This window comes from Bradyrhizobium sp. A11 (assembly GCF_042077125.1).
Taxonomy (GTDB): domain Bacteria; phylum Pseudomonadota; class Alphaproteobacteria; order Rhizobiales; family Xanthobacteraceae; genus Bradyrhizobium; species Bradyrhizobium japonicum_B.
The window spans coordinates 2,166,132-2,223,802 of record NZ_CP149509.1 but is presented as its reverse complement, the minus strand read 5'-3'; the positions used below and the strand labels follow the sequence as shown (position 1 = coordinate 2,223,802).

46 protein-coding genes (2 of these 46 cut by a window edge) are annotated in these 57,671 nt (G+C 66.0%); 20 read left to right on the top strand and 26 right to left on the bottom strand.

What is annotated here, in order from left to right; genetic code table 11:
* The 5 genes in view from WI560_RS10210 to WI560_RS10190 are tightly spaced (at most 10 nt apart) and all read left to right on the top strand, a layout consistent with a single transcriptional unit that may run on beyond the window.
* On the top strand, positions 1-384 hold the 3' portion of the coding sequence (locus WI560_RS10210) for a formate dehydrogenase subunit gamma (RefSeq protein ID WP_375307893.1). The gene continues 93 nt to the left of window position 1, outside the view; only the last 384 of its 477 coding nucleotides appear in the window; the start codon falls outside the window, past its left edge; it ends in the stop codon at positions 382-384.
* Positions 381-1,937 carry a formate dehydrogenase beta subunit gene (locus WI560_RS10205; protein ID WP_375307892.1) on the top strand — a complete coding sequence of 519 codons (1,557 nt, stop codon included), beginning with the start codon at positions 381-383 and terminating at the stop codon, positions 1,935-1,937. The genes WI560_RS10210 and WI560_RS10205 overlap by 4 nt, the downstream gene beginning before the upstream one ends.
* 10 nt (positions 1,938-1,947) lie before the next feature.
* Entirely contained in the window at positions 1,948-4,821 is a 2,874-nt protein-coding gene (gene fdhF, locus WI560_RS10200; RefSeq protein ID WP_375307891.1) for a formate dehydrogenase subunit alpha, read from the top strand.
* 5 nt (positions 4,822-4,826) lie between these two features.
* On the top strand, positions 4,827-5,654 hold the full coding sequence (gene fdhD, locus WI560_RS10195; RefSeq protein ID WP_375307890.1) for a formate dehydrogenase accessory sulfurtransferase FdhD: 828 nt from the start codon (positions 4,827-4,829) through the stop codon (positions 5,652-5,654).
* Entirely contained in the window at positions 5,644-5,874 is a 231-nt protein-coding gene (locus tag WI560_RS10190; protein WP_375307889.1) for a formate dehydrogenase subunit delta, read from the top strand. The genes fdhD and WI560_RS10190 overlap by 11 nt, the downstream gene beginning before the upstream one ends.
* On the opposite strand, the gene WI560_RS10185 is transcribed toward WI560_RS10190, so the two are convergent.
* The 20 genes from WI560_RS10185 to WI560_RS10090 form a co-directional block, all read right to left on the bottom strand.
* Positions 5,834-8,818: a bifunctional [glutamine synthetase] adenylyltransferase/[glutamine synthetase]-adenylyl-L-tyrosine phosphorylase gene (locus tag WI560_RS10185; RefSeq protein WP_375307888.1), complete on the bottom strand. Its 2,985-nt coding sequence runs from the start codon at positions 8,816-8,818 to the stop codon at positions 5,834-5,836. The genes WI560_RS10190 and WI560_RS10185 overlap by 41 nt on opposite strands.
* Positions 8,815-10,275, bottom strand: a complete 1,461-nt coding sequence (locus WI560_RS10180) for a sensor histidine kinase (protein WP_375307887.1) — start codon at positions 10,273-10,275, stop codon at positions 8,815-8,817. The genes WI560_RS10185 and WI560_RS10180 overlap by 4 nt, the downstream gene beginning before the upstream one ends.
* A 406-nt stretch (positions 10,276-10,681) precedes the next feature.
* Positions 10,682-11,377, bottom strand: a complete 696-nt coding sequence (locus WI560_RS10175) for an ABC transporter ATP-binding protein (protein WP_028135443.1) — start codon at positions 11,375-11,377, stop codon at positions 10,682-10,684.
* Positions 11,377-12,126, bottom strand: a complete 750-nt coding sequence (locus WI560_RS10170) for an ABC transporter ATP-binding protein (RefSeq protein ID WP_375307886.1) — start codon at positions 12,124-12,126, stop codon at positions 11,377-11,379. Before WI560_RS10170 ends, WI560_RS10175 begins: the two co-directional genes overlap by 1 nt.
* Positions 12,123-13,421: a branched-chain amino acid ABC transporter permease gene (locus tag WI560_RS10165; protein WP_375307885.1), complete on the bottom strand. Its 1,299-nt coding sequence runs from the start codon at positions 13,419-13,421 to the stop codon at positions 12,123-12,125. Before WI560_RS10165 ends, WI560_RS10170 begins: the two co-directional genes overlap by 4 nt.
* Positions 13,418-14,365 (bottom strand): branched-chain amino acid ABC transporter permease, encoded by a 948-nt coding sequence (locus tag WI560_RS10160; RefSeq protein WP_257193798.1) that lies wholly within the window; start codon positions 14,363-14,365, stop codon positions 13,418-13,420. Before WI560_RS10160 ends, WI560_RS10165 begins: the two co-directional genes overlap by 4 nt.
* 115 nt (positions 14,366-14,480) lie before the next feature.
* Positions 14,481-15,713, bottom strand: coding sequence for a branched-chain amino acid ABC transporter substrate-binding protein (locus WI560_RS10155; protein ID WP_375307884.1), 1,233 nt, complete (start codon positions 15,711-15,713; stop codon positions 14,481-14,483).
* Between the two features lie 227 nt (positions 15,714-15,940).
* Positions 15,941-17,167 (bottom strand): TetR family transcriptional regulator, encoded by a 1,227-nt coding sequence (locus tag WI560_RS10150; protein ID WP_375307883.1) that lies wholly within the window; start codon positions 17,165-17,167, stop codon positions 15,941-15,943.
* A gap of 202 nt (positions 17,168-17,369) precedes the next feature.
* Positions 17,370-18,050, bottom strand: coding sequence for a response regulator transcription factor (locus tag WI560_RS10145; protein ID WP_049820256.1), 681 nt, complete (start codon positions 18,048-18,050; stop codon positions 17,370-17,372).
* Positions 18,051-18,324: 274 nt separating this feature from the next.
* A complete protein-coding gene (locus WI560_RS10140) occupies positions 18,325-19,905 on the bottom strand; it encodes a Do family serine endopeptidase (RefSeq protein ID WP_375307882.1) in 1,581 nt (526 codons plus the stop codon).
* Positions 19,906-20,127: 222 nt separating this feature from the next.
* Positions 20,128-21,471 (bottom strand): methyl-accepting chemotaxis protein, encoded by a 1,344-nt coding sequence (locus WI560_RS10135; RefSeq protein WP_375307881.1) that lies wholly within the window; start codon positions 21,469-21,471, stop codon positions 20,128-20,130.
* Positions 21,472-21,598: 127 nt separating this feature from the next.
* Positions 21,599-22,081, bottom strand: a complete 483-nt coding sequence (locus WI560_RS10130) for a cytochrome c-type biogenesis protein (protein ID WP_375307880.1) — start codon at positions 22,079-22,081, stop codon at positions 21,599-21,601.
* Positions 22,082-22,085: 4 nt separating this feature from the next.
* Complete coding sequence (locus tag WI560_RS10125; protein ID WP_375307879.1) at positions 22,086-24,068, bottom strand: heme lyase CcmF/NrfE family subunit; 1,983 nt, start codon at positions 24,066-24,068, stop codon at positions 22,086-22,088.
* Positions 24,065-24,589 carry a cytochrome c maturation protein CcmE gene (gene ccmE / locus WI560_RS10120; protein ID WP_375307878.1) on the bottom strand — a complete coding sequence of 175 codons (525 nt, stop codon included), beginning with the start codon at positions 24,587-24,589 and terminating at the stop codon, positions 24,065-24,067. Before ccmE ends, WI560_RS10125 begins: the two co-directional genes overlap by 4 nt.
* A 37-nt stretch (positions 24,590-24,626) precedes the next feature.
* Positions 24,627-25,730 (bottom strand): c-type cytochrome biogenesis protein CcmI, encoded by a 1,104-nt coding sequence (gene ccmI / locus WI560_RS10115; RefSeq protein ID WP_375307877.1) that lies wholly within the window; start codon positions 25,728-25,730, stop codon positions 24,627-24,629.
* A 131-nt stretch (positions 25,731-25,861) separates the two neighbouring features.
* Positions 25,862-26,131 carry a hypothetical protein gene (locus WI560_RS10110; RefSeq protein ID WP_375307876.1) on the bottom strand — a complete coding sequence of 90 codons (270 nt, stop codon included), beginning with the start codon at positions 26,129-26,131 and terminating at the stop codon, positions 25,862-25,864.
* A gap of 97 nt (positions 26,132-26,228) precedes the next feature.
* Positions 26,229-27,629, bottom strand: a complete 1,401-nt coding sequence (locus WI560_RS10105; RefSeq protein WP_028135429.1) for a hypothetical protein — start codon at positions 27,627-27,629, stop codon at positions 26,229-26,231.
* A gap of 159 nt (positions 27,630-27,788) precedes the next feature.
* Positions 27,789-29,165 carry an ATP-binding protein gene (locus WI560_RS10100; RefSeq protein ID WP_375307875.1) on the bottom strand — a complete coding sequence of 459 codons (1,377 nt, stop codon included), beginning with the start codon at positions 29,163-29,165 and terminating at the stop codon, positions 27,789-27,791.
* Positions 29,166-29,259: 94 nt separating this feature from the next.
* Positions 29,260-29,925 carry a response regulator transcription factor gene (locus WI560_RS10095; RefSeq protein ID WP_018315821.1) on the bottom strand — a complete coding sequence of 222 codons (666 nt, stop codon included), beginning with the start codon at positions 29,923-29,925 and terminating at the stop codon, positions 29,260-29,262.
* 225 nt (positions 29,926-30,150) lie between these two features.
* Positions 30,151-30,306 carry a hypothetical protein gene (locus WI560_RS10090; RefSeq protein WP_187435894.1) on the bottom strand — a complete coding sequence of 52 codons (156 nt, stop codon included), beginning with the start codon at positions 30,304-30,306 and terminating at the stop codon, positions 30,151-30,153.
* Between the two features lie 232 nt (positions 30,307-30,538).
* On the opposite strand from WI560_RS10090, the gene WI560_RS10085 reads away from it, so the two are divergent.
* The 9 genes from WI560_RS10085 (at position 30,539) to WI560_RS10045 (ending at position 44,402) form a co-directional block, all read left to right on the top strand.
* On the top strand, positions 30,539-31,516 hold the full coding sequence (locus tag WI560_RS10085; RefSeq protein ID WP_375307874.1) for a Ku protein: 978 nt from the start codon (positions 30,539-30,541) through the stop codon (positions 31,514-31,516).
* Between the two features lie 59 nt (positions 31,517-31,575).
* On the top strand, positions 31,576-31,812 hold the full coding sequence (locus WI560_RS10080) for a hypothetical protein (protein ID WP_257193787.1): 237 nt from the start codon (positions 31,576-31,578) through the stop codon (positions 31,810-31,812).
* A gap of 249 nt (positions 31,813-32,061) precedes the next feature.
* The gene (locus tag WI560_RS10075; RefSeq protein ID WP_126256157.1) at positions 32,062-32,226 is read left to right on the top strand and encodes a Flp family type IVb pilin; all 165 of its coding nucleotides are present in this window, start codon (positions 32,062-32,064) and stop codon (positions 32,224-32,226) included.
* Positions 32,227-32,317: 91 nt separating this feature from the next.
* Positions 32,318-33,859, top strand: coding sequence for a thymidine phosphorylase family protein (locus WI560_RS10070; protein ID WP_375307873.1), 1,542 nt, complete (start codon positions 32,318-32,320; stop codon positions 33,857-33,859).
* Positions 33,856-34,776 carry a ribose-phosphate diphosphokinase gene (locus WI560_RS10065; protein WP_375307872.1) on the top strand — a complete coding sequence of 307 codons (921 nt, stop codon included), beginning with the start codon at positions 33,856-33,858 and terminating at the stop codon, positions 34,774-34,776. The genes WI560_RS10070 and WI560_RS10065 overlap by 4 nt, the downstream gene beginning before the upstream one ends.
* Positions 34,773-36,368 (top strand): MBL fold metallo-hydrolase, encoded by a 1,596-nt coding sequence (locus WI560_RS10060; RefSeq protein ID WP_375307871.1) that lies wholly within the window; start codon positions 34,773-34,775, stop codon positions 36,366-36,368. Before WI560_RS10065 ends, WI560_RS10060 begins: the two co-directional genes overlap by 4 nt.
* A gap of 1,219 nt (positions 36,369-37,587) precedes the next feature.
* Entirely contained in the window at positions 37,588-40,338 is a 2,751-nt protein-coding gene (locus WI560_RS10055) for a beta strand repeat-containing protein (RefSeq protein WP_375307870.1), read from the top strand.
* Between the two features lie 189 nt (positions 40,339-40,527).
* Complete coding sequence (locus tag WI560_RS10050; RefSeq protein ID WP_375307869.1) at positions 40,528-42,162, top strand: thiamine pyrophosphate-requiring protein; 1,635 nt, start codon at positions 40,528-40,530, stop codon at positions 42,160-42,162.
* A gap of 281 nt (positions 42,163-42,443) precedes the next feature.
* Entirely contained in the window at positions 42,444-44,402 is a 1,959-nt protein-coding gene (locus tag WI560_RS10045; RefSeq protein ID WP_375307868.1) for a GAF domain-containing protein, read from the top strand.
* 3 nt (positions 44,403-44,405) lie between these two features.
* Here WI560_RS10045 and WI560_RS10040 read toward each other — a convergent pair whose 3' ends face one another.
* Positions 44,406-45,989: an MDR family MFS transporter gene (locus WI560_RS10040; protein WP_375307867.1), complete on the bottom strand. Its 1,584-nt coding sequence runs from the start codon at positions 45,987-45,989 to the stop codon at positions 44,406-44,408.
* Positions 45,990-46,145: 156 nt separating this feature from the next.
* Positions 46,146-46,661, bottom strand: a complete 516-nt coding sequence (locus WI560_RS10035; RefSeq protein ID WP_375307866.1) for a YcgN family cysteine cluster protein — start codon at positions 46,659-46,661, stop codon at positions 46,146-46,148.
* A gap of 292 nt (positions 46,662-46,953) precedes the next feature.
* On the opposite strand from WI560_RS10035, the gene WI560_RS10030 reads away from it, so the two are divergent.
* The 3 genes from WI560_RS10030 to WI560_RS10020 are packed head-to-tail and all read left to right on the top strand — an operon-like array spanning position 46,954 to position 50,402.
* Positions 46,954-49,233 (top strand): transglycosylase domain-containing protein, encoded by a 2,280-nt coding sequence (locus tag WI560_RS10030; RefSeq protein WP_028135417.1) that lies wholly within the window; start codon positions 46,954-46,956, stop codon positions 49,231-49,233.
* Between the two features lie 9 nt (positions 49,234-49,242).
* Entirely contained in the window at positions 49,243-49,821 is a 579-nt protein-coding gene (locus WI560_RS10025; protein WP_375161139.1) for a DUF1214 domain-containing protein, read from the top strand.
* Entirely contained in the window at positions 49,818-50,402 is a 585-nt protein-coding gene (locus WI560_RS10020; protein WP_375307865.1) for a DUF1254 domain-containing protein, read from the top strand. Before WI560_RS10025 ends, WI560_RS10020 begins: the two co-directional genes overlap by 4 nt.
* A 165-nt stretch (positions 50,403-50,567) precedes the next feature.
* Here WI560_RS10020 and WI560_RS10015 read toward each other — a convergent pair whose 3' ends face one another.
* From WI560_RS10015 to WI560_RS10000, 4 genes are all read right to left on the bottom strand, one after another.
* Complete coding sequence (locus WI560_RS10015; protein WP_375307864.1) at positions 50,568-52,502, bottom strand: AI-2E family transporter; 1,935 nt, start codon at positions 52,500-52,502, stop codon at positions 50,568-50,570.
* Positions 52,503-52,800: 298 nt separating this feature from the next.
* Positions 52,801-53,979: an MFS transporter gene (locus WI560_RS10010; RefSeq protein ID WP_375307863.1), complete on the bottom strand. Its 1,179-nt coding sequence runs from the start codon at positions 53,977-53,979 to the stop codon at positions 52,801-52,803.
* 64 nt (positions 53,980-54,043) lie between these two features.
* Positions 54,044-55,405 carry an NAD(P)-binding domain-containing protein gene (locus WI560_RS10005; RefSeq protein ID WP_375308808.1) on the bottom strand — a complete coding sequence of 454 codons (1,362 nt, stop codon included), beginning with the start codon at positions 55,403-55,405 and terminating at the stop codon, positions 54,044-54,046.
* Positions 55,406-55,466: 61 nt separating this feature from the next.
* The gene (locus tag WI560_RS10000) at positions 55,467-55,784 is read right to left on the bottom strand and encodes an ArsR/SmtB family transcription factor (RefSeq protein ID WP_375308807.1); all 318 of its coding nucleotides are present in this window, start codon (positions 55,782-55,784) and stop codon (positions 55,467-55,469) included.
* Positions 55,785-55,908: 124 nt separating this feature from the next.
* Between WI560_RS10000 and WI560_RS09995 the strand changes: the two genes are divergently transcribed.
* The 3 genes in view from WI560_RS09995 to arsB are tightly spaced (at most 2 nt apart) and all read left to right on the top strand, a layout consistent with a single transcriptional unit that may run on beyond the window.
* Positions 55,909-56,271: a helix-turn-helix transcriptional regulator gene (locus WI560_RS09995; RefSeq protein WP_257177532.1), complete on the top strand. Its 363-nt coding sequence runs from the start codon at positions 55,909-55,911 to the stop codon at positions 56,269-56,271.
* Positions 56,264-56,791: an arsenate reductase ArsC gene (locus tag WI560_RS09990; RefSeq protein ID WP_375307862.1), complete on the top strand. Its 528-nt coding sequence runs from the start codon at positions 56,264-56,266 to the stop codon at positions 56,789-56,791. The genes WI560_RS09995 and WI560_RS09990 overlap by 8 nt, the downstream gene beginning before the upstream one ends.
* Before the next feature lie 2 nt (positions 56,792-56,793).
* Positions 56,794-57,671, top strand: partial view of an ACR3 family arsenite efflux transporter gene (arsB, locus tag WI560_RS09985; protein WP_375308806.1) — the 5' portion only. The gene runs 178 nt beyond the window's last position; the window shows 878 of its 1,056 coding nt (coding positions 1-878); the start codon lies at positions 56,794-56,796; its stop codon lies off the right edge, out of view.

Genomic DNA, 57,671 nt, shown 5'->3' with positions numbered 1-57,671 from the left:
CATGCGCTGCAGGAGGCGTTCGGCTATGTGCCGCAGGCCGCCATCCCCATGGTGGCGCAGGCGCTCAACCTGTCGCGTGCCGAGGTGCATGGTGTTTTCACGTTCTATCATGATTTCCGCCACAAGCCGGCCGGCCGCCATGTGCTGAAACTGTGCCGCGCGGAGGCCTGCCAGGCCGCCGGCGGCGATGCGCTGGCGGCGCGCGCCGAGGCGAAGCTCGGCGTATCGCTCGGCGGCACCACGCCCGACGATCGCGTCACGCTGGAGCCGATCTACTGCCTTGGCCTGTGCGCGACCGCACCGTCCGCGATGCTCGACGGCCGCCTGATCGGCCGGCTCGATCAGAAGCGGCTCGATGCGCTGGTTGCGGAGGCGCAGCGATGAGCGTGCGTTTGTTCGTCTCACGCGACGCCGGCGCGATCGCCGTCGGCGCCGACGAGGTTGCCCTGGCGCTGGAGCAGGCGGCAGCCGAGCGCGGCGTGGCGATCGAGATCGTCAGGACCGGCTCGCGCGGGATGTACTGGCTGGAGCCGCTGGTCGAGGTGGCGACGCCGCAGGGCCGGATCGCCTTCGGTCCCGTGACGGAAGCCGATGTGCCCTCCCTGCTCGATGCGCTCGCGAGCAACACGCCGCATCTGTTGCGGCTGGGGGCAACCGACGAGATTCCCTGGCTGAAGCGCCAGACCCGCCTCACCTTCGCCCGCTGCGGCGTGATCGATCCGCGCTCGCTCGACGACTACCGCGCTCATGGCGGCTACAGGGGGTTTGAGCGCGCGCTCTCGCTCGGACCCGATGCCATCCTCAACGAAGTCACGGCGTCGGGCCTGCGCGGCCGCGGCGGCGCGGGCTTCCCGACCGGCATCAAGTGGAAGACCGTCGCGCAGGCCAAGGCCGACCGCAAGTTCATCGTCTGCAACGCCGACGAGGGCGATAGCGGCACCTTCGCCGACCGCATGATCATGGAGGGCGATCCGTTCCTGGTGATCGAGGGCATGACCATCGCCGGCATTACCGTCGGCGCGACCAAGGGCTACATCTATATTCGCAGCGAATATCCGCACGCGGTCGAGGCGATGAATGCTGCCATCGTCGCCGCCAGGCGCGGCGGTTATCTCGGCACGAATATCGGCGGCTCGAAGCAAGCCTTCGATCTCGAAGTGCGCGTCGGTGCCGGCGCTTACGTCTGCGGCGAGGAGACCTCGCTGCTGGAGAGCCTCGAAGGCCGCCGCGGTATCGTGCGTGCCAAGCCGCCGCTGCCCGCGCATCACGGCCTGTTCGGCAAGCCGACCGTCATCAACAACGTGCTGTCGTTCGCGGCTATCCCCTTCGTGCTCGCCGAAGGCGCCAAAGCCTATGCGGATTTCGGCATGGGCCGTTCGCGTGGCACGATGCCGATCCAGCTCGCCGGCAACATCCGCCACGGCGGCTTGTTCGAGACCGCGTTCGGCGTGACGCTGGGCGATCTCGTCGACGACATCGGCGGCGGCACCCTCACCGGCCGCCCGGTCCGTGCCGTTCAGGTCGGCGGTCCGCTCGGCGCTTATTTCCCCCGTGCGCTGTTCGACACGCCGTTCGACTACGAGGCCTTTGCCGCGCGCGACGGCCTGATCGGCCATGGCGGCATCGTCGTGTTCGACGACAGCGTCGACATGCGCCGGCAGGCGCGCTTCGCCATGGAATTCTGCGCCATCGAATCCTGCGGCAAGTGCACGCCGTGCCGGATCGGCTCAACCCGCGGTGTCGAGACCATCGAGAAGATCATCAACGGCGAGCGCGTCAGCGAAAACCTCGCGCTCGTGGAAGACCTCTGCAACACCATGAAATTCGGCTCGCTCTGCGCACTCGGCGGCTTCACGCCCTACCCCGTGCTCAGTGCCTTGAAGCATTTCCGGGAGGATTTCGTCCCCTCCCCGGCCACGCTTCAGGCGGCGGAATAGGAGAACGACGATGTCTTTGATCGAAGAAATCGACTACGGCACGCCGGCTTCCAAATCGGAAACGATGGTGACGCTGACCATCGACGGCAACGAGGTCACCGTGCCCGAGGGCACATCGATCATGCGCGCCGCGATGGATGCCGGCCACCAGATCCCGAAGCTCTGCGCGACCGACATGGTCGACGCCTACGGCTCCTGCCGGCTCTGCCTGGTCGAGATCGAAGGCCGCGCCGGTACGCCGGCCTCCTGCACCACGCCTGTCATGAACGGCCTCGTCGTGCACACCCAGACCGAGCGGCTGAAGCAGCTGCGCAAGGGCGTGATGGAGCTCTACATCTCCGACCATCCGCTCGACTGCCTGACCTGCGGCGCCAACGGCGATTGCGAATTGCAGGACATGGCCGGCGCCGTGGGACTGCGCGACGTGCGCTACGGCTATGAGGGTGAGAACCACGTTTTCGCCAGATCCCACGGCTGCGACAACGACCATTGGATGCCAAAGGACGAGTCCAACCCGTACTTCACCTACGATCCCTCCAAGTGCATCGTCTGCTCGCGCTGCGTCCGCGCCTGCGAGGAGGTGCAAGGCACCTTCGCGCTGACCATCTCCGGCCGCGGCTTCGACAGCCGCGTCTCCCCCGGCATGAGCGAAAGCTTCCTCGGCTCGGAATGCGTCTCCTGCGGCGCCTGTGTGCAGGCCTGCCCGACCGCGACGCTGACCGAGAAGTCCGTGATCGAGATCGGCCAGCCCGAGCACTCGGTCGTCACCACCTGCGCCTATTGCGGCGTCGGCTGCGCCTTCAAGGCGGAGATGCGCGGCGAGGAAGTCGTGCGCATGGTGCCGTACAAGGACGGCAAGGCCAATCGCGGCCATTCCTGCGTCAAGGGCCGCTTCGCCTGGGGCTACACCAACCATAGGGAACGCATCCTGAAACCGATGATCCGCGAGCGGATCGAGGATCCCTGGCGCGAAGTCTCCTGGGACGAGGCATTCTCGTTCGCCGCCGCCAGGATGCGCGGCATCCAGAAGAAATACGGCCGCGACGCCATCGGCGGCATCACCTCGTCCCGCTGCACCAACGAAGAGACCTATCTGGTGCAGAAGCTGATCCGTGCCGGCTTCGGCAACAACAATGTCGACACCTGCGCCCGCGTCTGCCACTCCCCGACCGGCTACGGCCTTGCCACCACCTTCGGTACTTCCGCAGGCACGCAGGACTTCGACTCCGTCGAGCACACCGACGTCGTCGTCGTCATCGGCGCCAACCCCGCTTCCGCCCATCCCGTGTTCGCCTCGCGGCTGAAGAAACGGCTGCGCCAGGGCGCCAAGCTGATCGTGATCGATCCGCGCCGCACCGAGATGGTGGAATCACCGCACGTGAAGGCGCTGCATTTGCCCCTGATGCCCGGCACCAACGTCGCGGTCATGACCGCGCTAGCGCATGTCATCGTCACCGAAGGCCTCGTCAACGAAGCCTTCGTGCGCGAACGTTGCGACTGGAGCGAGTTCGAGGAATGGGCGGCCTTCGTCGCCCAGCCCAAGAACAGCCCGGAAGCCACCGCCATCCTCACCGGCGTCGATCCGAAGGACCTGCGCGAGGCCGCCCGCACCTACGCCACCGGCGGCAACGGCGCGATCTATTACGGGCTCGGCGTCACCGAGCACAGCCAGGGCTCGACCACCGTGATCGCGATCGCCAACCTCGCGATGGCGACCGGCAATATCGGCCGTCCCGGTGTCGGCGTGAATCCGTTGCGCGGCCAGAACAACGTGCAGGGCTCCTGCGACATGGGCTCGTTCCCGCACGAGTTGCCCGGCTACCGCCACATCTCCGGCGATGCCGTGCGCGACCAGTTCGAGGCGCTGTGGAACGTCAAGCTCAATCCCGAGCCGGGCCTGCGCATTCCCAACATGTTCGACGCCGCGGTCGAGGGCACCTTCATGGGGATCTACGTGCAGGGCGAGGACATCCTGCAGTCCGATCCCAACACCAGCCACGTGGTGGCGGCGCTGTCGGCGATGGAATGCGTCATCGTTCACGACCTCTTCCTCAACGAGACTGCGAACTACGCCCACGTCTTCCTGCCCGGCTCGAGCTTCCTTGAGAAAGACGGCACCTTCACCAACGCCGAGCGCCGCATCCAGCGCGTGCGCAAGGTGATGACGCCGAAGAACGGCATGGCCGACTGGGAGGTCACGATCGGCCTCGCCAAGGCGATGGGCTTCGAGATGAAGTACAGCCACCCGTCCGAGATCATGGACGAGATCGCGGCGCTGACGCCGACCTTCGCCGGCGTCTCCTACGCCAAGCTGGACAAGCTCGGCTCGGTGCAGTGGCCCTGCAACGAGAAGGCCCCCGAAGGCACGCCGGTGATGCATATCGACGGCTTCGTCCGCGGCAAGGGCAAGTTCGTCGTGACCGAATATGTCGCGACCGACGAGCGCACCGGCCCGCGCTATCCCCTGCTGCTCACCACGGGCCGCATCCTCAGCCAGTACAATGTCGGCGCGCAGACGCGGCGCACCGACAACGTGGTCTGGCATGCCGAGGATCGCCTCGAGATCCACCCGCACGATGCCGAGCAGCGCGGCGTGCGTGACGGCGACTGGGTGCGGCTGAAGAGCCGCGCCGGCGAGACCACGTTGCGCGCGGAGATCACCGATCGCGTGGCGCCCGGCGTCGTCTACACCACCTTCCACCATCCGGACACGCAGGCCAACGTCATCACGACGGATTATTCGGACTGGGCGACCAATTGTCCCGAATACAAGGTCACGGCGGTGCAGGTGTCGCCCTCGAACGGCCCGTCCGACTGGCAGAAGGCCTATGACGCGCAGGCGCGGCAATCCCGCCGCATCGTGCCGGCCGAAGCGGCGGAGTGATTCTCATGCACGTCGCGGTTCAGGCGATCGATCGCGGAATCTGGCGCAACGGCGTGGCGTCCGAAGGAACGCGTTTCATTCCGGAGGAGACGCCGTTGGCGCTGACCTATAATGGCGGCACCTACGCCGTCATGATGGGGACGCCGCAGAACCTGGAAGATTTTGCGGTCGGCTTCAGTGTGAGCGAGGGCATCATCAAGTCGGTCGACGACATCAAGTCGCTCGACATCGTTCGCCTTGACGACGGCATCGAGCTCAGGATGTGGCTAGCACCGGATGAGGCCGCACGCATCAGCGAGCGCCGTCGCCATGTCGCCGGGCCCACCGGCTGCGGCATCTGCGGCATCGAGTCCATCGCCGAAGCCGTGCGGCCCGCGGCGGTGGTGCCGCAAGGGCAGAGCTTCACGCCGGAACAGATCATGGCGGCGATGCAGGCCATCGCGCCCTTGCAATCGATCAACCTGCAGACCCGCGCCGTTCACGCCGCCGCGTTCTGGTCCCCTGCCGGCAGCATCGTCGCGCTGCGCGAGGACGTCGGCCGCCACAACGCGCTGGACAAGCTCGCCGGCGCACTGGCGCGCAGCCGCGCCGATCCTCGCGGCGGCCTGGTGCTGCTGACGAGCCGGGTCTCGGTCGAGATGGTGCAGAAGGCCGCCGCGATCGGCGCGCCGGTGATGGTCGCGGTCTCGGCACCGACTGCGCTCGCGGTGCGCTCGGCGGAAGCCGCCGGCGTCACGCTGGTCGCGATCGCCCGGCAGGACGGGTTCGAGATATTCACGCACGGCAGCCGGATCGCCGCGCGCCATGCCAGGGAGGTTGCCGATGTCGCCTGACCGCCTGATCTACATGGCCAACCAGATCGGCACGTTCTTCCGCAGCCAGGGCCACGGCAAGGCCGTGCCGGGGATTGCCGAGCACATCAACAAGTTCTGGGACCCCAGGATGAAGCGCGCGATCTTCGCCCATCTCGACGCCGGCGGCGCGGGCCTGGAGCCCGATGTCCGCGAGGCGCTCATCTCGTTGCAGGCTGCGTCCCTTCCAGCAGCGCCCTGAACACGCGCCGCACCTCGCCCTGAGTCTCCTTCACGCGCGCCTCCAGCGACGAGAAATCCGGCGCATCGCCGGCGCGCGCCATCACGCGCTGCAGATCGTTGCCGGCGGTTTCGGGCTTGAAGCGGTCGCTGACGCACAGCCGCAGGATCTGAGTCAGGTCGTGGTAGAGCCGCGCGGCTGCACGCAGGATCTCGGTCTCCGATTGCGGAAGGACGCCGAGCCGGCATGCGTTCTCCAGCACCTGCAGGGTGCTGACGTCCAGGATCTCCGGCTTGTCGTGCGCATGCACGAGCTGGAGATATTGCGCGATGAAGTCGATGTCGACCATGCCGCCGGCGGCATGCTTGAGATCCCAGCAATCGGCCTCGCCCTTCTCCTGGGCGATGGCGCGCCGCATGTCGGCGACGTCGTTGGTGGTGATGGCGGGATCGCGATGACGGGTCAGGACGTCGCGGATGACGCGCTCGATGCGTTGGCGGAATTCGGGCGAAGCCGACACGACGCGGGCGCGCGTCAGGGCCATGTGCTCCCAGGTCCAGGCCTCGTTGGCCTGGTAATCCGCGAACGAGACGAGGCTCGAGGCCACAGGGCCGGCGCGCCCCGAGGGACGCAGCCGCATGTCGATCTCGTACAGCACGCCGTAATTGGTGCGCGTCGTGAACGCGCTGATCAGGCGCTGGGTCAGCCGCGCAAAATAATGCGCACCCTGAAGCGATTTCGGCCCATCGGAGTCGGGATGCTCGCTGTCGAAATCGTAGAGCAGGATCAGGTCGAGATCGGACGAGGCCGTCATCTCGCGGCTGCCGAGCCGTCCCATCGCGATGATCGCGGTCTCCTGCCCCTTGATCCGGCCGTGCTGGGCGGCGAAGCGGTCGGCGACGAGGCCGTGCACGGTGTGGACGATGCCTTCGGCGACGTCGGCAAAGGCCGTGCTGGCCTGCTGCGCCGAGACGGTGCCGGAAAGAATTCGCGTGCCGATCAGGAACAGGCTCTCCTGCCCGAACAGGCGCAGGCGATCGAGAAACTCCTCGTAGGAGCCGGCGTCCTGCACGGTCGCGGCCAACCGTCCCGACAATTCCTGCCGGTCCGGCATGGCGCCGAAAAAGCGCGGATCGATCAGGCCGTCCATCAGTTGCGGCTGCCGTGCCAGCATCTCCCCTAACCGGGGCGCCGCGCCCAGCACCAGCGCCACCAGCGCGACGAGGTCGCGATTCTGGCCGAGCAGCGTGAACAGCCGGCCACCGCGCTGCAAGGCCCCCAGGAATTGATCGAAGGCGACGACGGCGCGATCCGGCTCCTCGGCATGGGCAAGTCCGTCGATCAGGGCCGGCACGAATTCGACGAAGGCATTCCGCGTCGCCTCGTTGCGGAACACGCGATAGTCGCCGGTGACCCAGTCGCGCACGGTCTGCGCCAATGCGGCAGGCTTCTTGAAGCCGAGCGTCGCCAAGTGCTGGAGCAGGCGCGGATCGTCGGGACCGGCGCTGTAGTCGAGCGCCGGCAGCCTGGCCGTGCCGGTCGGATCGTCGCCCTCGAACAGCTTCTCGTAGTGCCCCTGCACGATCTTGAGCTGTCGCAGCAGGTCACCCGCGAAGGCCTCGCGATCCGGATAGCCGAAGAAGCGCGCAAAGCGCTCGACCGCCTCCTTGTCTTCGGGCAGCGCATGGGTCTGCTCGTCGGCGATCATCTGGAGGCGATGCTCGACCCGGCGCAGGAATTCGTAGGCAATGGTCAGCTCGTCGCGCGCGGCCGGGGTGATCCAGTTGCTGGAGGCGAGAATGTCGAGCGCCCTCAGCGTCGGCCGCACCCGCAATTCCGGATGGCGGCCGCCGGCGATCAATTGCTGGGTCTGGGCAAAAAACTCGATCTCGCGGATGCCGCCGCGGCCGACCTTGACGTTGTGTCCCTCCACCGCGACCTCGCTCTGGCCGCGATAGGTCTGCATCTGCCGCTTCATGTCGTGGACGTCGGCGAGCGCGGCGAAGTCGAGATGCTTGCGCCAGACGAACGGCGCGATCTCGGCCAATAGCGCCTCGCCCGCCCGGGCATCGCCGGCGCATGCACGCGCCTTGATCATGGCGGCGCGCTCCCAGGTGCGCCCTTCGCGCTCGTAGTAGTTCAGCGCGGCGTCGCGCGAGATCGCCACCTGTGTCGAGGACGGATCAGGTCGCAGACGCAGGTCGACGCGAAACACATAGCCGTCATAGGTGCGCTGCTGCAGGATGCGCGCCATGCCCTGCGTCACCCGGACGAAGAACGGCTGCGGCTCGATGTCGGGTGCGATCGTGGTCGCATCGGGATCGAAGAACACGATGAGATCGATGTCGCTGGAATAGTTCAGCTCGCCCGCGCCCATCTTGCCCATGGCGAGCACGATCAGCCCGCAGCCCTCTTCGGGCGCCTCGGGATTGGGCGGCGAGAGCTTGCCGCGTGCGGCTTCCTGCCGCAGCAGGTATTGCAGCGCCGCCTGCACCGAGGACACCGCGACATCGGTCAGCGCCGCCGTCACCCGCATCACCGGCCACACCCCGCCGATATCGCACAAGGCGGTCAGCAGCGCGGTCTCCGCTTTCATGCGGCGAAGCAGCCGCATCACCTCGGCCTCGTCCGCCGCCGCGAGCACCGCGGCCCTGGCGTCCGCGATGAGTTCCGCCAGATGCGCATCCGGATCGCATTCGAGCAGCCGGATCAGGCGGACCGCGTCGGCGCGCACCAGATCGAACAGATAGGGCGAGAATTCCGCAATCCCGGCCAGGATGTCCTTCGCGAAGGGATGCGCCAGCAGCGCTTCGAGACGAGCCGATTGGGCCGGCTCGAGCTCGCCCAGCCAGCTTTCAAGACGTCGTTCGTCGGTTGTGGAAGCGGCAATATGGGGAGCTTCCGCGAAGCGCGCGGCCAGCCTCTCGCCATGCTTGTCCGCGTTTCCCGGCGCGGAGTGGTTCATGCCACCTTCTGTGGCACATCCGGCATTGGCGGAGCAACCCTGTCGCCGGCATCAGCCCGCGCGGGCAGCACCAGCGTGGCGACGAGGCCCGGCTGGGCGTCGCCCAGCCTCAACTCACCACCATGCAATGTCGCCACCGCGGAAGCGAGGCTGAGGCCGAGCCCCGAGCCCGGCAGCGTGCGGCTCGCTTCCAGCCGCACGAATCGCTCGACGGCATGCTTGCGGTCGGCCTCGGGAATGCCGGGACCGCGATCGGTGACGCTGAGCAGCACCTGATCGCCCTCTCGCCTCGCCTCGATCAGGATCGGCCGGGCTTCCATGCTGACCACGGTTCCGCCCGTCTGCGCGACCGGCTTGCCGTATTTGATCGCGTTCTCGACCAGATTGGCCAGCGCCTGGCTGACCAATTCGCGGTTGGCGTGAATTGGCGTCGGCTCGGCCTTGACCTTCAAGGTCATGCCGTCGTCCTCGGCGAGCGGCTCGTAGAGCTCGTGGATGCCATTGGCAACGTCGGCCGCGTCGAAATCATCCATGTTGCCGCGCGCCTGCCCGGACTCGGCGCGCGCGATCATCAGCAGCGCGTTGAAGGTGCGGATCAGGCCGTCGGATTCCTCGATGGTGCGCTCCAGCGCCGCCCGGTAGTCGGCCTCGCCCTCCGAACGCGCCAGCGCTTCCTCGGCGCGGTTGCGCAGGCGCGTCAGCGGCGTCTTGAGATCATGGGCGATGTTGTCGGAGACCTCCTTCAGCCCCGCCATCAGCGCCTCGATCCGTTCCAGCATGGCGTTGAGGTTCTCGGCGAGGCGATCGAGCTCGTCGCCGCTGCGCCCGACCGGCAGGCGCTCGCTGAGATCGCCGGACATGATGCGCTGCGCGGTCCCGGTCATGGCGTCGATGCGCCGGAGCACCCGGCGCGCGACGAAGACGCCGCCGCCGAGGCCGAGCACGACGACGATCAGGATCGACCATTGCGCGGCCTTGGCGACGATACCGAACAGCCGCCGCCGCTCGGCGAGGTCGCGGCCGATCAGGAGGCGAAAGCCGTTCTCGAGTTCGGTGACGCGCACCAGCGCGCGATGGTCGCGGTCGTCGGCGTCCTCGAGGCGCCGGTAGCCGGTCTCCGACCAGCCGCGCGTCGCCATCACGCCGGGCGCCAGCGAGCCGACATTGCCGGCGATCGCCTGCCCGGTCGGCGTGGTCACGAGATAGAGGTTGGCGCCCGGCCGCAGCGCCCGGTACTCGATCGCGAGCACGAGGCCGCGCAGGCCGCGGCGGCCATAGATCTCGCTGATCTCCGACGTCTCGGCATTGACGGTCTGCGTGATCTCCTCGGTGATCAGCCGCCGCGTATTCCAGGCGAAATAGGCCAGCAGCGAGGCCGCGAACATCGCGAACAGCAGCAGATAGACCAGCGTAAGCCGGAACGCCGTGGTGCGGACGAGTTTACCAAATGCCGTCACGGATCATGTGTCCAGTTTCAAGACCGCGCCTGCCATCACGAGCATCGCCATTCCTCGTATTTCCGCTTTGTTTGCAGTAACATAGCTTCATACATTGTGGTCCCTGCCCACAGGTCCCTTGGGGCGACTGATGCGCAAAGCCATCCGTGACGGCAGGTGATAAGCGGACGGGGAACGTTAAAGGGGCACTAGATCGGAACCAAGTTAATTCCCGGCAAGCTCGCGTCCATGGGATACTGGGGTAAGCCTGGCTGGCCGGACGCCGGGGCAGTGATCGGCTGTGGGCCTTCCCTCCCGACCACGCTGAGGAACATCAGTCGTTCCGGGCCAACGCCCCTGTTGGCGCCATAAGCGCACTGCCGTCAAATCCGCCAACAAAGGGACGCGCGCTACCGGGGACGCCCCCTCACACTTCCAGCCATTGCGCGCGAACGTCGCTGTTTGATCTCAGTTGCTCGGGCGTACCTTCGAAGACCACACGACCGTGCCCCATGACGTAGACGCGGTTGGAAATCTTCATCGCAATCGACAGCTTCTGCTCGACGAGCAGAATCGCAACGCCGGCCTGCGCAATGCGGGCGATGAGGTCGCCGACCTGCTGTACGATCAACGGGGCGAGACCTTCGGTAGGCTCGTCGATCATGATGAGATCCGGGTCGCCCATCAGGGTCCGGCAAGTCGTGAGCATCTGCTTCTCGCCGCCTGACAGCACCCCTGCGGGCGTATCCGCACGCGCGGCAAGATTCGGAAACATGTCGAGCATGTCCTGAAGCTGCCATTTGCCGGGACGTCGCGTATCCTTGATGCCGAGGAGCAGATTCTGGCGGACCGTCAGACCCGGAAAGATGTCCCGATGCTCCGGCACATAGCCGAGACCGAGGCGCGCGATCCTGTAACTCGGCAGCCCGGCGATGTCCTTGCCTTTGAAGCGGATCGTGCCTTGCGGAGCAACCTCGCCCATGATCGCCTTGACCGTGGTCGAACGTCCAACACCGTTGCGGCCGAGCAGGCTAACGACCTCGCCCGCGGCAACGTCGAGATCGACGCCCTGGAGAATGTGGCTCTTGCCGTAATAGGCGTGCAGGTCCCTGACCTCGAGCATCAGTGCGCCTCCTCGCCGAGATAGGCTTCCTTGACTTTCGGGTCGCGCCGGATCTCCTCTGGCGTGCCGGAAGCGATGATGTGGCCGTAGACCAGCACGGAAATGCGGTCGGCCAAGCCGAACACAACGCTCATGTCGTGCTCGACGATGACGAGGGTCTTGCCCTCGGTCAGGCGCCGGATCAACGCCACCGCGCGCTCGGTCTCGGCGTGGCTCATGCCCGCCGTCGGTTCGTCCAGCATCACGACCGTTGCGCCGCCGGCGATGGTGATTCCGATCTCCAGCTCGCGCTGCTCGGCGTAGGTCAACAAGCCGGCCGGAACATCGCGCCGATGCGTCAGATGGATGTCGTCGAGGATCTGCGCCGTGCGCTCGCGCACCTCCGGCAGGCTGTCGACGTTCTTCCAGAAGGCGTAACGGTGCCCCATCGCCCACAGCACGGCACAGCGGACGTTCTCCCACACCGACATGCGCGCGAATACGTTGGTGACCTGGAACGAGCGCGACAGGCCGCGCCGGTTGATTTCGAACGGCCTGAGGCCGGAGATCACATCGCCGTTCAGCCTCACCTCGCCCGAGGTCGGCTTGATATGGCCGCTGATGAGATTGAACGTCGTCGACTTGCCAGCACCATTCGGACCGATGATGGCGTGACGCTCACCTTGCGCGACGCTGAGATTGAGATCGCGGATGATGCCGACATTGCCAAAGCGCTTTTCGACAGCGCGGACTTCGATCGCTGCCGTCATGCCAAATACCCCCGGTCGCGCGCGACCGTCGTCGCGCGGTCCCATGCCTCGCCAACCCGCCGCCAGCTCAGGCGCGCGACGAAGAAGCCGCCGGCGACGAGGACCGCCGCACTCGCCCACGTCACCGGCGACGCCGGGCTGAAGGCCACGCCGAGCAGGTTGATCGGACTGCCCTGACCGCTATGCGTGCGTGCAATCGATTCGATCGTCAGGATCACGCCGCAAGCCAGTGCCAAGGTCGGCACCGCCGCGAGCAGATAGGAAGGAATCACCGTCGGCAGAGTTCCGGCGCGAACCAGCGGCCGGTGCATCATGATGAGCCCGGCGATGCCGCCGGGGGACAGCATCACGATGCCGATGAAGATGATGCCGAAATAGAGCTGCCAGACGCCAGTGACACTGGTCAGCCCAAGCTGAAGATAGGTCACGAGGATTGCACCCAGGATGGGCCCGAAGAAGAAGGCGACGCCCCCAATGAAGGTCGAGAACAGCACGAGGCCGGATTGGATCGCGCCGAGATAGGCGGCGTTGGCGATCTCGAAGTTGATCGCGGCCAGTCCCCCCGCCACGCCGGCGAAGAAGCCGGCAAAACAGAAGGCGATGTAGCGGACCACGTGCGGATCATAGCCGATGAACTGGACGCGTTCGGGGTTGTCCCGCACCGCATTGCTGATCCGCCCCAGCGGGGTCCGCGTCAGCGCATACATCGCGATGGCCGCGATGACCAGCCAGAACGCGATCAGATAATAGACCTGAAGCTGCGGGCCGAAACTCAAGCCGAGGATCTTCGGCAAAGCGGTTCGGTCGGTCGATATCCCGGACTCGCCGCCGAATACCGAACGCAGGATCAGCGAGGAGGACGCCACCAGTTCGGCAATGCCGAGCGAGATCATCGAGAACACGGTGCCGGCCCGCTTGGTCATCAGCCAGCCGATGACGATCGCGAAAGCGAGGCCGCCGAGCCCACCGAACAGCGGAATGAACGGCAGCGGGATGGGCCAGCCGTGCGAGACCACCGCATTCATCATATGGCACGCAGCGAAGCCGCCGAGGCCGTAATGCACCGCATGGCCGAACGACAAGAGGCCAGTCTGGCCGAGCAGGATGTTGTAGGACAGCGCGAACACGATCGCGATGCCGATCAGGCTGAAGGACGTCAGCGAGCCGCCAGAGGAGAAGATCAGCGGCAGCACGATCAGCGCGGCGATGCCGGCAAGCCATATGCCGTAGAAGCGCAGGCCGTCGCCGGCTGTCTTGTCTGCGATCTTCGATGTCGATGTCATATTGGCGTTCATGTCTCGCGCGTCCCCATCAGGCCCATGGGGCGTACGATCAGAATGATCACCAGCAGCAGGTAGGGCACGATCGGCGCCACCTGGGCGATGGTGACGTTCCAAATGTCGGTGAGCACGGACGGCCCCGCCGACGGATCGAGCGGACCGAAGGCGCTCGCCAGCGAACCGTTCAGCGCCACCGCAAAGGTCTGGATCAGGCCGATCACCAGCGAGGCGATGAAGGCGCCCGGCAAGGAGCCGAGGCCGCCGAACACAATGACCACGAACAGGATCGGTCCCAGAGCCGCGGCCATGTCGGACTGCGTCACCAGCGCGGGACCTGCGATCACGCCGGCAATTCCCGCCAGCGCGCTGCCGACGCCGAACACCAGCATGAATATGCGTCCGACATTGTGACCGAGATGCCCCACCATGTGGGGATGCGTCAGCGCGGCCTGAACGATCAGGCCGACCCGTGTACGCTTGAGCACCATCAGCAGCACGATGAAGATCAGGACCGACACCGCCAGCATGAAAATCTTGTAGGCGGGATAATTCGTCGAGAAGATCGTGAAGGCCGGAAAGTCGAGCAGCGCCGGCACGCGGTAGTCGACGGGGCTTCTGCCCCACATCATCGCCACGATTTCTTCGATCGCGAACGCAAGACCGAAGGTCAGGAGCAACTCCGCCACATGGCCGTGCTTGTGCGTATTGCGCAGGCCGTAGCGCTCGACCGCCATGCCGATCGCGCCGACCAGCAGCGGTGCCAGCAACAGCGCCGGCCAGAAGCCGATCCATTTGGTGAGCTGGAAGCCGAAGAAGGCGCCGAGCATGTAGAAGCTGGCATGGGCGAAGTTGAGCACCCCCATCATGCTGAAGATGACGGTCAAGCCGCTCGACAGCAGGAACAGCAGCATGCCGAACAGAAGACCGTTCAGCGTCGATATAACGATCAGTTCAAGCACAGTATTCACACCTCTGGCCGGGACAGAACAGCCTCGGCAAACTCGTCGGCAGGCATGCGAACAGCGACCTTCCCGCGAGCCGCTGCCGGCTGCGGGAAGGCGAAGCCGGTCCAGCTTACGGCCGGGTCATCTTGCAGGTCGTGGGAACCATCGTCTTGGAGGTGTCGATCTTGGAAACCAGGTGCCATCCCCAGCCGGTGCCTTCCTCGTCGAACGGCTCGTTTGCGGCGAGCTTGCCGAAGGAGGAGATGTAGATCGGCTGGAAGAACTGGTGATCGTCCTTACGCATGACGCCCTCTCCACCATCCAGCACCTCAAACTTGAGGTCCTCGAGGGCTGCTGCGACCTTCACGGGGTCGAGCGAGTTGGCCTTCTCGGCCGCGGCCTTGAACATGCGCATCTCGTTGACCGCACGCGGATACCACAGCGACATATTGACCTTGGCGCGGAAAGCCTTTTCGAAATCCATCGCCGGCTGATGGCCGGAATTGGCAAAGCCCTCGGTGATCTGGAACACCTGATGGTCGAGACCGGTCTGCTTGATCGCGGTCGGACCGCCAGCGCCGCCAGCATAGTAGGTGTACCAATTGACCTTCAAGCCGGCGTCGGCAGCGGCTTTGAGCAGCAGAGCGATGTCTTGGCCCCAATTGCCGGTAACGACGCTATCGGCGCCCGAAGCCTTGATCTTGGCGATATAAGGCGAGAAGTCGGTGATCTTCAGCAGCGGATGCAATTCGTCACCGACGATTTGGATGTCGGGCCGCTTGGCGCCCAACATCTTGCGCGCGTCAGCGCGCACCGACTGGCCGAAGGAGTAGTCCTGGTTGATCAGGTACACCTTCTTGATCGCGGGGATATCCTTCATATAGCTGGTGAGCGCTTCCATCTTGATGTCGGAGCTGGCATCCCAGCGAAAATGCCAGTAGCTGCATTTTTCGTTGGTCAGGCTCGGATCGACGGCGGCATAGTTGAAGTAGAGCACTTCCTTGCCGGGATTGCGCGTGTTGTTCTTGGTAACGAAGTCGGACAGCGCTGCGGCGACCGACGAGCCATTGCCTTGAGTGATGAAGCGGGCGCCGGCGTCGATGGCCTTCTGCGCCTGCACCAGGCTTTCCTGCGGGTTGGTCTTGTTGTCGAGGGGCAGAATCTCGATCTTGCGGCCCAATATGCCGCCCTTCGCGTTGATCTCATCGGCCAGATACTGGAACGTCTTCAAGCCGCCTTCACCGATGCTGGCGCCGCCGCCGGACAGCGGATCGATGTAGCCGAGCTTGATGGTTTCCTGCGCGTATGCTGCTCCTCCCAGCATCGTCAGCGCTGCCGCCGCAGCAATTACGAGCTTGTGCATCCTGGCCTTCTCCCTTTTGCGTGTTCTTGTTCCTTGGCGATCGATGCTGATTCACAACGTCGGTCGCGCCGGCTTTGCTACCCGAACATTGAATACTGTGTAAAGTTTTGGCGCAAGAAATAATTGTGGCTTAAACTTGTGAGGACGCCGCGCGCTTCCGGAACATTGAATTCACAGGCAAGTTTTTGACCTCAATGCTGCGCTCAATCTGCGGCTGATTGGTTGCCTTATACCACCCCGCGACGCGGCTTGAGTCCCGCGAGGAACAGCCGCGAAAAATGATCGGCAATTTGCATCGGAGACCAGCTCCGCTCGCCCCTGAACCAGATCGGGTACCAGTGGCCCATTCCAGTCAGAACGCGTTCGGCGAAGTGAGTGTCGACACTGCGGAAATACCCTTCCTCGATCCAACGCTGATGATTTCTCTGGTCCTGCCCGATCGTCGCGAGCACCTGCCCGACATAGTGCTTCCGGTCAACGTCGTTGAGATAGTTGATGTTGTGGTAGGTCGCCTTGGGCCCGCAAGGAGTGTCGTGCAGCATCAACAACAGACGCACTCTCTGAACGACATAATCGAACGGCCCGAGCCCGAGGTCCTGCAAATGCTCTCGAATGCCGATCTCGCCGGCCAGGCCTCTTCGCAAGCAAGCGAGCAAGAGGCGCTCTTTTTCGCTGAAATGATAGTAGATGCCGGCACGGGTCATGCCGGCTTCCGCCGCGATACTCTCGAGTGATGTGCCGGACGCTCCCCTTCGGTTGAAACTGTCAGAGGCAATCGAGAGCATCCTGTCCAGCTTCGCGGCGCGCTTGTTCAATTTGGAGCGGGACTGGAGAAACGGTGCCAGGCTCGGCGCTTCAGGCATGTCCGGCAAGGCAATCTCACGCCGATAAACTCCATGCGTGATGATGTCATCAATCGCATCAATCGCCTGCTGGCGCGAATAGTAGTCGCGCTCGGAGAACCAGAACGGCACCCAATCCAGGATGGAGATGAGGGCGACGGCCGTAAGGAGCGGCTCCTCGCAGGCTATCGAGCCGTCGGCAACGCCACGCTTCAGAATACCGGCCAGCAGCGCGGCATTCTGCCAACGCCTGGCGTGCACATCGTTGCTGTAGGACGCGGCCAGTGCATCGATGTCGGTGAACAGGATCATGCGCTGGCCTTCAGGCCGCAGCCGGGCACGTATAAATCGCCTGACGACCTCGAGCGCGTCGATACCGGGCTCGGCCGCGGTCTCGATTTCGTGCCTGTAGAGCGCAAGGCCGCGCAGGTAGCAGTGAAAGATCAGGTCCTCCTTGTCGCGGAAATAGTGGTAGAGCGCCCCCGGCACCGATCGCACCGAGGCTGCGACCTGCTCCATCGTCACGTTCGCATAGCTATGGCGGGCAAAGAGCCTGGAAGCCGACACGAGGATCTCTTCAGCTCGGTCGGACGGGAAGGCGGCGACTTGCAAGCTTGAATATCCTTCCTGATCGGGGACGGATTCATCCAGGTGAGATGTCCCCTACCACACGTCGGGTATTCTTGCCATCCGATGAGGGGGTCGGCCAATATCGTCCGACAACGTCCGGGCAGGAGCAGCAGGCCGGTGATGCAGCCGACGATTGCGGGCGCTAGCTCGCCGCAAGTCGATCGGCGCAACGGGCGAGTTCGCCTTATCGCATCCCGTCGCGGATCATGTACCCGGCGCCGCGGATCGTGTGCAGCAGCGGCCGCTCGAATCCCTTGTCGATCTTGGAGCGCAGCCGCGAGATGTGCACGTCGATCACGTTGGTCTGCGGATCGAAATGATAGTCCCAGACATTTTCGAGCAGCATGGTGCGCGTCACCACCTGGCCGGCATGCTTCATCAGATATTCGAGCAGCCGGAATTCGCGTGGCTGCAGCGTCAGCTCGTCCTTGCCGCGGGCGACGCGGTGCGAGAGCCGGTCGAGCTCGAGGTCGCCGACGCGGTAGAGCGTGTCCTCGGCGGGCCCGCCGCGGCGGCGCGACAACACTTCGACGCGGGCCAGCAGCTCGGCGAACGAATAGGGCTTTGGCAGATAATCGTCGCCGCCGGCGCGCAGGCCCTTGATGCGGTCGTCGACCTGTCCGAGCGCGGAGAGAATCAGCACCGGCGTCGTGTTGCCCTTGTCGCGCAGCGCGCCGATCAGCGACAGGCCGTCGCGCTTGGGCAGCATGCGGTCGACCACCAGCACATCGTAATCGCCGCTCTCGGCCATGGCGAGGCCCTCCTCGCCGTCGGCGGCGTGGTCGGCAATGTGTCCGACCTCGCGAAACGCCTTCACGAGGTAGTCGGCGGATTCGCGGTCGTCTTCGATGATGAGGAGGCGCATCGTGCGTTCGGCGGCGGTCAAGGAGGTCAACCTTCTCTAAACATGGCGCGAGCGGCGATCCCATGCAAGCCGAGGGGGAGACGCTGGCATGGAGAAAAAGGCGGGCGGTGAAGCTGGGGGGACTTCACCGCCCTAGGCCTTCCGACGGAGGGGGGCGTTTTTCCACCGGAAGGTAGCAGGGGGAAGCTGACGTTACGCTGCTTCCCCGAAGGGCGCCGGCGGCGGGGGCGACTGATGCCGGCGACACCCTTCATCTCGTGAGCCTCCTGAAGGCTTACCCTTTGGCGAGAGGCACTGCGACGAAGCGCGACTGGCCGCCGCTCTTCACGCGCATCAGGACGCTGTTCTTGTTGTCGGTCCGCGCCGTGTTGATGGCATCGCGGACTTCGCCGGCGGTGGCGACGCTCTTGCCGCCGACTTCGAGAATCACGTCGCCTTCCTTGAAGCCGCGTTCGGCCGCGGCGCTCTTCGGATCGACCTGGGTGACGACGACGCCTTCCTTGCCGGCGCCGGCCACCGAATTGGCGGGGGCAACGGTCATGCCGAGCTTGGGGACATCGGTGCCCTTGCTCGCACCCTTGCCGCTGTCATTATCGTTGTCGGCCTTGGCCTCGACCGTGTTCGGCAGCTGGCCGAGGGTGAGGTTGACGACCTTGTCCTGGCCCTTGTGCAGCACGTTGAGCTTCACGGTCGCGCCGGGCGCCATGCCGCCGATGGTGCGGGCCAGCTCGCGCGCGTCCTTGACGGATTCGCCGTTGACCGCCGTGATCACGTCGCCGGATTCGATGCCGGCCTTGGCGGCCGGACCGTTGGCCTGCGGCTCCGCCACCAGCGCGCCTTCGGCCTTCTTCATGCCGAGGCTGTCGGCAATGTCGGACGTGACGGGCTGAATCTGCACGCCGATCCATCCGCGGCTGACCGAGCCCTTGTCCTTGAGCTGGGCGACCACGCTCTTCACCGTGCTCGCCGGGATCGAGAACGCGATGCCGACGCTGCCGCCGGAGGGCGAGTAGATCGCGGTGTTGACGCCCATCACCTCGCCGTTGGTGTCGAAGGCCGGGCCGCCGGAATTGCCCTTGTTCACGGGCGCGTCGATTTGGATGAAATCGTCATAGGGACCGTTGCCGATGTCGCGGCCGCTCGCCGAGACGATGCCCGCGGTCACGGTGCCGCCGAGACCGAACGGATTGCCGACGGCGAGCACCCAGTCGCCGATTCGCGGCTTGCTGTCGGCGAGCTTGGCGAACGGAAAGCTCGAGCTGCCCTCGACCTTGATCAAGGCGAGGTCGGTGCGCTGGTCGGTGCCGATCACCTTGGCGGTGTAGGTCTTGCCCTCGTCGGTGGTGACCTCGACCTTGTCGGCGCCGTCGACCACGTGATTGTTGGTCACGGCAAAGCCGTCAGCCGAGATGAAGAAACCGGAACCCTGGCCCTGCACGACGCGGCCGCGGCCGCCCTTCATGCCCGGGGGGAAACCCTCCGGACCACCGAAGCGGCGGAAGAAACGCTCCATCGGCGAGCCCGGCTGGAACGGCGAGGAGGAATCGTCGCCGTCATCGTTGCTCGCGGTCTTTTCCTTCATGTTGACCTTCACCGAGATCACCGACGGCTTCACGCGCTCGACAACGTCGGCGAAGCCGATGGGTCGCTCGACCTTGCGGACCTCGTTGTTGACCTGCGCATGCGCCGGGCTCGAGAACAGGTCGGCCGGCGAGGTCGACGTGCCAAAGCCATAGACGGCGGCGCCAAGGCCGGCGACGACCGAGGCCATCAGCGCGAGCCTGCGCGCGGAGAACACCGACCGGCGCGGCTGCCGGTAGGGCGGAAGGTTCGAGAGGTCGATACGGTCGGACATGCAGAGATCTCCAGGGCCTTGAAATCCATGTGATGCCTGAGGGCGGCACCTTACGGACCTGAAGATGGGGACTCCCGCCTTACCGTGCGCTGGCGGCGGGGTTAAACTTTCGTAATGAAGCCGCAAGGCGGATGCGGCAGTTCATCGCAGTCCGAAAATTGTGATTCCACAGGAACTTAACGCGAGTTCCCGAGACGCTGCGGAACGGGCTTTTTGTGAGCTTTAGCTCGCTCTGACGCTGACGATGAACTCGTCGACTTCACGCTTCAAGGTTTCCGCCTGCTGCGACAGATCGACAGCGGAATCGCGCGCCTCGGCGGCCATGCGGCCGGTCTCGGCGGAGGTCGAAGTGATCTGCACGATATGGTTGGAGACGTCGAGCGTGCCGCGCGCGGCGTCCTGGGCGCTGCGCGTGATCTCCTGCGTCGCGTTGCGCTGCTGGGAGGTGTCGACCTCGATACCGGACATGATGGACGAGATCTCCGACAGCGTCTTGGAGATGCCGTCGATCGCGTCGCGCGTCTGTGCGGTGATGCCCTGAATGCTGGCGACGTGAGAGGTGATCTCCTCCGTCGCCTTGCTGGTCTGATGCGCCAGATTCTTCACCTCGGAGGCGACCACCGCAAACCCCTTGCCGGCCTCCCCTGCCCGTGCCGCCTCGATGGTGGCGTTCAGCGCCAAGAGATTGGTCTGCGATGCGATCGCCTGCACCAGCTGGACGACCTCGCCGATCTTGTCGGCAGCATCCGACAGCGTGTGGATGGTGTCGCGGCTCCTCTCCGCCTCGGACGCCGCGCCTTCGGCGCGCTGGGTCGCGTCGGTGACGCGGCGGCTGATCATGCCGATCGAATTCGTCATCTCTCCGGCAGAACCTGCCACCGTCTGCACGCTGGCGCTGGCGAGGCTTGCCGCGCTCGCCACCGCATTGGCCTTGGTGCTGGTGTCATTGGCCGTCCGCGACAGCGTCTCGGCGTTGCTCTTCAGATGCACCGCCGATGACGCCACGCTGTCGACGACGCTGGCGACGAGATCGTTGAAGCGCTTGATCCGGTCGTCCAGGAATTTCGATCGCTCGGCCTGGTGCTGCGCTTCGTGCAGCTGCCGTTCGGAGAGGTGGCGCCGCTCGATGCCGTTGGTCTTGAACACCTCCAGCGCACCGGCGAGCAGGCCGATCTCGTTGGTGCGGCCGAGCCCCGGAACCGGCGTCTCGAACTTCTGGTCGGCGACCTCGCGCATTGCATGGACGATCGCCGCCAACGGATTGAGGATGCCGTTGCGAACGGCAAACCAGGTCGTGAGGCAGATCGCGAAGGCGACGACGGCGATCACACCGCAGGCGACCAGGAAGTAGGAGAACGCGGCCTGCGCCTGCTGATAGATCTGCATGGCATGGTCGCGCGCGGGGCCGCTCAGCGCGGCGAAATTCGAGGACAGGCTGGTGATCTCGTTGTTGAGATAGAGCACCGCAATGAAGCCGGTGCCGCCGCCGATGCCCAGCAAGAACAACAGTGCAGCGACGACGGCGCCAACCAGGAAGCGGATCGTCAGATTGCTGTTCGCGAACATCGGGGACTCAGGGTCTGGAATAGAAGCTCGCGACAAGCTTCCAGACAAAGGTCAAAATACCATGAACCGCGCGGCGGTGAGCCAGCGATCTACGTAGGACTACATGGCCACAACGATGATCGCGTGGCTACGGAGATTTGGTCTCGTCGGACATCAAGGCCGCGAGCTTCGCTTTTTCGTCGGCCGTCAGCGGCGGCGCAGGTACGTCTGCACCGCCATGGGCGCGACGCCGGATTTGCAGCCACAACGCCACGCCGCCACCGATGAGCAGCAGCGGTCCGAGCAGCCACAGCAGCGCGTTTTGACGCTCGAAGCGCGGCTTCAGCAGCACGAACTCGCCGTAGCGCGCGACCAGGAAATCGAGCACTTGCGAATTGCTGTCCCCGGCGCCGATGCGCTCGCGCACCAGGAGCCGCAGGTCGCGCGCCAGGGGCGCATCGGAATCGTCGATCGACTGGTTCTGGCAGACCATGCAGCGCAGCTCGCGCGACAGCTCGCGCGCACGGGCTTCCTTGGCGGGATCCGACATGATCTCGTCGGGCTGCACCGCGTGGGCCGCAGGCAAAGCCAGCAGCATCAGCAGGACGAACGCGGCCATGATCCGGCGCATCGGATCACTCCGCCGGCTGAAGGCGCTGCTTGGCCCGCGCCGGCTTCGGCGCGCCGACCCGCAGCCGCCGGTCGGACAGCGACAGCACGCCGCCGAACGCCATCAGCACCGGCCCCCACCAGATCATGAGCACCATCGGCTTGTAATAGATGCGCACGGCGATGGCGCCCTCGGCGTTGGCGTCGCCGAGCGAGATATAAAGCTGGCTCGCGCCGCGGGTCAGCAATGCGGCCTCGGTGGTCGAGGAGCCGCGGGTGGTGAAGCTGCGCTTGGACGGCGTCATGACGCTGAGCGGGGCGCCGTCGCGGCTGACGTTGAACTCGGCGATCATCTCGCGGTAGTTCGGGCCCTGACGCTGCAGCACACCGTCGAGCTTCACGTCGAAGCCGGCGATGTGGGCGACCTCGTTCTGCTTCATCGTCGCGATATATTCGCTGTTCCAGGTGGTCTCGCAGACGATCCCGATCAGCGCCACGCCGAGGCCGGCATGCGCAAACGCGGTGCCCCAGGCCGAGCGCGGCAGGCCGCGCGCCCGGTGCAGCACGGTTGCGAACGGCAGCCGCACGAGGCCGGTCCGCTCGACGATGTCGGTGACCGCGCCGGCGATGACGAAGACCCCAAGCCCGATCGCGAGCGGCGCCAGCGTGCTGCCGCCGGTCGCCCAGCCCCAGGCGATGGCGACGGCGGCAAGGCCGGCAACGCCCGCAGCGAGCAGGCGCTGCGTCACGCCGAGCAGGTCGCCGCGCTTCCACGCCATCATCGGCCCGAACGGCACGGCCAGCAGCAACAGGGCAAACAGCGGCGCGAAGGTGAGGTTGTAGAACGGTGCACCGACCGACATCTTGAAGTCGGCGAGCATCTCCATCGCCAGCGGATAGAGCGTGCCGAACAGCACGACGGCGCAGGCGACCGTGAGCAGCAGATTGTTCAGGACCAGCGCGCCCTCGCGCGAGATCGGCGCGAACAGGCCGCCCTGCTTCAACGAAGTGGCGCGGCCCGCGAACAGCGACAGGCTGCCGCCGATGAACAGGCAAAGGATCAGCAGAATGAACACGCCGCGGGTGGGATCGGTGGCGAAGGCGTGCACCGAGGTGATGACGCCCGAGCGCACCAGGAAGGTGCCGAGCAGCGACAGCGAGAAGGTCAGGATCGAGAGCAGGATGGTCCAGACCTTCAGCGCGTTGCGCTTCTCCATCACCAGCGCCGAATGGAGCAGCGCGGTGCCGGAGAGCCACGGCATCAGCGAGGCGTTCTCGACCGGATCCCAGAACCACCAGCCGCCCCAGCCGAGCTCGTAATAGGCCCAGTACGAGCCCATGGCGATGCCGAGCGTCAGGAAGATCCAGGCGACCAGCGTCCACGGCCGCACCCAGCGCGCCCAGGCCGCGTCGATCCGTCCCTCCATCAACGCCGCGATGGCGAAGGAGAACGAGATCGAGAAACCGACATAGCCGAGATAGAGCATCGGCGGATGCACGGCGAGCCCGATGTCCTGGAGCACCGGATTGAGATCGCGTCCCTCGATCGGCGGGTTCGAAATGCGCAGGAACGGGTTCGACGTCACGAGGATGAAGAGATAGAAGGCGCCGGCGACCCAGGCCTGGACTGCGAGCACGTGCGCGCGCAGCGACAGCGGCAAATTGTTGCCGAAGGCGGCGACCAGCCCGCCGAACAGCGCGAGGATCGACACCCACAACAGCATCGAGCCTTCATGGTTTCCCCACACGCCGGTGATCTTGTAGAGCAGCGGCTTCATCGAGTGGGAATTCTCGTAGACGTTGGCGACCGAGAAATCCGAGTTCACGTGCAGCATCACGAGAGCCGTGAACGAAGCGCCGACGAAAAGAAGCTGCGCCAGCGCCGCGGAGCGCGCCACGTTCATGAGCGCCGCGTCGCGCAGGCGCGCGCCGATCAGGGGCACGACCGACTGGATCAGTGCGAGCGCAAGCGCCAGCACCAGGGCGTAATGTCCGGTTTCTGCGATCACCGCACCGCTCCTTGCGGATTGCCCTGCGCCGTTGTCGCCGGCTTGCCCGCATCAGACGTCTTGCCGTCGTCGGCGGGCTTGCCGCCGTAATCGTCCTTCCAGTGCCCCTGCTTCTTCAGGGCATCGGCGACGTCCCTGGGCATGTAGGTCTCGTCGTGCTTGGCAAGCACGGTATCGGCCTTGAACACGCCATTGGCATCGAGCGCACCCTCGGCGACGACGCCCTGCCCCTCGCGGAACAGGTCGGGCAGAATGCCCTTGTAGGCCACCGGCAGCTTGGCGTTGCCGTCGGCGACCTCGAAGGTCACCGCGAGATTGTCCCCGCGCTGCAGCGAGCCGGGCTGCACCAGCCCACCGAGACGAAACCGCTTGCCCGGCTCGACGTGCTTCTCGGCGACCATGGTCGGCGTCGAGAAGAACACGATGGAGTCGCGGAGGGCGTTGAGCACCAGCGCGGCCGCGAGCGCGAGCACGGCGAGCGAGCCGCCGATGATGGTCATACGTCGCTGCTTGCGCGTCATGGCGTATCCGTTCTCCGCTTCTGTCGTCCCGACATCGTCATCCGCCGAGCCCGAGCGTCCTGAGGCCTTCGTTGAGCTGGCGAAGCCGCTCGCCATCGCTGGCCACCGCCTGCCGGGCGTCGGCCGACGCCCCCATCGCCTTGTCCCGCTCGCCCATCACGAGATAGGCGCGCACCAGGCGCAGCCAGCTCTCGACGTCGTCGCCGTTCTGCTTCAACCGGGTGGCCAGACGTTCGACCATGCCCCGCACCATTGCGTTGCGATCGCCTTCGGCCATGTCCTTTGACGCGGCAATCGTCTCATCGGACAGCGCCGGCATCGTGCCGCCGCCGACCCGCGCCAGCGAGGTCTGCACCAGGGCGCGCCAGGGCGCATCGGCGGGCGCTTTCGCAAGCAGCCCGCGCCAGATTTTGGCTGCATCGTCCTTGCGGCCGTCCTGCTCGGCGGCAAGGCCGAGGAAGTAATTGGCCTTGGGATCGTCCGCGTCCAGCGCGTGGGCCCGCTCGAACTCGGTCTTGGCCTCGGCGGTCACCACGCCGCCGGCGGCGGCCGCGATCGCTTCGCCGAGATCGGCCCGGCGCTCCGCGCTTTCGCCGTTGTAGGTGAGCGAGTTGCGATAGGCGCGCACCGCATCGTCGAAACGGCCGAGCCGCTGCAGCACCGGCGCGAGCACGTTCCAACCGCGGCCGTCGGTCGGATTCGTCTCCAGATGTTGCTGGACCTGGGCGACGAGATTCTCGAGCGACTGCGCCTTGCCCGGCACGCGCTCCCGTTGCGCCAGCGGAAAGTCCTGAAGCTTAGGCGAGCCGAGCGGCATGTAGACGCCGATCGCAACGAGCGGCAGACCGGCGAGCGCCAGCACGGCCGCCGCGCGGCGCCATGTCACGCTCGAGGTCGCTGCCATCGCGGGCTCGCTGGCGGCCGCCGCAAGCAGCCTGCGGCTGATCTCGATGCGCGCGGCCTCGGCATCGGGCGCCGGAATCGAGCCAGCGGCGAGATCACGCTCGATCTCGGCCAACTGGTCCTTGTAGACCGCGACCTCGCTACCTTGATCTTGCGCGCGTCCCTTGCGGCCAAGCGGCCACAGCACGGCGAAAATCGCCGCGACCGTCATCAGCGCGAACACGAACCATAGCGTCATCTGGCAAGCTTCCGGCAGCGCACGAAGTGCGCCCATAGGTGCCTTTACACCACGGCCGGATGATGCGGCAATTGACAATTGTCAATTTGGCGCGACCGCACGCAGTCTCGAAACGATGCGAATCCAACGGCTTAGCGGATCTCGAAATCTGCGCTTTGCGCGGCCTGCTCGCCGTGGCCGTTGAAGGCCTTCAGGAAATACGTTCCCGGCGTGACGGTCTCCGGCAATCTGATGCGCAGCGCGCCAACGGGAACCGGCGACGCCACCCGCGTGATGGTCTCCGACCATTGCCGGCCGCTTGCCTTCTCGACCAGCACCACTTTGGCGCCGACCATCAGCCTTTGATACTTGGCAACGACGACGCGGTTCTCAATTTCGATCGAGCTGATGACGGGTTTCATGCGCCACAAATAGATGTCCCCCGGATTCCCACGGGAACCGTACGGCGCGCTACTGCCACCGTCAACCAGAAATTGTGATCACGAAATATGCGCTTAATCAGCTCGCGCGCGACGATTTGCGCTCGCCGGTAGCGGCGTTTTGCGCGGCCCGGCTCATCAGCGAGGCGTAATCGTCGCCAAACAGCACCTGGCAGAAGCGAATCGCGGCGTCCACCTGCTGTTGCCGATAGGTGCGGACCTTGTGATCGGCGGCGCGCAACGACTGCACCAGCTGCTCGGTCGAGCGTTCGACATATTGCTGGAGATCGGAATAGGTGCGCAGCGTCACTTCGTTGATCGCAAGCTCGCTCGCATAATTGCGGCATGTCGCGACGAAATCGATCAGCGCCAAGGTCTCCTCCACCTCGGTACCGTCGATCCGCGCGCCCGGCGGAATGTCCTTCTCGGGCCGCTGGCGCAGGATGCGGCGGACCCGGCCGGGAACGCTGTCGATCTCGGATTGCAGCGCGTTGGAGATGTCGGCCCGGATCGAGATCAGCTGCTTGCCCCAGGCGGAATCGTTGCGCAGGTCGAGCTCGGTGCGCAGACCGCGCACGCCGTCATGCAACGCTTTGAGATTACCGGCCACGTTGTCGAAATGGCCGCGCTTGATGTCCATGCGCAAGGTGGCCGCGACACAGGACAGATCGTGCAGCGCGATCGTGATGGCAGCGCCGTAAGGGGTCGCCGCGACGCGGATCTCGTCGTCGGAGGCGGCGATCTTGATGGCGAGGCGAATGATCTGCCACGGCGCGGTCATCCGCTGCACCACGACCGACAGCGCGAAGGGCAGCATTTGCGGCGTCTGCAGCACCGGAATGTTGAGCGCCGACGTCACCGAGGCGATCTGGGAATCGCCGAATGCGCGCAAGGTCCGCGGCAGCTTCTCGTTCAGGCTGGCAATGGCCTCGCGGACCTGGAGCACCGCTCCGATCGAATAGAGGTCCTCGATCACGTTGGGCGGGCCGACCCGGGCCAGCGCCCGCGATTTGTCGCCGCCGCCGGGACCCGTCAACGCGAAAATAGCGTCCGCAGCCGCGGCCTGGAGCTTCAGTGCCAAGGCCTCGACCTGCCCCGCACTGTCGGCGGGCATGCGGGCCAGCGCGGCCTCGAATTCGTTGATCTTGGCCGGCGCGCCGTCGCGGCCGAGCCATTGCCAGATCGGCTGGAGCGAGGAGCGGCGAATCTGGCCGACCCGGATCGGGACGCCCGCTTCGACCAGGAACGGTTCCAGCACCTGGAACAGCAGCCGCGACAGATCGTCCGTGCGCGGCGGCGGGGCTTCATCGGCTTCGGTCTTGCGGACAATCTTGCGCAACTGCTCGAGCACGAGGGTCGCCACCGCCGTGTCCTGGCCGCGCTCGAGCGCGCGCTCGAACTCCCGCATCAGCAGCGCCTGCGCCTGCGGCGGGAGCTGCGCGAGATATTCCCTCAGCCGCTCGATCGATGTCTGGCTCATGCGCCCGGGTAATGCACGGTAAAATCGCGGACATGGATGCGTCCGGGCGCGATCATAGGAGGGCCCACTTAAGAAGCCGTTTAGGAAGTCGGGCTGAATCCCCCTGGCGGGCGTCGGCCGGCCCTTGGCGAGGGCGAAAATCCACGCCGGAACAACGGATTATATTCCCGGAAGGATCAGCTCGGCGCGTAGGCCGCCGGTCGGCGCGGCGCCGAGCGAGAGGCTGCCGCCGTAGAGCGCGGCGAGGTCGGTCACGATCGACAGCCCCAATCCCGAGCCGGGCTTGGACTCGTCGAGCCGCTGGCCGCGCCGGGAGACCTGGGCCCGCTCGGCCTCCGACAGGCCGCGGCCGTCGTCATCGACGATGATCCGCAGCCGCGGGCCCGCTCCCGCCTGGGGCGGCGGATCCACCAGGACCTCGATGAAAACGCGCGAGACCGCCCATTTGCAGGCATTGTCGACGAGATTGCCGACCATCTCCTCCAGATCCTGGCGCTCGCCGCGAAATTTCGCCGACGGATCGGCCTTGGCCTCGACCAGTATGCCGCGATCGCGATGGATCTTCTCCATGGTCCGCCGCAGCGCCTCGATCGCGGGCGCGACCTCCGTCACGGTCGCGACCACGGAGACCCGCGCGGCGATGCGGGCGCGCTCCAGATGATGGGCGACCTGGTCGCGCATCACGTCCGCCTGCTCCATCACCTTGGCCGCGAAGGGATCGGCAATGTGGGCGCCGGCCTCGTTGACGATGACCGAGAGCGGCGTCTTGATCGCGTGGGCGAGATTGCCGACATGGGTGCGCGCGCGCTCGACGATCTCGCGATTGGCATCGATCAGCGCGTTGGTCTCGCGCGCCAAGGGCGCGATCTCGACCGGGAATTCGCCCTCGAGCCGCTCCGCCCGCCCGGAGCGGATGTCGGCGATCGATTCCGAGATGCGCTTGAGCGGCGCCAGGCCGAAACGGACCTGGAACACGGTCGTCAGCAGCAGCACGATGCCGAGCGCGGTGAAGGTGCCGCCGAGATAATAGTCGAAGCTACGCGTCTCGTCGAAAATCTCGGTGTCGTCGCCGGCGACGCTGACCAGGAACTTGCCATCGGCGCCGAGATCGACGGGACGCTCGACCATGCGCAGGTTCTGCCCTTCGGGCCCGTCGACATAGGCAAGGCGAATGCCGGCCGCGGTGAGCTCGGCGCCCTGCTCCTCCAGCTTCGGCAGCTTCTTGTCCCAGAGCGAGCGCGAGGAGCGCACTTCCGGCTTTTCGGTGTCGGTCCGCGTGATCTGCCAATACCAGCCCGACAGCGGCAGCTCGAACAGGGGCTCGCCCAGCGACTGGAACTGGCGGTCCGGCGGCTCGTCGGGGGTGGCGACCTCCGCGATCAGGGTGCGCAGATAGAGGTTGAGCCGGCGGTCGAAGGCGCGCTCGGTGGCGTCCTTGTAGACCGACGACAGCACCACCCCGGTGATGGCCAGGATCACCACGAGCCAGGCGGTCGCCGACAAGAACAGCCGGTTGGCAAGTGAGCTAGCGGCCATCGGAAGTATCCCGGGAGGCGCAGGATGGCAGGGCGTCGGCGGTCATGACCGGACCAAGGCCCCTGTCGGGCGGCCCGTCAAGCCCCGGACCGCGTCAGGCGGCCGGCGGGGTCAGGAGATAGCCGAGGCCGCGGACGGTCTGGATGATGTCGACATCGAGCTTCTTGCGGATGCGGCCGACGAAGACCTCGATGGTGTTGGAGTCGCGGTCAAAGTCCTGGTCGTAGAGATGCTCGACCAGCTCGGTGCGGGAAACCACCCGCCCGGAATGGTGCATCAGGTAGGCCAGAAGCCGATATTCGTGCGAGGTCATCTTGACGGGATTGCCCGACACGCTGACCCGGCCGGTCCTGGTATCGAGCGTGACGGGACCGCAGCTGAGCTCGCTCTGGGCATGGCCGGTGGAGCGGCGCAGCAGCGCGCGGATGCGTGCCAGCACTTCCTCCAGGTGGAACGGTTTGGCGACGTAGTCGTCGGCGCCGGCGTCGAACCCCTGCACCTTGTCGCTCCAGCGGTCGCGTGCGGTGAGGATCAGGACCGGCATGGTGCGGCCGTTGCGGCGCCAGGCCTCCAGCACCGAGATGCCGTCCTTCTTCGGCAGGCCGATGTCGAGCACCACGGCATCATACGGCTCGTTGTCACCGAGATAGTGCCCCTCCTCCCCGTCGAAGGCCCGATCGACGACATAACCGGCGTCTGTCAGCGCCTTGGTGAGCTGGCGATTGAGATCAGGGTCGTCCTCAACAACGAGCAGGCGCACGCTTCTCTCCAGCAATAGACCACGACAACACCACACCAGATGAGCAATTCCGGCGTGAACTGAATATGAACGCGGGGAACCTGCCGCGTTACTTTTTGGTCATATAGGATGTCGATAGCCGACGCGACTGCGCCCGCCCTGCGGCCGGACGGACCGGCAGCAGGGCGGGCGCAATATGCCGCGTACCCGCGGCAGGGCCTGAAGAGTCCGCCTTCCCGTCGGCCGTCAGGTCCGGAAGAACACGAACCAGACGACGGCGAGGATCAGGATCGCAAGGCCGGTCGATATGGCGAGCAGTGCCGCCACCGAAGGCCCGGGCTCGCCCTGGCGCGCCTCGGTCGGAGTTTCCACGATCTGACGCTGCTCTCGCGTGGTTGCCATGATGCCCTCAATCTGGATGTCGCTTCCGTTTAGCCGCGACCCTTGCAGCTGATGTCAGGGCCAACGCGTGATGGGATACGATGTTCCGGCTCTCACGCCCTGATCGGGCAGCGACAGCGGGGCGCAGCGGCCGGTTAACGCAGTTGGAAGATTCAGCAACCGACCTTGCTTTGATTCGTTGTTCCCCGATGGTATCCTCATAAGTCTGTCCCCGTTGCGTTTGGAGTAGCCCATGGCCCCCCGCGCCAATTGGAAGGGTTTTCTGCGTCTGTCGCTCGTGACCTGCCCGGTTGCGCTCTACCCGGCCACTTCGGATACCGAGAAGGTCTCCTTCAACCAGATCAACCGCAAGACCGGCCACCGGATCAAGTATCTCAAGGTCGACGCCGAGACCGGCGACGAGGTGACCTCCGAGGACATCGTCAAGGGCTACAAGGTCGACACCGACACTTACATCGAGGTCACCAAGGACGAGCTCGACGAGATCGCGCTCGATTCCACCCACACGATCGAGATCGACGAGTTCGTGCCGAAGACCGACATCGACAACCGCTATCTGATCCGCCCCTATTATCTGGTGCCGGACGGCAAGGTCGGCCACGACGCCTATGCCGTGATCCGCGAGACCATCCGCAGCATGGACAAGGTCGCCATCGGCCGCGTGGTGCTGACCAACCGCGAGCACATCATCGCGCTCGAGCCGCTCGAGAGCGGGCTGATGGGCACGCTGCTGCGCTACCCCTACGAGGTCCGCAGCGAGACGGAATATTTCGACGACATCCAGGACGTGAAGCTCACCAAGGACATGCTCGACCTCGCCAGGCACATCGTCGAGAAGAAGTCCGGCGCGTTCGAGCCGGAGCTGTTCGAGGATCATTACGAAACCGCCCTGATCGATCTCATCAACAAGAAGCGCAGCGGCATGCCGATCGCAGCCAAGGCGGCGCCGAAGACCGGCGGCAACGTCATCAACCTGATGGACGCGCTGAAGAAGAGCATCGCGAACGAGAAGGACGTGGGCCCCGCAGCCAAGGTTGCCAAGGAAGCCAAGGCCAAGAAGCCGAAGAAGCGCGTCGAGGGCCAGCGCGAGATGCTGCTGCCGATCTCCGGCAAGGGCGGCAAGGACGCTGCGGCAAAGGCGAAGGAGGCCCCGAAGAAGGCCGCCGACAAGCCCGTCCGCGCCCCGGCGCGGGCGAAGAAGGCGGGCTGACAGCGCCGCATCCTGCAATCACGCCGTGATGTCGCCCCCCGCGGATCGGGCCGCCTGACATGCCCTGGTCGACGGCGTTCGACGATCCCGTGCACGTGAGCAGCAGGCGCACGCTGCTCACGCTCCAGGACGCGGCGGACTACATCATGCAGCTGCCCGAGGACGCCCAGCGCGAGGCGCACTGGCAGACCGCCGTCGAGACCCTGATCAACGCGGCCGAGACGGGCGGCGGCTGGGTGATGTTCGCCCGTATCGCCATGTTGCGGGCCCTGAACGCGCCCGGACGGCGCCGATGAGCGCGCTGGCCCGGCAAACAGCCTCAACAATCCGTTAAGCGGCACCCTCCTCCCGATGCGATCGCGAGGGCCTGCCGATTTGAATCCATTTGGACGCACCGGCGGAACCCTAATTTAATGACTGCCGTCGTATCAGCGGAGGCGCGATCGCGCGGGCTTAATTTTTTGGCGCACCAAGCTTATTCGATCTATTGACGAATTCGATGACGACGCGACCATACGTTGGATCGGATGAACAGGAGTTGGGCAATGCGTTTGCTTAGGTCTTTCCTTGCCGATGAGAATGGTGCGACCGCCATCGAGTACGGCCTCATCGCCGCGGGGATCGCGCTGGCGATCGTGACCGCCGTGAACAACACGGGCGGCGCCCTCCTCAACAGCAAGTTCAACGCGGTCAGCACGGCGATCAAGTAACGCCGGCCGCGCCGGCCATGATCTGCGTCAACAGCATCAGGGCCGCCACGTCTAAGCATGAGGGCCGAGTTTCCTCGCTGCCGGCCTGTCCATGCATCCAGAGCTTTCGCACGCCCAACTGAAGATCCGCCGGGTCCGGCTCGATACCGGCCGCGAGAACGTCGTCGTCGTCTCCAGGCAGTCGAAGGCGCTGCGCGCCGAGATCTTCCGCGGCTTCAGCCGCGTCGAGCTGCGCCAGGGCGACAAGGTCATGCTGGCAACCCTGCTGATCACGGACGACGATACGCTGGCGGCACCGGACGAGATCGGACTGTCCGAGCCGGCGTTCCGGCGCTTCGCGCAAGGCGTGGGCACGCAGGTCACGGTCAGGCCCGCCGTGCCTCCGGAGAGCCTGGAGGCGGTGCGCGCGAAGATCCGCGGCCGAACCTTGAGCCAGGCCGAGATCGGCGCGATCATCAACGACCTCGCCCATTATCGCTACTCGGACATGGAGATCGCCGCCTTCCTGATCGGCTCGGCGAGCTTCATCACCAGCGACGAGCTGCTCGCCCTCACCGGTGCGATGGCCCAGGCCGGCACGCAATTGGTGTGGCCGACCCCCGTCGTCGTCGACAAGCATTGCATCGGCGGGATCCCCGGCAACCGCACCTCGATGGTCGTGGTGCCGATCGTCGCCGCCCACGGCCTGCCGATCCCCAAGACATCCTCGCGCGCCATCACCTCGCCTGCCGGCACCGCCGACACGATGGAGGTTCTGGCGCGGGTGAATGTCGGCGTCGAGGAGATGAAGGCGATCGTCTCGGCCTGCAACGGCTGCCTGATCTGGGGCGGGCACGTGAACCTGTCGCCGGCCGACGACGTCCTGATCTCGGTCGAGCGTCCGCTCAGCCTCGATACCCGCGAGCAGATGGTCGCCTCGATCATGTCCAAGAAGATCGCGGCCGGCTCGACCCATCTGTTGATCGACATTCCGGTCGGCCCGACCGCGAAGGTCACCAGCGGCGTCGAGGCGATGCGGCTGCGCAAGCTGTTCGAATTCGTTGGCGACCGCTTCGGCCGCTCCGTCGAGGTGATCGTGACCGACGGAAGCCAGCCGATCGGCAACGGCATCGGGCCGGTGCTCGAGGCCAATGACGTCATGGCGGTGCTCGGCAACGAGCCCGATGCGCCGCGCGACCTGCGCGAGAAGTCGCTGCGGCTCGCCGCGCATCTGCTGGAATACGATCCGAAGCTGCGCGGTGGCGCCGGCTATGCGCGGGCGCGCGAATTGCTCGACAGCGGCGCGGCGTTGAAGCAGATGCAGAAGATCATCGACGCCCAGGGCCCATCGACCTGCAGCAACGAGCTGGGATCGCTCAGCTTCGACGTCGAGGCGCCCCATGACGGCATCGTGTCCGCGATCGACTGCCTGCGTCTGAACCGCCTCGCCCGCACCGCCGGCGCGCCGCTCGACAAGGGCGCCGGCATCCGCCTGTTCAAGAAGATCGGCGATCGTGTCGAGCAGGGCGAGCCGCTCTATCGCGTCTACACGTTCGACCGCCCCGAGCATGATCTGGCTGCCGATGCCGCCGCCGAGGAGACCGGCTACGTCGTCAACGGTCACGAGGCCCCGCAGCGCAAGTCGGCCTCGTGAGCACGATCGCGCTCCAGACATTGCCCGACGGCCGCGATGCGACGAAGCGCCTTGCGGCCCGGCTCGGGCTGTCCGGTGCCGAGATCGCCGTGCATCATTTTCCGGACGGCGAGCTGCGCGTCACCGTCGCGCCGGCCGCCGACACCACCCTGCTCTATGCCCCGCTCGATCAACCCAATGACAAGCTGATCGCCCTGCTGTTCGCCGCGGAGGCCTTGCGGCGCGACGGCGCGAAGCGGCTGGTGCTGGTCGCGCCCTACCTCTGCTATATGCGGCAGGACGCTGCCTTTCATGCCGGCGAAGCCATCAGCCAGCGTGCCGTAGGCAGTCTGCTCGCAAGGATCGTCGACCGCATCGTCACCGTCGATGCGCATTTGCATCGCACCGCCGACATCAGGTCGGTGTTTCCAGGCATCGACGCGGAGAACCTGTCCGCCATGCCGGCGATTGCGAACGCGCTCGCGACGGGCGGCATCGACCCCACCACCGTCGTGATCGGACCCGACATGGAGTCCGAGCCCTGGGTGAGCGACATCGCGCGCCGGCTGCGCTTGCAGCACACGGTGGCGCGAAAGACGCGGCATGGCGATCGATCCGTTTCCGTCGATTTTGCCGATCCCGGCCTGCTGTCGGGACGGCCCGCGCTGCTAGTGGACGACATCGTCTCTTCCGGCACGACGCTGATCGCCGCGGCCAGGGCCCTGGCGGCGATGGGCGCGACCGCGGTCGACGCTGTCGTGACGCACGCGCTGTTTCCGCCGGCGTTGATCCCTGCATTCACTGAAGCCGGCATCCGGTCGATCCGCTCGACCGACAGCGTGCCGCATCCGACCAATGCGATTGCGCTCGACGAGAGTCTTGCGGCCGCCTTGCGGTCCGAACTACCGACGACACAGCTTCCGGAGACGATTCCATGAGCATTACCGTTCGATTCTGCGGTGCCGCCCGCACCGTGACCGGGTCGAGCTATCTGTTCCAGACCGCAAGCGGCCGCTTCCTGGTCGATTGCGGCCTGTTCCAGGGCCAGAAGACGCTGAAGGAGCTCAATTACGGCGCCTTTCCGTTTCGTCCCGCCGACATCGATGCCGTGCTGCTCACGCATGCCCATATCGACCACAGCGGCCTGTTGCCGAAGCTCGTGCGAGGGGGCTTCGAGGGACCGATCCTGGCAACGCGCGGCACGATCGACCTCTGCTCGTACATGCTGCCCGACGCCGGCAGCATCCAGGAATCGGAAGTCACGCAGCTCAACCGGCGCAACGCCTCGCGCGGGCGCAAGGAGGTGCACCCGATCTATACGCAGGCCGACGCGATCGCATCGCTGCAATCGTTTCGCGCGGTCGACTATGAACGCTGGACCGACGTGATCCCGGGCGTCCGCGCGCGCTACTGGAACGCCGGCCATCTGCTCGGCTCGGCCTCGATCGAGCTGGAGATCGCCGAGCAGGGCGCGCAGCGTCCGCTGCGCGTGCTGCTCTCGGGCGATGTCGGGCCGGAGGCCAAGTTGCTGCAGCCCGATCCCGAAGCGCCAACCGATTTCGACTACGTCATCTCGGAAGCGACCTATGGCGACCGGATACGCGAGGCCACCACACCTGCGCTGCGCCGCAAGCACCTTGCCGCCGAGGTGCGCGATGCCGCGGCCGCCGGCGGCGCGCTGCTGCTGCCCGCCTTCGCGGTCGAGCGCACCCAGGAGCTGATCGTCGATCTCGTCGACCTGATGGAGCACGGCGAGATTCCGACCGCACCGATCTTCCTCGATTCTCCGCTCGCGATCCGCGCCACCGAAGTGTTTCGCCGCCATGCCGAGAGCCTCGACCCGTCGGTCGACGCCACGCGCCTGCTCAACTCGCCGCATCTCAAGTTCACCGAGACCGCGGACGAGAGCAAGGCGATCATGCGCCTGTCCGGTTTCCACATCATCATCGCCGCAAGCGGCATGTGCGATGCCGGCCGCATCCGCCATCATCTGAAGCGCTGGCTGTGGAATGAACGCGCCACCGTGCTGCTCGCCGGCTTTCAGGCCAACGGCACGCTCGGCCGCTTCCTCCAGAACGGGACCAAGGCGGTGCGGATCCAGGGCGAGGAGATCAAGGTCGCCGCCCGCATCCGCATGATCGACGAATATTCCGGCCACGCCGACGGCGCCGGCATCGCCAGCTGGATCGCGGCGCGCCGGCCCATCGCCCGCGGGCTGTTCCTGGTCCATGGCGAGGAAGGCGCGGTCGCGGGACTCGCGGAGCGCGTCGCCGAACGCATCATTCCGGCGGCCAGGGTCTACCAGCCGATCCTGGACGACATCTACGAGCTCGCCGCGCCGGAGCCGCGCGTGCTCGACGTCGATCACCGCCGGCGGCTCGCGCCGGAGGCCGTGACCCGTCTCGACTGGCACAACGAGATGTCCGAGCTCGTGCTCGACATCAACGACAGAATTGGAGCCGCTGCCGACGACCGCGCCCGCGGCGTCATCATCCGAAGGCTGCGCCGCGCGCTGGAGGAGAAGGCGTAGCGGGGCGCCGAAACGCGAAAGCGTCGCCGCAAACTCGTCATTGCGAGGAGCTCTTGCGACGAAGCAATCCAGGATCTATCCGCAGAGAGACTCTGGATTGCTTCGCTTCGCTCGCAATGACGGAGTGTTTGGCCACAGCGCGCGTCTCTCGTGTTCCGGACGCGCTGCAGCGTGCTGACGCTGCTGCGCAGAGCCAGACCCAGAAGGCTGCGTATTCCGCTGAGGCATGGGCCCCGGCTCTGCAGCGCACCGCACCGGACGATGCTTCGCATCGCCGGGGACGCTGCGCTGCGTCCGGGGCACGCGACCGTTGTTTGGCGATGGACATGGCTGCTCATCCTCGCGGCTGTTTCGCCCGAGCTTTGCTGTCCGCTTCCGCCCTCTTCGAAAGCAAGGGCGCAGGGAAGGCCGGGCGCCGGCTGGCACCCGAAGTCCCGCGTGTGCTAAAGAAAGCGCACGGGGTGGACGACAGGTGATGCCGGAACATCCGGCCTTCCCTGCGCGATGGTTTTCACGGTGTCCTTCCTGCTCTCCTCGGGGAGCGTTGCACTATTGCCCCCGTCGTCTTGCGGCTGGTCGATGCGCGCGCCGGTCGGCCGCCACATCACCGCAAAGGCTTGACGCCAGAACCCCGGGCGTCGGGACCACACGACTTCTCCGTCCGCGCGCATCCTCGCTGGGTTCTCGACCGCTGGCGTGCGCTCACTGTCGAGACCATGCGAAGACGCTGTCAGCGCCGTGTCGTATCGCGCCGGTCGCTGCTCACGGGATTCCCCCGCCCTGCAGTTCGCATGCGCGCCGACGCCGTCGCGGCCACCGCATCCCGGCCCGCGCTTCGTGACGATCGCGAAACGCCCCTTGTGGCGGGCGGGATGTCCAGGCTTGTACGGCAAAAACGAATTTCTGTAAATGCGAATATTTTCGCGCGCGGCTATCGACCTAGCGCTGGGGTGTTTTGCCTGTCGGGCAACGCAACGGATTGTAGGCAGCATCGACCGAGCCGCCGCGAAACACGACTGCGTGAACTGCCCTTTCGCCCCACCTTCCCGAAAATCAAGCTGCTCTCAAGCAAAACAGGAGCGCGTCCGAAGACTTCAGCGAAGCCGGAGCTGGCGTCCCGGCCTACAGATGAGATCGTCTGCCGTTCGTCCCGGCATCGCGCAAAGCGTCACGATCCAGCCGCACGGCCCATTTCGATCACGTCAAGCGAGAAGCACCCATGGCTGTCACAGCAAATTTTTCCGCCGGAATTCTCACCGTCCTCGGCAACGGTCACAACAACGCGGTCACGTTGGGCCGCAATGCGGCCGGGACGATCGTCGTCAACGGCGGCGCCGTCGCGATCAAAGGCGGCCCAGCCACGGTCGCCGACACCAAATTGATCCAGGCCTTCGGCCAGGACGGCAACGACATCATCACGATCGACGAGAGCAACGGCGCGATGCCGGCGGCGAATCTGTTCGGCGGCGCCGGCAACGATACGCTGACCGGCGGATCGGGCGGCGACATGCTGTTCGGCCAGTCCGGCAACGACACTCTGTTCGGCAAGGGCGGCAACGACCTGCTGTTCGGCGGTTCCGGCAATGATGTGCTGGTCGGCGGCGACGGCAACGACCGGATGTTCGGCGAAGCCGGCAACGACCGCATGATCTGGAACCCCGGTGACGACAGCGACCTGATGGAAGGCGGCCAAGGCATCGACACCGCCGAGATCAACGGCGGCAACGGCAGCGAGACCTTCGCCATCACGGCCAACGGGGCGCGCGTGCGCTTCGACAGGGTCGACCCGACACCGTTCTCGCTGGACATCGGCAGCACCGAGAACCTCGTGGTCGACGCCGGGGACGGCGACGACGTCGTAACCGCCACCGGCAATCTCGCCGCGCTCGTCACCCTGACGATAGACGGCGGCAGCGGCAACGACACGATCCGCGGCGGCAACGGCGCGGACCGCCTCCTTGGCGGCGAGGGCAACGATTTCATCGACGGCAACCAGGGCAACGACACCGCGCTCCTGGGCGCCGGCGACGACACTTTCCAGTGGGACCCGGGCGACGGCAGTGACAAGGTCGACGGACAGGCCGGAACCGACACCCTGCTGTTCAACGGCTCGAACATCGGCGAGGACATCACCTTGTCGGCCGCCAATGGCGGGCGCACGCTGCTCACCCGCAACGTCGGCAGCATCACGATGGACCTCGACGGCATCGAAACCGTCGCCATCAACGCGCAGGGCGGCAGCGATAACATCCTCGTCAAAAACCTGGCTGGAACCGACGCCAAGCAGGTCAATATCGATCTCGGATCAGCCGGCGCCGGTGACGGTGCGGCCGATACGGTGACGCTGGTGGGCACGAACGCCGCCAATACGATCCAGATATCCGGCTCGGGCACGTCGGTTACGGTCGCGGGACTGCCGGCCGCACTCACCATTGCCAATGCGGAAGGCGCGAACGATGCGCTCGTGATCGAAGGCCGCAGCGGCAATGACACGATCTCGGCCGCAGCGCTTGCCGCCGGGATCGTGCACCTGACCATCGACGGCGGCACCGGCAACGATACGATCCTGGGCAGCGGCTGCAACGACACGCTGATCGGCGGCGACGGCAATGACTTCGTCGACGGCAACCAGGGCAACGACATCGCCCTGCTGGGCGCCGGCAATGATATCTTCATATGGAATCCCGGCGACGGCAGCGACATTGTCGAGGGCGGCACCGGCGTCGACACGCTGCGGTTCTTCGGGGCCAGCATTGCGGAAACCATGGCGATTGTGGCGAACGGCGATCGCGCGCTGCTGACGCGCGACGTCGCCGGCATCACGATGGGCCTGCACGGGGTCGAGCACGTCGATATCCACGCGTTGGACGGCGCCGACCATGTCACGGTGGGCGATCTGACCGGGACCGACGTGACGCGGGTGAACATCGACCTCGCCGGTCCGGCCGGAACGCCCGACGGCGCCGTCGATACCGTCTCGGTCGATGCGACCCAGAGCGCCGACACGTTCGGCGTCAGCGGCAATGCCGGCGGCGTGACGGTGTTCGGCCTGCATGCGGCCAGCTACCTGACCGCGATGGACGAGACCGATCAGCTGACGCTCAATGGCCTTGCCGGCGACGACTCCATCGACGCGAGCGGGCTCGCTGCCGGCGTGCTGCAGCTGACGATCAACGGCGGCATCGGCAACGACACCATCCGCGGCAGCCAGGGTGACGACCTCATCAACGGCGGCGACGGCAACGACGTCGCGCTGATGGGCGCGGGCAACGACACCTTCGTCTGGAATCCCGGCGACGACAACGACACGATCGAGGGTCAGGCCGGAAGCGACACCCTGCTGTTCAACGGCGCCAACATCGCGGAAACCATCGACATCTTCGCGAACGGCGCCCGTGCCGAGCTGACGCGGGACGTCGCCTCCATTACGATGGACACGGACGGCGTTGAGACGATCGCGTTCAACGCTCGCGGTGGCGCCGACAAGATCGCGGTCGGCGACATGAGCGGGACCGACGTGACCCAGGTGAAGATCGACCTCGGCGGCGTTCCCGGCACCCCGGGCGGCGACGGCGCGGTCGACAACATCGTGATCAACGGCACCGGCGGGGACGACGTCATCGCGCTGTCGTTCAACAGCAACGGTGCGCTGGTGATCGACGGTCTGGCCAGCCAGGTCGTGATCGAGAACTTCGACTTCAACGACACCATCACCATCAACGGTTTCGGCGGCGACGACGTGATCGAGGCCTCGGGCGTCGGCCCGGGCGGGCCGCATCTCGTGTTCGACGGCGGCGTCGGCGACGACGTGCTCATCGGCAGCGCGGGCAACGACACGCTGCTCGGCGGGCTCGGCGACGATGTGCTGATCGGCGGCGGCCTCGACGTGCTGGACGGCGGCCCCGGCGACAACGTCGTGATCCAGTCGCTGCTTGCCCATGCGAGCTTGCAGGCGGGCACGCTGGTCTGAGCAGCCGGTTCTCGACCTGCGTTGGCGTCCGCGCTCAGATGCCGAGGCGCCAACGCAATCACCCGCACATCGGCGGCTGCATGGCTGACCTCCGATCGCCGCGACCGGGAGCGCTTGTCCATCGCGCCGTTTCCTGATCCTCTCTCCCCAATCGCCGGATCAACCGGCCTTGCCAGGGAGAGAGACGCCATGAAGCTCGGCACCGCCATTGCGGAAATCATGCGGCGCGAGGGGATCGAGATCCTCTGCGGTTATCCGGTCAACCATCTGATCGAGCATGCGGCGAAGGCAGAGATCCGTCCCGTGATGGTGCGGCAGGAGCGCGTCGGCATCCACATGGCGGATGCGATCTCACGCGTGACCTCGGGGCGCTCGATCGGCGCGTTCTGCATGCAGCATGGGCCCGGCGCCGAGAATGCAATGGGCGGCGTCGCGCAATGCTTCGGCGAATCCGTGCCGGTGCTGGTGCTGCCGATGGGCTATCAGCGCCGGCTGGCGCATATCGAGCCGAACTTCAATTCCAGCGAGGCGATGAAGCCGTTCTCGAAGTCGTCCGAGCCGATCATCCTGGCCGCTGAGGTCGCCAACATCTTCCGCCGCGCCTTCACCAAATTGAAGAACGGCCGCGGCGGGCCCGTCATCGTCGAGATCCCCGCGGACATGTGGAACGAGGAGGTGCCGGAGCCGCTCGCCTACACGCCGGTGCTGCGCACGCGTTACGGCGCCGATCCCGTGCACGTCAAGGAGGCCGCCAGCCTGCTCGTCAATGCCAAGCGGCCGGTGATCTATGCCGGCCAGGGCGTGCACTACGCGCAGGCCTGGCCGCAGCTGAAGCGGCTCGCCGAGCGGCTGGCGATCCCCGTCACCACCAGCTTGGGAGGCAAATCCTCGTTCCCGGAAACGCATCCGCTCTCGCTCGGCTCCGGCGGCCTTGCAGTGCCGCGCGCGGTGCCGAAATTCCTCGGCGCAGCCGACGTCATCTTCGGCATCGGCTGCTCGTTCACCGAAACGAATTTCGGCATCGCGATGCCGAAGGGCAAGACCATCATCCATTCCACGCTCGATCCCAACCATCTCAACAAGGATGTGGAAGCTCGAATCGGCCTGGTCGGCGATGCCGGGCTGGTGCTCGACGCGCTGCTGGAGGAGATCGGCAAGACCGTCACCGCCAATCGTGACGCCTCGACTGTTGCGGCCGAGATCGCGGCCTCGCACCAGGAGTGGCTGGCGAAGTGGATGCCGAAGCTCACCAGCAACGACTCCCCGCTCAGCCCCTATCGCGTGCTGTGGGACTTGCAGCACACCGTCGACATCGACAACACCATCATCACGCACGATGCCGGCAGCCCGCGCGACCAGCTCTCGCCGTTCTGGAAATCGACGAAGCCCCTCACCTATCTCGGCTGGGGCAAGACGACGCAGCTTGGCTACGGCCTTGGGCTGGCGATGGGCGCCAAGCTCGCAAAGCCCGACAAGCTCTGCATCAACGTCTGGGGCGATGCGGCCATCGGCTTCACCGGCATGGATTTCGAGACCGCGGTGCGCGAGCGCATCCCGATCATGTCGATCCTGCTCAACAATTTCTCGATGGCGATCGAGCTGAAGGTGATGCCGATCTCGACCGAAAAATATCGCTCGACCGACATTTCCGGCGACTACGCCGCGATGGCGCGCGCCTTCGGCGGCTATGGCGAGCGGGTGACAAGGCCGGAGGACATCATCCCCGCGATCAGGCGCGGCATCCAGAAGACGCAGGAAGGCGTTCCGGTGCTGCTGGAGTTCATCACCAGCAAGGAGACCGAGGTGTCGCGGCCGGGCACGTGAGCCGGGCGCCCACGATGGAGTCCAACTGCTTGCGCCGCCGTCCACCTCTCCCCAGCGGGGAGAGGTCGGATTGCGCCTGGCGATGCGGAGCATCGTCCAGCGCAATCCGGGTGAGGGGCCGCAGCGCATCGTGAGACCGTAACCCCTCACCCGGATCGCATCTTCGATGCGATCCGACCTCTCCCTTCGGGAGAGGTGAACCCCGACGCTGGCTCCCGCCGCGGAAGATGTGATAATCCGGCCCTGTGCCGCGCCTGTCGCGGCATCAAGCCGGATCAGGAATGGCCAACTCTCCGAACGACATCGCCGCTGGGCTCGCAGCCGAGAACGCGCGGCTGCGCAGCGAGCTGGCGATTGCGCGCGATCGCCAGAGCGCCAGCGCCGAGATCCTGCGCAATATCGCGGCCTCGCCCTCCGACGCCCGTCCGGTCTTCGCCGCGATTGCGTCGAGCTCCAAGCGCCTGCTGGGCGGCTTCTCCGCCACCGTGCTCCAGTTCATCGGCGACGAGTTGCACCTGGTGGCCTACACGCCGACCAGCCCGGAGGCGGACGAAGGGCTAAAGGCCTCGTTCCCGCGCAAGATCACGGAGTTTCCGACCTTCGCGCTGGTGCGTGGCGGCGAGACCATCCAGTTTCCCGACAGCGAGGCCGACGACGTTCCGGAGCTGAACCGCGAGCTGGCGCGGCTGCGCGGCTTCCGCAGCGTGCTGTTCATGCCGCTGATGAACCGGGGCACACCGGTCGGCATGATCAGTGTTACGCGCGCTGAGCCGGGCGCGTTCGCGCCCGATCTCGTGCAGCTGCTCCAGACCTTCGCCGACCAGGCCGTGATCGCGATCGAAAATGCGCGCCTGTTCAACGAGACGAAGGCCGCGCTGGAGCGCCAGACCGCGACGGCCGACATCCTGAAGGTGATGGCCGCCTCGCCGTCCGACGTGCAGCCGGTGTTCGACGCCATCGCCGCCAACGCCAACCGGCTGATCGGCGGCTTCTCGACAGCGGTGCTGCGCTATGTCGACGGCGCGGCGCACCTTGCCGCGTTCACCCCGACCGATCCGGCCGGCGATCGCGTGCTCCAGGCCTCGTTTCCGGTGCCGTTCGCGCGGTTTCCGCCTTACGGGCTCGTGGCCAATGGCACGGCGGCGCAGCTGCCCGACACCGAGCTCGAGCCGGCCGCGCGCGACATCGCGCGTGCCCGCGGCTATCGCAGCATGCTGTTCGCGCCCTTGATGAGCGAGGGCGCGGCGATCGGCATCATCATCGCGACGCGCCGTGCGACCGGTACCTTCGCCGAGCATCACGTGCGCCTGCTGCAGACCTTCGCCGATCAGGCCGTGATCGCGATCAAGAATGTCAGCCTGTTCAACGAAGTCGCGCGCCGCACCGAAGAGCTCGCAAGGTCGCTCGAGGATCTGCGCGCCGCGCAGGACCGGCTGGTGCAGACCGAGAAGCTGGCATCGCTCGGCCAGCTCACCGCCGGCATCGCGCACGAGATCAAGAACCCGCTCAACTTCGTCAACAATTTCGCCTCGCTCTCGGCCGAATTGACCGACGAGCTGAACGAGGTGCTGGCGCCCGTCGCCCTCGCAGACGACGTTCGCGCGGATGTCGACGAGCTCACGGGACTTCTGAAGGACAATCTCGGCCGGATCGTACAGCACGGACGGCGGGCCGATTCCATCGTCAAGAACATGCTGCTGCATTCGCGCGAAGGCGGCGGCGAGCAGCGCCTGAGCGACATCAACGCGGTGGTCGAGGAGAGCCTCAACCTCGCCTATCACGGCGCACGGGCCGAGCAGCCGCAATTCGACGTGACGCTCGAACGCGACCTCGATCCGGCGGCCGGCTCGGCCGACCTGTTCCCACAGGAGATCACGCGGGTGCTGCTGAACCTGATCGGAAACGGATTCCATGCGGTCGCCAAGCGCAAGGCGGAGAGCGAGGCGGCCGGTTACGAGCCGGTCGTGACCGCCGCGACCCGCGACCGCGGCGATCAGGTCGAGATCCGCATTCGCGACAACGGCACCGGCATTCCGGACGAGGTGAAGGAGAAGATGTTCGACCCGTTCTTCACCACCAAGCCGGCCGGTGAAGGCACAGGCCTGGGACTGTCAATGAGCCACGACATCGTGGTGAAGCAGCATGGCGGCACGATCGAGGTCGCGACCAAGCCCGGCGCGTTCACCGAATTCACGATTCGGCTGCCGCGGAAGAGCAGCTTCCCGGATGCTGCGGGCTGAGCCCTACTCCGCCAACTCGACGGGTTGCTTCGCCGAAGGCCCGGCCAGCGGCCGCTCCTCCATCGCGATCAGGCACAGCGCGGCCACGGTCATCAGCGCGGTGGCGGCGCCGAACACGTAGCGGAAGGCGTGGCGCATGTCGTCGGCGGGAATCGCAACGCTGCCCGCGGCGTGATGCTCGCCGGCGAGCGGAACATCGACGCCGAGCGCGATCAGCAGGATCGCCGCGAACGCGGCGACCGTGAACGAGGACATCAGCGAGCGGAAGAAGTTCATCGCGCCGGTGATGGTGCCGACCTGCGGGCGCGCGACCGAGTTCTGCAGCGAGACCACGCAGACCGGAAAGGTGGTGCCGAGCCCCAGTGCGAAGGCCGCCATCAGCGTCAGCAGGCCCCATAGCGGCAGGGTGACGAGCGTGAGGCCGAGGCCGCACAAAGCGGCCCAGGAGGTGCCGATGATGGCGACGCGCTTGTAGTGCTTTGCACGGGCCATGGTGCGCCCGGCGACGGCCGCGCCGACGGTCGAGACTGCCGCAAGCGGGATCAGGGCGAGACCCGCCTCGCTTGCGCTCAAATGGTAGACCGACTCGTAATAGAGCGGCAGCTGCACGGTGAGGCCGGTGATCGCCCCGAGCCCGCAGCCGCCGGCGGTCAGCGCGAACGGCGCCACAGATCCCGTCAGCAAGTGCAGCGGCAGGAACGGCTCGTCCGCCCGCCGCGCGTGCCACACGAAGCTGACCGCGAGCGCGACGGCGCCGCCCACCATCGCCAGCACGGTCGGCGACAGCCAGGGATAGCGCGTGCCGCCCCAGGTCAGCACCAGCATGAAGACGACGGCCGAGGCCATCAGCAGCACGCCGCCGAGCCAGTCGACCTTGCGCTTGCGGTGGAACACCGGGATCTTCTTCATGTTCGGCAGCAACAGCGCGAGCGCCGCAACCGTGAGCGGCAGGTTGATCCAGAAGATCATCGACCAATGCAGGTGCTCGGCGAACACGCCGCCGATGACCGGGCCCAAAATGCCGCCGACCATCCAGACGCTGGAGAAATAGGCCTGGTACTGGCCGCGCTCGCGCGGGGACACGACGTCCGAGATCACGGTCTGAACGACGGGCATGATGCCGCCGCCGCCGAGGCCCTGAAGGCCGCGCGCCAGGATCAGCATCGGCATGTTCGGCGCGATCGCGCACAGCACCGAACCCGCCACGAACAGGCTGAGCGAGATGATGATCATGGCGCGGCGGCCGTAGATGTCGCTGAGCGTGCCGAACACCGGCGCGACCGCGGTCGAGGCGAGCAGATAGGCGGTGATGACCCAGGAGAGATTGGAGACGTCGTTGAACTGGCGCCCGATGGTCGGCAGCGCGGTCGCCACGATGGTCTGATCGAGCGCCGCCAGGAACATCGTCAGCATCAGGCTGATGACGATGGTGCGGACCTCGTCCTGCGACAGCGGCGCCGGCGGCGTGATGGACGGGGCGTCGTCGACGCTGATGACCTCGCTCGGCAGCCGGGACAGCTCCTCGGCGATGTCGTCGGGCAAAGTCTGGATGTCGGCAGAATTGCCCTGCCGGTCGAACTTGTTCATTTCGCTCGGACGTCGTGTGGCGGCGCAACGCCGCGAAGGATTCGTTCTATGCAGTCCAATCTAGACAGCAAAGTTCTTCCCGGGCAGGCACCGCCGCGCATGGGTGCATCCCGCCCCCGGGCCATCCCGAAGACGTGATCCGGGCTACGAGGCGGCTCAGTCCTTCGGACGTCGCTTCAGGCGGGCCCGTCTCGGCAAGATGGCCGGCCATTGCACGATGTGGTCCTCGAGCTCCTGGTCCGGGATCTCCTCCTCGCTGCCTTCGACCCGGCCGCGCACGGAGACGCCGGCTTCATGCACGGTGTCGGGATCGCCTGACACCAGCGGATGCCACCAATAGAGGTCGCGCCCCTCGGCGACGAGCTTGTAGCCGCAGCTCGGCGGCAGCCAGTTCAGGGTGCGGACATTGGCCGGCGTCAGGCGGACACAATCCGGAACCTTGTCGGACCGATTCGGATAGTCCTTGCAGGCGCAGCTCGCACCATCGAGCAGCTTGCAGCCCACATGGGTGAAGTAGATCTGCCCGGTATCCTCGTCCTCGAGCTTGTTCAGGCAGCAGCGGCCGCAGCCATCGCACAGGCTTTCCCATTCGCCCGCCGACATCTCTTCCAACGTCTTGGTTTTCCAGAAGAATCCTTCCTGGCCTGAAGGTCGTTTGGGAGCTGCGGTCATGCGCCTCAACAAAGGTTCGAAAGAGTGACGGCCACGCCTTCTAGGGCGTGCGGCCGCGATGGTGCAAGCAAGGCGCCTTCGAGGCCCGTAATGAACCGGGGTCAATTAGGCCTGTTGTTCAAAATCGCGAGCGTGACCATTGGTTTATGGGCCCCGCTCGGCTAGAAGGAACAGCAAGTCCCTCGGATGCTGGCCGGGCGCCTTGGGTTTGCCGCAACATTCCCCCAAGACGTCTCGACGCCGCCCCGGCCGGGTGCTTGAACGCTTTTGAAGCGAGCCTCAAGGGTTCCAGGTGCGCCAGATCATACCATCGCATTGGAAGCAGAGGATCCGGAATTTCTTCCTGGATCTCGATGCGCGCATCGACTCCTCGCTGTTCTCCTCGGCCAAGGGCATCCGCGAGCTCTACGAGCGCTACTCGACCTTCATGGACCGGTTCTATGTCGGACGCTGGAAGCGCTGGGTGTTCATCGAGCCGCTGTCGGAGGCGGCGACGCTGGGCCTCGGCGGCCTGGTCGTGATGCTCGCCCTCGCCATCCCCGCCTTCCGCGAGACCGCGGACGAGGACTGGCTGAAGAAGTCCGATCTCGCGGTGAGCTTCCTCGACCGCTACGGCAATCCGATCGGCAGCCGCGGCATCAAGCACAACGATTCGATTCCGCTGGAAGATTTTCCGGACGTGCTGATCAAGGCGACGCTGGCGACCGAAGACCGCCGCTTCTACGAGCATTTCGGCATCGACATCGCCGGCACCGCGCGCGCGCTCGTCACCAACGCGCAGGCCGGCGGCGTCCGCCAGGGCGGCTCCTCGATCACCCAGCAGCTCGCCAAGAACCTGTTCCTGAGCAACGAGCGCACCATCGAGCGCAAGGTCAACGAGGCCTTCCTCGCGATCTGGCTGGAATGGCGCCTGACCAAGAACGAGATCCTCAAGCTGTATCTGGACCGCGCCTATATGGGCGGCGGCACCTTCGGCGTCGACGGCGCGGCGCATTTCTACTTCAACAAGTCGGCACGCGACGTGACCTTGGCGGAAGCCGCGATGCTCGCCGGCCTGTTCAAGGCCCCGACCAAATACGCGCCCCACATCAACCTGCCCGCCGCGCGCGCCCGCGCCAACGTCGTGCTCGACAATCTCGTCGATGCCGGCTTCATGACCGAGGGCCAGGTGTTCGGCGCCCGCCGCAATCCGGCTTTCGCAGTCGATCGCCGCGACGAGGCCTCGCCGAACTATTATCTCGACTACGCCTTCGAGGAGATGCGCAAGCTGGTCGACACCTTCCCGAAGTCCTACACCGAGCGCGTCTTCGTGGTCCGCACCGCGATCGACACCAACGTGCAGAAGGCGGCCGAAGACGCGGTCGAGAACCAGCTGCGCCAGTTCGGCCGCGACTATCACGCGACGCAGGCCGCGACCGTCGTCGCCGATCTCGACGGCGGCATCCGCGCCATGGTCGGCGGCCGCGACTACGGCGCCAGCCAGTTCAACCGCGCCACCGACGCCTATCGCCAGCCCGGCTCCTCGTTCAAGCCCTACGTCTACACCACCGCGCTGCTGAACGGTTACACGCCGAACTCGATCGTGGTCGACGGTCCCGTCTGCATCGGCAATTGGTGCCCGCAGAATTATGGCCATTCCTATTCCGGCTCGGTGACGCTGACGCAGGCGATCACACGCTCGATCAACGTGGTGCCGGTGAAGCTGTCGATCGAGATCGGCCGGAAGAACGAGCCCAAGACGCAGAACCCCGCCAAGGTCGGCCGCGCCAAGATCGTCGAGGTCGCGCGCCGCTTCGGTCTCAAGGCGCCGCTGCCCGACACGCCGTCGCTGCCGATCGGCTCGGACGAAGTGACCGTGCTCGAGCACGCCGTGGCCTACGCGACCTTTCCCAACCGCGGCAAGGCGGTGACGCCGCATGCGGTGCTGGAGGTGCGCACCGGCGCCGGCGACCTCGTCTGGCGCTGGGACCGCGACGGGCCGAAGCCGCGGCAGGCAATCCCGGCTTCCGTCGCCGCCGACATGGCCGGCATGATGAGCCACGTGGTCAGCGAGGGCACCGCGCGCCGCGCCGCGCTCGACGGCATCCCGACCGCGGGCAAGACCGGCACGACCAATGCGTATCGCGACGCCTGGTTCGTCGGCTACACCGGCAACTTCACCTGCGCGGTGTGGTACGGCAACGACGATTACTCGCCGACCAACCGCATGACCGGCGGCTCGCTGCCGGCGCAGACCTGGCACGACATCATGCTGGCGGCGCATCAGGGCGTCGAGGTCCGGGAGATCCCCGGCATCGGCATGGGCCAGAAGCTGCCGCCGCAGCATGTCAGCAACGCGCAGGCCAACGCGGCGCCGAAGATCCTGGAGACCAAGCCGGGTCCGCCGCCGGTGCTGACCAAGCGCGGCGCCGACATCCTGGTGCGGGTCGAGAAGCTGCTGGACGACGCAGCCAGGACGGCGCGGAAATCGGCGGATGCCGACAGCAAACCATCCCCGGCGACGAGCGCGCTCGCGTTCCCGCAGAACTATGCGGAAGAGAAGGCCAACGCCTCGGCCCCGCGCAAGAACTGATCGAAACAAGTGCGGCTGATCCTGATCACATTGACGGCCCTTCTGCTCGCGACGGTGGTCGGCGTCGGCGCGACCTGGATGACGACGACGCGCGGCACCGACATCGGCGCGCTGACCATCGGCGCCTGGACCGCGCGGCCGCGCACCGGCACCGCCGACGTCGACCCCTATTCGCGCGCCACCATCGTCCGCAGCGGCGAGCTGCCGATCGGCACGGGCGACGGCGTCGCCTTTACCGCCACCACCGACGACAAGAAGAAGGCGCTCGACGGCCGCTGCGACGTGATCGTCTCCGGCGTGACGCCGCCGGCGCGGTTCTGGACGCTGACGCTGTACGACCGCAAGGGCCATCTCGTTGCGAACTCGCTCCAGCGCTACGGCTTCACCAGCCAGGAGATCGTACGGTCCTCCGACGGCTCGTTCGAGATTCGCATCGCCTCGCGCTCGCGCGCCGGCAACTGGCTGCCGACCGGCGGCATCGAGCGCTACGCGCTGATGCTGCGCCTCTACGACACCCCGGTCGGCGTCGCCACGCGCACCCAGCGCGATGCGCCGATGCCCAGCATCAGCACGGCGGGCTGCTCATGATCCGCCTGCTGTTCACCATCGTTGCCGGCATCGTTCTGGGCCTCGTGGTTCATCTCGTCAGCGTGCTGGCGCTGCCGCGGATCGCGACGCAAGACGCCTATTCGCGGCTGACGCCGATGACGAAGGTGAACGCAGTCACCCAGCTTCCCCTCGCCGATCCCAACACGTCGCCGATGCCGTTCATGGACCCGGCGTTCGCGCTGGCGATCTGCCGCTACGACCTCTCGGGCGGACCGATCAAGCTCACCGTGCCGGTGAGCCAGGCCTACACCTCGGTGTCGTTCTACACCCGCAACGAGATCGCCTATTACGCCATCAACGACCGCTCGGCGGGCCGCAAGGTGATCGAGCTCGATTTGATGACCGAGGCGCAGCACAGCGAGCTGCCCGAGGACGAAGAGGTCACCGCGGCCGACCGCCTGATCATCGATTCCCCGACCACGACCGGCCTGATCCTGATGAAGGCGCTCGCCGCCGAGCCCGGCCTGATGCCGCAGGCGCAGGCAACGCTGCAGGCCGCGACCTGCGCGCCGCAGACCGAGCCGCCGGCCAAGGCCGACACCAAGCGCGGCCGGCGTTGACACGCGGCCATTTCGGCCCCTTCAAAACAAAAAGTGCGAAAACAACCCCATGCACAGGTGCGGGGGCATTGAAATCATTGGACTCCTTGATCGGCGATGACGACGCTCCGGCGACAATGACGCTGCTTTGACACGTCGGGCAAAACACCGGCGCCCGCCGAACTCTTACGCCGCAGCCGTCGGTGAGTTCTCCAGCCCGAGGGCCTCGCCCGCCGACCCCGTCAACCCTGTTGCCTCGATGCACAGCCTGACGGCCTCGCCGATGCTCGCAGCAGCGAGGTCGGCTTTGGCGCCCTCCCGCAGCAATTCCAGCGCGGCCGCATCGACGTCTTTGACCCAGCAGCCCAGAATGATGGTTGCCTTCGGCAATTTGCGCCTCAGCCGCCGGACGGAATACCGCATGTGTGCCGCACTGCGGGCATCGAGATAGACCAGGCAGATGATCGCAATTCCCGTCGTGTCGAGGCGGAACACATTCGTCGTGGAAAGCGATTCCGGCCCTTCGACCCGTGCCGCGAGGCCATGCTCCGTCGACAGCTGAGCCAGCATGATCGCGGCCGCCTCATCGATCAGGCTGCGCCCGGCCACGCACAGGACGGGGTGCTCACCCTGCCAATCCGGCGGGAGGGTTTCCCTGCGGAGGTAAGGCAAGCGTTCATTGACCGCATTTTCTGCAACGGCCTCCACCGCCGACCATGCTTCGGCATCGCTGGTTGAATTGCTCTTCGCCGGCGGCCGGTCGTCCTGATCGGAGAGGTCGCTGGTAAATTCGCTGACGGCGTCTCGGATCTTGGCAAGACGTTCCTGATCAAGCGCATCGCGTTCGGCGTCGGCTTGCGCCAGTTGCAAACCCTTCAGAGCGACCTCGTCATAGTACGATGCCAGCGAACGCTCCTTCAGAAACTCCTCGGCCTTTTCGGCCGCTTCCGTGGGATCCCCCGCCAGCATCCGCTGATAGAATATTTCCGGAGGAGAAAGCGCTGGCCGGTCGCCGAACATGACGTCGAGAAATTCCAGTCGCTCCATATGCCGCCCGAGCACCACGAGGCAGACTGTCAAGGGAGTCGCGAGGACGAGCCCGATCGGGCCCCAAAGCGCGGTCCAGAACGTAGCGGACGCGACCACCGCAATGGGCGAAAGCCCCGTGCTGTGACCGTAAACCATCGGCTCGACGACATGGCCCACCAACGGTTCCACAACAAAGAACAGGGCGAGAGTCCAAAGCAGCATCGACCAGCCGGGATCGATGGCGACCGCCAGCGCCAACGGGAATGCGGCCGCGATAACGGCGCCGACATAGGGCACGAAGCGAAGCGCAGCCGCGAGGATACCCCAGAGAATCGCGCTTGGAATTCCGATGAACCACAAGCCGGTGCCGATCACCACGCCAAATCCGCCATTCAGGATGAGCTGGGTCAGAAACAGCCTGCTGAGGCGGCTCGCGGCATCGTCCAGTGCAGCCGTCGTACGCTGCAAATCCGACGAGCCGGCCAGCCGGATCAAGCGGTTACGAAGATCCTCGCGCTGGATGAGAATGAATATGACGAAGATAATGATGATGCCGGTGGTGGCGAGCGGATGAATGAGGGGAGAAATCAGGGTCCGCAGACTTTCCAACGCCCCGGGATCGGGCTGGCGTACTTCGACCGGCACCGGCGGCGCGAAGGCGTTCGAGCCAGCTATCGTGCCGATCTTGGGCGCGGATGCGGCGTCTTTCGGCTTGTCGAGCTCCTTGCCGAGATCCTTCAGCATGTCGGACGCACGCTCCAGCGTACCCCGCCCCGCTCTGGTATCTCGAAACGACTGGATCTTTTCGCTGATGGTCGATTGATAGCGGGGAAGGTCGCCGGCGAGTTGCGTCAATTGCGCCGCGAGAAGGCTCCCTATGGCAAAAATAAGCATGAAGGCAGCGACAACCACGCTTACGACCGCCAGTCCCCGCGGGACATGGATACGCTGCAATATTCCGACCAACGGGGCCAGCACGAAGCTGAGGAGAATCGCCAGCGCAACGGGCACGAAGATATCGCGGCCGAAATACAGCATCGCGATGATGATGACGGTGAGAATCGCTGTCGCCACGGCACCGAGCAGCGCCATCAATTCCTCGGTGGTGCGTGGCTTGAAAGGCTGTCTCGCTACAGGCCTCATTTACCGTCCCTGTCCCCGTCGTCCGCTGAGCGTAGATTGATTTCAGCTGCAAGGGCGCAGGGCGACACTGCATAGGACAGCCGCTCAGGGCACTCGTCCATGCGGTCTTCCTGAGCGAGCCCGGCATTCCGGCCTCGCCGTGGCACGCCAACCGGTCTGCCCTGAAAAGGTTCCAGGCTGCGGGCCATGATCGCGCGCACGCGCGGACCATCGACACGCCGGTGCTTTCATGTTGGCGCGGGGGTGCTCACGATGACAGCTTGCAGGAATGCCCTCTCCGCGCCCACAGCAGCGCCAACGGACCCAGCGCGATGCCGGCCGCGAGCACGATGAACACCAGCAGCCAGCCGCTTGCACTCTGCGGACCGCCGGCGACATCGAGCGCGACGCCGGTTCCCCAGGCGCCGAGCGCCGACAGACCGAAGCCGACCGTCGAATGCAGGGCCAACGTCGCGCCGCGGTGCTCGGAGACGGCCGCCGCCGACATGCCGGCGGTGAGCGCGCCTGAATCGGCCGGCACCGTCAGGCCGTAGATCATCAGCAGCAGCGCGAGCAGCCAGGCCGGGGCGCTCGCGTTGAAGCCGATCACCAGCGCGACGCAGGCCGAGGCGATCATCACGACCGAGATGGCGCGATGCCGTCCGAATTTCAGGGCGGCCTCGTTGCCGAGGATGCTGGCGGGCATCGAGATCACGGCGAAGCAGAAGCTCATCAACACCGGCGTCATCCAGGACGGCTCGCCTTGATGCGCAACGACGAAGGTCCAGAACCCGACCAGCCAGGTGCGAATGCCGTAGAGCTCGAAGCAGTGGGCGCCGTAACCGAGGATGTAGCCCAGCGCCTCGCGATTGGCGAGGACCGGTGCGAAGTTGAGAAGACGCCCCGACTTCGGCGCTGGCCGCCGTCCCTCGATCAGCAGGCACGCGATCACCATCGCGACGGGACCGACGCCGGTGACGTAGAACGCGCTCCGCCATCCCCAGCGGTCGGCGAGGATCTGCGCAACCAGGAACGACAGGCCGACGCCGACCGAGAAGCTCGACGTGTACAGCGTCACCGCCCGCGAGGTGTCGCCGGCGGGCAACCGGTCCGTCAGCGCCTTCAGTCCCGGCATGTAGGCGCCGGCGAAGCCCAATCCCGAGAGCGACCAGATGATGGTCCCCGACCAGAATCCCTCGGCAAAGATACCGAAGACGATGGTCGCGAGCCCGCTGACGACGGAGCCGCACAGCAGCACGATCCGCGCGTCGATGCGATCGGTCAGCGTCGTCAGCACCGGGACGGCCAGCATGTAGCCGAACGCATAGCCGCTCGCCATCAACCCGCCTTCGGCGGCGGACAGCCCCCATGCCGGCATCAGATGCTGCGCCAGATTCGCAGACAGCGTCACGTGCGGCAGCAGATTGCCGAGCTGCCCGATGCACATCGCCGCAATCAGCGGTCCCCCGCTCAGGCTGCGAATGCTCGCCTCCCGTCTGATGGGACCCGCATCATGAACAGCCGCAGCCGGTGCGGCCTGCCTTCTTGGCTTTTTCGTCCGCGGCGCAGCAGGCCGACGCCTCCTCCCTCGCTGGACCGCCACAGCATCCCGCATCCGCCGCCTCGACATCACCGCGCGTGCAGACGCCGGTCTCCGGCAGCACGAGCTCGACCCGAGCGGCAGCCTTCTTGTCGCCGGCAATGTCGGCCGCGATGGAGCGGACCTGCTCGTATCCGGTCATCATCAGGAAGGTCGGCGCGCGGCCGTAGGACTTCATGCCGGCGAGATAGAAGCCCGGTTCGTCGTGCGCGAGCTCGCGCGCGCCGTGCGGACGGACCGTGCCGCAGCTGTGCTCGTTGGGATCGATCAGCGGCGCGAGCGCGACAGGCGCCTCGATGGCGGGATCGAGCCGCAGCCGCAGCTCGGACAGGAACGACAGATCGGGGCGAAAGCCGGTGGAGACGACGAGCTCATCCGCCACCACGCTGCGCGCACCGCAGCCGCTGCCGGCCGAGATCCGGAGGCGGCCCTCGGACTCCGAAAGGTGGGTGACACCGAATTCACTCTCCACCCTGATCTTGCCGGCGGTCACGAGTGCGGCAAAGGCGGAGCCCAGTTCGCCGCGCGCGGAAAGCTTGTCGTTACGGCCGCCGCCGAAAGCCTTGGCCGGATCGGCGCCGCGCAACAGCCAGATCGCCTGCGTGCCCGGTACCTCGCCCGCGAGCTGCGCGAGATCGATCAGCGTACCGACTGCGGAATGGCCGGCACCGAGCACGGCGACAATCTTGCCGGCATATCTGGCGCGCTCCGTGCCCCGCACATCCGGCATGCCATAGGCGATGCGGTCGGCGCGCTCGCGCTCGCCGATCGCGGGCAAACCGTTGCTCCCGGCGGGGTTGGGAGAGAACCACGTGCCCGACACGTCGATGACGGCATCGGCATGCAGCACCTCGGGACCCCTGCCGTTCTGATAGCGGATCTCGAACGGCGCCCGCTCCCTGCCCTTCGTCTTCGCCTTGTCGAAACCGACGCGGCTGATCGCCGTGACCCGGCTCGAGGTCCGGATCGTCTCGCGCAGCGGCGTGCGCGTCGCGAGCGGCGTCAGATAGCGGTCGATCAGCTCGCCGCCGGTCGGATAGGATTGCGGGTCCGGCGAATTCCATCCCGTCGGCGCGAGCAGGCGCGCCGCCGCCTTGTCGACGTTGTATTCCCATGGCGAGAACAGCTGGACATGCTGCCACTGGCGGATCGCGTGCGCGGCTTCAGGCCCGGCCTCGAGCACGATGGGCGACATGCCGCGTTCGAGCACATGGGCGGCGGCAGCGAGGCCGACCGGCCCTGCCCCGATGATGGCGACCGTCCTGACGTTCATTCTGGCGTTCATTCCCGCTTCTCCCATATTTCTAGAATCATCGAATAAATTCGCAAAAGGATCACGCCGCGGTTTGCGCTGCCTTGCATCCGGCTTCGTCGGCGCAGCATTCCGCCGCCATGAAGGCGAGGAGACCGCGCATCGCGTCAAAGTTCGCGTGGCAGATCAGCGTGGTCGATTCCCTGACCTGGCTGACGAGCCCGACCGCTACGAGGGCCTTGATGTGATGCGACAGCGTCGATGCCGGAATCTTCAGCTTCTCCTGCAGGCGGCCGACGGGCATGCCGGCGTGCCCGGCCCGGACCAGGGCCCGGTAGATCTGGAGCCGGGTTTGATTGCCCAGGGCCTCCAGACGTGCTGCTGCGTCGGCGATCTTCATGACGCTCATGCTGTACTCCTTCGCACGCGCTGTCAAACTATAATTCTAGAATATTCGAATTATGAATGCGACGACGGACGAGATTCAGGTTGACTCGGCCTAATAATTCCATAAATCTGGATATATGGAAAACGAAGAAGCCGTCCTCGCCCTCGCCGCACTGGCCCAGCCGACCCGCCTGGAAGCATTCCGGACGCTGGTCAGGCATGAGCCCGACGGCCTTGCCGCCGGCGATCTCGCCCGCCTGCTCGAGGTTCCGCAGAATACGCTGTCCGCGCATCTGGCGATCCTGAGCCGGGCGCGGCTCGTCTCCTCCGAGCGGCACAGCCGCTCGATCGTCTACCGCGCCAATCTCGGCGAATTCCGCGACATCGCGGTGTTCCTGTTGCGCGATTGCTGCGGCGGACGTCCCGAGGTCTGCAATCCCGTCGTCGAAACCCTGCAATCCTGCTGCTCGCCGAAACGGAAGGAGCGAAGCCGTGCCTGACCCGATCTACAACGTCCTGTTTCTATGCACCGGCAACTCGGCGCGATCCATCCTGGCCGAGTCGATCCTCCGCAAGGACGGCGCCGGCCGCTTTCGGGCCTTCTCCGCCGGAAGTACGCCTAAGGGCGCGGTGCATCCGCTGGCGTTGCGCACGCTCGAGACCCTGGAGTACCCGACCGACGGCATGCGCTCGAAGAGCTGGCTCGAGTTCGCCGCGCCCGATGCGCCGGTGATGGATTTCGTCTTCACCGTTTGCGACAACGCCGCCGGCGAGTCCTGTCCGATCTGGCCAGGCCAGCCGATGACGGCGCACTGGGGCATCGAGGACCCTGCCGCCGCCGAAGGCACGGATCTGGAGAAGCAGGCTGCGTTCGTCACCGCGTTCCGCTATCTGAAGAACCGGATTGATACGTTCGTGAGCCTTCCGCTGCGGAGCATTGACAACCTCTCGCTCGGCACCAGGCTGCGCGAGATCGGCCGCTCCGACGGCGCGACGTCCAACCGAGGCGACGTGGCGTGACGATGGGCATCTTCGAACGCTACCTCACGCTGTGGGTCGCGCTTTGCATCGTCGTCGGCGTCGCACTGGGGCACGTCATGCCCGGCTTCTTCGGCACGGTCGCGGCCGCCGAGGTCGCCAAGGTCAACCTGCCGGTCGCGGTCCTGATCTGGCTCATGATCGTGCCGATGTTGCTGAAGATCGACTTCGGCTCGCTGGGCGAGGTGCGGAAACATTGGCGCGGCGTCGGCGTCACCCTCTTCATCAATTGGGCGGTGAAGCCGTTCTCGATGGCGCTGCTGGGCTCCTTCTTCATCGGCCATCTCTTCGCGCCGCTGCTGCCGGCCGGCCAGATTTCGTCCTACATCGCCGGCCTGATCCTGCTGGCGGCCGCACCATGCACCGCGATGGTGTTCGTGTGGTCGAACCTGTGCGAGGGCGAGCCGCACTACACGCTGAGCCAGGTCGCCCTGAACGACGTGATCATGGTGTTCCTGTTCGCGCCGCTGGTGGGACTGCTGCTGGGCGTGGCCTCGATCAGCGTGCCCTGGGGCACGCTGCTGCTCTCCGTCCTGCTCTACATCGTGGTTCCCGTGATCGTCGCGCAGCTGTGGCGCAAGGTGCTGTTGCGAGGCGGTACTGCCGGCTTCGACCGCGTCATGCGCACGCTGCAGCCTCTGTCGCTGGTCGCGCTGCTCGCCACATTGGTGCTGCTGTTCGGCTTCCAGGGCGAGCAGATCGTCAGCCAGCCGCTCGTCATTGCCATCCTCGCCGTGCCGATCCTGGTCCAGGTCTATCTCAATGCGGGCCTGGCGTACTGGCTGAGCCGGCGGTTTGGCGTGGCCTGGTGTGTCGCAGCTCCAGCCGCCCTCATCGGCGCGAGCAATTTCTTCGAGCTGGC

Bases quoted from the DNA above. Each gene is read 5' to 3' on its own strand.
- WI560_RS10205 (WP_375307892.1), top strand. From the start codon at position 381: ATGAGCGTGCGTTTGTTCGTCTCACGCGACGCCGGCGCGATCGCCGTC.
- fdhF (WP_375307891.1), top strand. From the start codon at position 1,948: ATGTCTTTGATCGAAGAAATCGACTACGGCACGCCGGCTTCCAAATCG.
- fdhD (WP_375307890.1), top strand. From the start codon at position 4,827: ATGCACGTCGCGGTTCAGGCGATCGATCGCGGAATCTGGCGCAACGGC.
- WI560_RS10190 (WP_375307889.1), top strand. From the start codon at position 5,644: ATGTCGCCTGACCGCCTGATCTACATGGCCAACCAGATCGGCACGTTC.
- WI560_RS10185 (WP_375307888.1), bottom strand. From the start codon at position 8,818: ATGAACCACTCCGCGCCGGGAAACGCGGACAAGCATGGCGAGAGGCTG.
- WI560_RS10175 (WP_028135443.1), bottom strand. From the start codon at position 11,377: ATGCTCGAGGTCAGGGACCTGCACGCCTATTACGGCAAGAGCCACATT.
- WI560_RS10170 (WP_375307886.1), bottom strand. From the start codon at position 12,126: ATGACGGCAGCGATCGAAGTCCGCGCTGTCGAAAAGCGCTTTGGCAAT.
- WI560_RS10165 (WP_375307885.1), bottom strand. From the start codon at position 13,421: ATGAACGCCAATATGACATCGACATCGAAGATCGCAGACAAGACAGCC.
- WI560_RS10155 (WP_375307884.1), bottom strand. From the start codon at position 15,713: ATGCACAAGCTCGTAATTGCTGCGGCGGCAGCGCTGACGATGCTGGGA.
- WI560_RS10145 (WP_049820256.1), bottom strand. From the start codon at position 18,050: ATGCGCCTCCTCATCATCGAAGACGACCGCGAATCCGCCGACTACCTC.
- WI560_RS10140 (WP_375307882.1), bottom strand. From the start codon at position 19,905: ATGTCCGACCGTATCGACCTCTCGAACCTTCCGCCCTACCGGCAGCCG.
- WI560_RS10135 (WP_375307881.1), bottom strand. From the start codon at position 21,471: ATGTTCGCGAACAGCAATCTGACGATCCGCTTCCTGGTTGGCGCCGTC.
- WI560_RS10130 (WP_375307880.1), bottom strand. From the start codon at position 22,081: ATGCGCCGGATCATGGCCGCGTTCGTCCTGCTGATGCTGCTGGCTTTG.
- ccmE (WP_375307878.1), bottom strand. From the start codon at position 24,589: ATGACGCGCAAGCAGCGACGTATGACCATCATCGGCGGCTCGCTCGCC.
- ccmI (WP_375307877.1), bottom strand. From the start codon at position 25,730: ATGACGCTATGGTTCGTGTTCGCGCTGATGACGGTCGCGGCGATTTTC.
- WI560_RS10110 (WP_375307876.1), bottom strand. From the start codon at position 26,131: ATGAAACCCGTCATCAGCTCGATCGAAATTGAGAACCGCGTCGTCGTT.
- WI560_RS10105 (WP_028135429.1), bottom strand. From the start codon at position 27,629: ATGAGCCAGACATCGATCGAGCGGCTGAGGGAATATCTCGCGCAGCTC.
- WI560_RS10100 (WP_375307875.1), bottom strand. From the start codon at position 29,165: ATGGCCGCTAGCTCACTTGCCAACCGGCTGTTCTTGTCGGCGACCGCC.
- WI560_RS10090 (WP_187435894.1), bottom strand. From the start codon at position 30,306: ATGGCAACCACGCGAGAGCAGCGTCAGATCGTGGAAACTCCGACCGAG.
- WI560_RS10085 (WP_375307874.1), top strand. From the start codon at position 30,539: ATGGCCCCCCGCGCCAATTGGAAGGGTTTTCTGCGTCTGTCGCTCGTG.
- WI560_RS10080 (WP_257193787.1), top strand. From the start codon at position 31,576: ATGCCCTGGTCGACGGCGTTCGACGATCCCGTGCACGTGAGCAGCAGG.
- WI560_RS10075 (WP_126256157.1), top strand. From the start codon at position 32,062: ATGCGTTTGCTTAGGTCTTTCCTTGCCGATGAGAATGGTGCGACCGCC.
- WI560_RS10070 (WP_375307873.1), top strand. From the start codon at position 32,318: ATGCATCCAGAGCTTTCGCACGCCCAACTGAAGATCCGCCGGGTCCGG.
- WI560_RS10060 (WP_375307871.1), top strand. From the start codon at position 34,773: ATGAGCATTACCGTTCGATTCTGCGGTGCCGCCCGCACCGTGACCGGG.
- WI560_RS10055 (WP_375307870.1), top strand. From the start codon at position 37,588: ATGGCTGTCACAGCAAATTTTTCCGCCGGAATTCTCACCGTCCTCGGC.
- WI560_RS10050 (WP_375307869.1), top strand. From the start codon at position 40,528: ATGAAGCTCGGCACCGCCATTGCGGAAATCATGCGGCGCGAGGGGATC.
- WI560_RS10045 (WP_375307868.1), top strand. From the start codon at position 42,444: ATGGCCAACTCTCCGAACGACATCGCCGCTGGGCTCGCAGCCGAGAAC.
- WI560_RS10040 (WP_375307867.1), bottom strand. From the start codon at position 45,989: ATGAACAAGTTCGACCGGCAGGGCAATTCTGCCGACATCCAGACTTTG.
- WI560_RS10035 (WP_375307866.1), bottom strand. From the start codon at position 46,661: ATGACCGCAGCTCCCAAACGACCTTCAGGCCAGGAAGGATTCTTCTGG.
- WI560_RS10020 (WP_375307865.1), top strand. From the start codon at position 49,818: ATGATCCGCCTGCTGTTCACCATCGTTGCCGGCATCGTTCTGGGCCTC.
- WI560_RS10015 (WP_375307864.1), bottom strand. From the start codon at position 52,502: ATGGCGCTGCTCGGTGCCGTGGCGACAGCGATTCTCACCGTCATCATC.
- WI560_RS10010 (WP_375307863.1), bottom strand. From the start codon at position 53,979: ATGTGCATCGGGCAGCTCGGCAATCTGCTGCCGCACGTGACGCTGTCT.
- WI560_RS10005 (WP_375308808.1), bottom strand. From the start codon at position 55,405: ATGAACGTCAGGACGGTCGCCATCATCGGGGCAGGGCCGGTCGGCCTC.
- WI560_RS10000 (WP_375308807.1), bottom strand. From the start codon at position 55,784: ATGAAGATCGCCGACGCAGCAGCACGTCTGGAGGCCCTGGGCAATCAA.
- WI560_RS09995 (WP_257177532.1), top strand. From the start codon at position 55,909: ATGGAAAACGAAGAAGCCGTCCTCGCCCTCGCCGCACTGGCCCAGCCG.